Genomic DNA, 54,148 nt, shown 5'->3' with positions numbered 1-54,148 from the left:
TGCGAATCGATCGTGAACCCCTGCGCGTCGGTGGTGGATCTCGACGGGATCGCCGCGGTGGCCCGCCGCCACAACCTGCCGCTCGTCGTCGACAACACCCTGGCCTCGCCGGCCCTGATCCGGCCGATCGAGCACGGCGCCGACATCGTCTGGCACTCCACCTCGAAGTTCCTGAGCGGCTCCGGCCAGACCATCGGCGGCGTGATCTGCGACGCCGGCCGCTTCGAGTGGGCGAAGGCCGGCGGCTACAACCTGATCACCGAGCCCTGGCCGGACTACGACGGGCTGGTGCTCACCGAGGCCTTCCCGGAGACTCCGTTCGCGGCGGCCTGCCGGTTCTTCGGCCTGCGCGACCTCGGGCCCGGCCTGTCGCCGATGAACGCGTTCCTGACGCTCACGGGGATCGAAACCCTGCCGCTGCGCATGGAGCGGCACTGCGCCAATGCCCGGGCGGTGGCGGCTTTCCTGAAGGATCACCCGGCGGTGGCGTGGGTGAGCTACCCGATGCTGCCGGGCCAGCCCGGCGAGGACCTCGCCCGCCGCTACGCCCCGGCCGGGCCGGGCTCGATCTTCACCTTCGCGCTGAAGGGCGGCGAGCCGGCGGCGCTGCAGTTCATCGCCGGGCTGGAGCTGATCTCGCATCTGGTCAACATCGGCGAGATCAAATCGCTGGCGATCCACCCGTCCTCGACCACGCACCGGCAGCTGCCGGAGCACGAGAAGGCCGCCGCTCAGGTGGGGCCGGAGACCGTGCGGCTGTCGATCGGGCTGGAGAACGAGGCCGACCTGATCGCCGATCTCCGGCAGGCGCTGGATCGCCTCTAGGCATCATCGCGAGCGCAGCGAAGCGACCCAGAGCCGAGCGATCTCGACTATCGTGGCGCCGCTGGATCGCTGCGCGCCGCTCGCGAGGACGGCCGCGACGGGCAGAGAAGGGTCGCGACCGGGATGGCCTCAGCGCCGCCGCTCCAGGATCGAGACGTAGTTGGCCACCGCCGCGCCGCCCATGTTGAAGATCCCGGCGAGCTCCGCCCCGGGCACCTGCATCTCGCCGGCCTCGCCCATGAGCTGGAGGCAGGCCATGACGTGCATGGATACGCCGGTAGCGCCGACGGGATGGCCCTTGGCCTTCAGCCCGCCGGACGGGTTGATCGGCAGCCGGCCGCCCTTCTCGGCGAGCCCCTCGCGCACCACGCGAAACCCCTCGCCCGGCGCGGCGAGGCCCATCGCCTCGTACTCGATCAGCTCGGCGATGGTGAAGCAGTCGTGGGTCTCCACGAAGGAGAGGTCCTCGTTGGCGATCCCGGCCTGGGCCCGCGCCTTCTCCCAGGCCAACCGCGCGCCCTTGAACTCCGCCGGGTCGCGGCGGGACAGGGGCAGGATGTCGTTGACGTGCGCCCGGGCGCGGAAGCCGATCGCCCGCTCCAGGCCCTCGGCAGTCTCGGCATCGGCCACCACCAGGGCCGCCGCCCCGTCCGAGATCAGCGAGCAATCCGTGCGCCGCAGGGGGGCGGCCACGTAGGGGTTCTTCTCCGAGACCCGGTTGCAGAAGTCGAAGCCGAGATCCTTGCGCAGCTGCGCGTAGGGGTTGCCGACGCCGTTGCGGTGGTTCTTGGCGGCGATGCGGGCCAGATCCTCGCTGCGGTCGCCGTAGCGCTGGAAGTAGCCCGCCGCGATCCGCCCGAACACGCCCGCGAAACCGCCCTCGATGTCGGCCTCCTCCTTGCGGTAGGAGGCGCCCAGCAGGATGTCGCCGGTCTCGGCGACGGTCTTGGCCGTCATCTTCTCGGCGCCGATCACCAGGGCCACGCGCCCGCGGCCGCTGTCGACGAAGTCGAGAGCCGCGTAGAGCGCCGCCGACCCGGTGGCGCAGGCGTTCTCCAGGTGGGTCGCCGGCGCGTGGGCGAGGCCCGGCCGGTTCACCGCCACCAGCGAGCCCTCGAAGCCCTGCTTCGAGAAGCCGGTGTTCATCGAGCCCACGTAGATGCCGTCGACCTGCGATTCCTCGACGCCGGCATGGGCCAGCGCCTCCCCCGAGACCCGGGCGATCAACCCCTCGACATCGGGCTCCTCGAGCTTGCCGAAGGGGGTGTGGGCCCAGCCCACGATGCAGGCGCGCGTCATCCGGTGACCTCCCGTGTGTGGCCCGGACGATGGGCCCGCCGCGGCCGGCGATCAAGACAGGGCGCGAGTTCTTCGACGCGGCGGACTCTTCCGGACGGGGGCCGCCCGGGCCCCGCTCAGCGCAGGTGGAAGGCGACCCACGCGACGCCGACGAGCACCAGCGCGGTCAGCAGCCCGCGGGCGAGCGCGCGGCGGCGTCTCACGGCGCGAACAGCTCCGGATGGCGCGCGCGGAGCGCCAGGACCAGGGTGAGCGTCTTCAGGTCGGTGAGCGCGGCGCTGTCGGCGCGGTCGGCGAGCTCGGCCAGCGGCATCTCGACCACCCGGATGTTCTCGTGCTCGCCCTCGACCCCGCCGCCCGCCTCGACGCGATCCGTCGGGCCGTACGGCGCGAGGTAGAGGTGGATCTTCTCGGTGGACAGACTGGCGCAGGAATAGGTCGCACCGACGAATTCGAGCGCCCGCAGGCGCAGGCCCACCTCCTCCAGCGCCTCCCGGCGGACATTCTCCTCCGGACTGCCGGCGTCGATCAGGCCGGCCGGGGCCTCCAGCTGGACCTGCTCGCCCGTCGCGAACAGCGGCGGCACGCGCAACTCGCGCACGAGCGTCGCGACCTTCCGCTCCGGATCGTAGGGCAGGATTCCGACCGAGTCGCCGTGATCCTCGATCGCGCGCTCGACGATTGTGCCGTCGGCGAGGCGCACCCGCGCGATCCCGAAGCGGCTCCAGCCCTCGTGGACGAAGCGGATAGTGAGGATCTCAGCTCTCATGCGCGCGCCCACCCTTCATCGCCCTACACGGAAGCGTGTCCCCGGGTTCCGGGAACGCCGACACATGCGGCCACGTTTGGTCGGACATGCGCATGGTCACGCTTCCGCGGGGCGCGCCGGTCAGGATCGATGCGGGCAGGATCGACGCAGGCAGGACCGATCGGCGGGATCCGGAAGCGTTCGCGGCGGGACGGTGCCGCGATCTGGGTCGTGCTCGCCGTCACCTACATGGTCTTCGCCGGCTCCCTGAGTGTGAACGAGGGGATGGCCGCGGTCGGCTGCGCCAGTATCGGCACGCTCTGGTGGTGGGGCGTCGGACGGCGCGGCGGGCTGCGCTTCCGCTTCGACCGTGAGGCGCTCCGCCCGCTCGGTCCGGCCATCCTCGCCGCGCCGCGCCGGACCGCCCGCGTCGGGCTGCACCTCCTGCGCGCGATCCTCGGGCGCACCGGCGGTGGCGCGAGCCGCGAGCGGAGCGCCGCCGCGATCGCCTGGGCCACGCCGGACGGTGAGACGGCGCCGGCCGCGCGGGCGGTCGGGCTGCTGGCGGCGTCGCTCGCGCCCGACAGCTACGTGCTCACCCTCGACCGCGCGCACGGAACCGTGGTCACGCACGGTCTGGAGGAGGCGCGATGAGCCTCTGGACGGTCGCCATCCTGGCGCTGCTGCCGCCGCTCGCCGTGGCCGCGGCGCTGGCGTGGCGCGGCCGGCCCGGCCAGCGCTTCGCAGCCTACCAGCTAGCCGGCAGCGTCACGGTCCTGATCCTGACGCTCATGGCCTTCGCCACCGACCAGGCGTCGATCACCGATCTCGCCCTCACCCTGGTCCTGCTGAACCTGCCCGGCACCATGCTGCTCGCGGTCTTCCTGGAGCGTTGGATATGAGCGTCGCGATCGGCTCGGTCCTTGCCCTCGCCGTGGCATGCGCGTGGCTCGCGGCCCTCGCCCTCTGGCGTCTCCCCCGGGCGCTCGACCGGATGCACGCTCTCGCGTTCCTGAACGTCGCGGCCGCGATCCTCGTCACGGTGGCGGCCTTCCTGGCCGACGGCGTCTCCGGGCGCTCGCTCAAGATCCTGGTGATGATGGTGGTGTTCCTCGCCTGGGCGGCGGTGCTGTCGCACGTCTCGGGCCGGGCCGTGCTGATGCGCGAGGGCCGCTCGGCATGACGGTCATCCTGCCGCTGCTCTTCCTCTTCACTGCGATCTCCGGCTCCGCCGTCGTCTTGGTCCGCGACCCCGCCCGGCAGGTCTTCGCCATCGCGGTCAACGGGCTCGTCCTGGCGATCCTGTTCGACGCCCTCCAGGCCCCCGACGTCGCGCTCTCGGAGCTGGCGGTGGGTTCGGCGGCGGTGCCGCTCCTCTTCCTCGTGGCCCTGATGGCCGTGCGGACCCAGCCGCCCGAGGAGAAATCGTGAGTCCGCGCGCCCGCGTCGCGCTCCTGGCCCTCGCGGGCCTCGTCCTCCTCCCCTGCGCGGCCGCGGTGATCGCCGGCCTGCCGCCCTTCGGATCGACGATCGCCCAGTACGGCGCGCGCATCAACGCGATCGTCCCGGAGGCCCGGCACGTCGCCAACATGGTGAGTGCCATCAACTTCGACCTGCGCGGCCTCGACACCCTCGGCGAGGAGTTCATGCTGCTCGCCGCCATCACCGGGACGGTGGTGCTCCTGCGCGGGCGGCGTGGCGAGGGCAACTCCGAGCGCGCCATGCGCAGGCCCGGCCGCGCCGTGATCCCGCGCTCCGAGGCCGTCGTGCTCGCCTGCCGGGTCGCCGGCCCGCTCACCGCGCTGTTCGGCCTCTACGTCGTGCTGCACGCGACCGTCACGCCGGGCGGCGGCTTCCAGGGCGGCGTCATCCTCGCCTCCGGGACCCTGCTGATCTACCTCGGCGAGGGCTATGCCGGCTGGCGCGACGCCATCCGCAGCCACTGGCTCGACGCCCTGGAGGGCGGCGGCGCGCTGCTCTTCGCCCTGTGCGGGCTCGCCCCGATGCTGACCGGCGCCGCCTTCATGCAGAACATCCTGCCGCTCGGCACCTTTCGCGACCTCTTCTCGGGCGGCCTGATGCTCATCGAGAATCTCGGCGTCGCCCTGGCGGTGACGGGCGGCTTCACGCAGCTCTTCCTGGAATTCATGGAGGAGACCCGCGAGGCCGACGCGCCCGACGAGCCGGGGGAGGAATCCGCGTGAGTGCGGTCACCAGTGTTCTGCCCTACGCGGTCGCCGCGTGGCTGTTCGGGATCGGCCTCTACGGCATCGCCACGAGCCGCAACTTCATCCACCTCGTGGGCTGCCTCGGCGTGTGCCAGTCGGCGACCTACGTGCTCCTGCTCGGCCTCGGCTATCGCTGGGGCAGCATCGCGCCGATCTTCTACGACCATCCGCCGGGAACACCCGCCGTGGACCCGGTCATGCAGGCGCTGGTGCTCACCGACATCGTGGTCGGCGCGACGCTCACCGCCCTCCTCCTCGTCCTGACCATCCAGGCCTACAAGCGCGGCGGCAGCCTGGACCCGGAGAAGCTCCGGCCGATGCGCGCGGGAGGCCGGTCCGGGCGCGACGCCGGAACCAGCCGCGCGCGCGACGCAGGGCGGAGCGCCCCGTGACCGTCATCCCGGCCGCCCTCCTGCCCCTGCCCGTCGCCATCCCGCTCGTGGTCTGCGCCGCGATGCTGGCCACCGCCCACGTCCTGCCCGGCCGCCTCCCCGACATCCTGGCGACGCTGGCGGCGCTCACCGTCGCGGTGCTGTGCGGCATCATCGCCAGCCACGCCGCCGACGGGCCGCTGGTCTACTGGTTCGGCGGCTGGGAGCCGCGCGACGGCGTCCATCTCGGCATCGGCTTCTCGGTGGACGAGGCCAGCGGCTGGGTCGCGGCCTTCATCGGTCTGCTCTACGCCCTGACCTTCGTGTTCGCCTGGGGCTTCTTCGACCGCACCCACGGCCACTTCCACATCCTGATGCTGCTGTTCCTGGCCGCCATGGTCGGGTTCTGCTTCACCCGCGACATGTTCAACCTGTTCGTGTGGTTCGAGGTGATGAGCGTCGCGGCCTTCGCGCTGACGGCCTACCACTTGGCGGAATCGTCGCTGGCGGGCGCCATCAACTTCACGGTTGTGAACAGCCTCGCGGGCTTCCTGATGCTCGGCGGCATCGGCCTGATCTACGCCCAGACCGGCACGCTCGACTTCGAGGGCATCGCGGCCGCGGTGGCGCGGGGCGGCCGGGATCCGGTCGTGGCCGGGGCGTTCTGCCTCGTGGCGGCCGCCCTGATGATCAAGGGCGCGATCGTGCCGTTCCAGTTCTGGCTCGCCGACGCCCACGCGGTGGCGCCGAGCCCGGTCTCGGTGATCTTCTCCGGGTCGATGGTCTCGCTCGGCCTGTTCGGCCTGGCCAAGGTCAGCGCCGTCGTCTTCGGCGGCTCCGATCAGGTTCAGCACGCCCTGCCGGGGCTGCTCATCGGCCTGGGCAGCTTCACCGCCCTCCTGGGCGGCTGGATGGCGCTGCTGCAGCGGCACCTCAAGCGGATGCTCGCCTTCTCGACCATCTCGCATGCCGGGATCATGCTCACCGGCCTCGGCGCCCTCTCGGTCGACGGGACCGGCGGGATGCTCGTCTACGTGGTGGGCCACGGGCTGGTGAAGGGCGCCCTGTTCATGATCGCCGGCATCCTGCTCGCCACCCAGGCCAGCATCGACGAGATCGCCCTGCGCGGCCTCGGGCGGGCGATCTGGCCGGCCGGAATCGCCATGGCCCTCGCCGGGCTGCTGCTCTGCGGCCTGCCCCTCGGCGTGCTCGACCAGGGCACGCGCCTCGTCCAGGGCGCGCTGGCGCAGCGGGGGCACGGGATCGCGCTGGCGGCCGGCGCCGTCGGCGCGGCGCTGACCGGGGCCGCGGTGCTGCGGGCCGCGGGCCGGATCTTCCTCGGGCTCGGGCCCGATCCCGGCGACGAGGCCGGCGCTCCGAGCGAGGATGAGCGCGAGAAGGCCAACCGGCCGCTCTGGCTGATGCTGGCGCCGTGCTGTCTCCTCCTCGCCCTCGAGCTCGGGCTGCCGGCGGGCCTGATCGAGCACGCCCTCCCGCGGGCGGCGGCGGCCTTCATGCACCGGCCGGCCGCGCACGCGCTGGCGGAGGGACCGGGCTGGCTCCCCTGGGGCTCGGTCGCGGCCGCCCTGGCCGGTGCGGGCTACGGCCTGTTCCGGAGGCACCTGCCGGCGCTGGTGGTCCGGCCGGTCAGCGCCTCGCAATCGGCGCCGACCCGCGCGCTGGAGGTGCTCCACAGTGGTCTGATCGGCGATTACGGCGCTTGGCTCGCGGTCGGCGTGGCGGCGATCGCGGCCGTGCTGGCCATGGCATGAGGGTGCCGCGCGACCTCGAAATGGGGCTCCGCGACCTCGTACCGGCACGGTCCGTCGGACGGAGGTCCGGCCGCGCCGAGGCTCTCCGCAGGAGGATCGCGTCGTCGAGGGCAGCGGTGCCGCAGAGAGATGCGCATCCCCGACCCCCTCATTGCGGACACGGGGGTATGAACGTCGCTGTTTGACGGCGCCGCTCGCCGGTCTGGAAAGAGCCGCGCTGCGAGGGGGGAAACCGGCATCTGCCGACCAAGTGGACCGGATCGCGACGCAGCGCCGTCTATCCGCTGACTCCGTGCTGGCCGGATCGGCCATGCGCCTCACGGATCGGGCGCTGCCGCCGTACAGCGCTCCGCCGGAAGCGACAGGATCGTGGCGGCCGATGACGATCGATCCGGGTTCGGGTTGCGCGTGATCGAGGACGCCTCGCGCGTGTGGGGCGTCCAGATCCGGAACGCGCTCGGGCGATCGAAGCGGGAACCGCTGGGCAAGGTCGGGCTGCGGCCGCTGACCGGCCGGCGCCGCGACGACGTCGCCGACGTGACTCGGTCGGCACTGAACCGCGCCGGCGCGGTGCTTCCGCGACCGGACGCGCGGTGCCTGTCCTGTGCCTCATCTCGAACAGGGGATCGGCGGGATGATCTCGGGCGACGTGCGCTATCAGACTGTCTGCGGCGACAGGCGCGATAGTCTCGGCGCGAGACAGAGAGTTGAGCGCCCTGACATGCCCCATGAGAGACGTGCCCGCCCGCGTATCGAGACGGATCTGACCGGACGCATCGTGCCGAATTTCGGCCGTGCGGTGGGCTGCAGGGTCCTGGATCGATCGCCGGGCGGAGCGCAGCTTCGCGTGAACAGCGTCTTCGGTCTTCCCGAGACGTTCATGCTGGAGATCCCGCAGACCGCGGAGCGCATCAACGCGCGCGTCGTCTGGCGCTCGGCAGGCAATCTCGGCGTGGTGCTCAGCGCGAACGGGGGCGGCGATCCTGGACAGGCGTAAGGCCGCCACGAAGGTCGCGGTCTTCCAATGGCCGCGCATCGCGGGCGACCGCAGCCGCTCGCCGCGCGGTGAACGCCCGGGCCATGTTGAACCACGCCTCGCTGAGCCCTCACGTCCGATCGCTTCTGCTCGGCGACGCGCGCTGTCCTATTTGAACGTGCGATCGCGCGCGTCGAGAAAGCTTTTCAGCTGCCCAGCCCGACCGCCCGATCGTGCTCGGCCCGCAGCCAGACGCCGATCTCGTCCCAGGATCTGTCGCCCCTCGCGTCGACCGGGCCCCGCAGGAACGCCTCGTGCGGATCGATCTCCGCGTGCGGAGAGGCTGGAGATAATCCGGGCGCCGTACCGGTTCGCCGCGGTCAACGCGGTGTTGGTCGGTGCCATCTGGAGCCGCGCGGGCCCAGGCCTTCGCGAATACCCTCGACGGTCGAGCGGCCGGCTCATCCACAAGCCTCAGGCAGCGGGCCGTATGGAACCGCTGACAATGGGTTAATTTAACCTGAATGGGAAATGCGTAGGGCCGTCAGTATGAGCTTTACTGTTGTGAAGGGCAGCGACGACCACACGCTCGAGGATGCGGTCCGTCGGGGGGTCGCCGACGGGTTGGCCCGGTTGCTGGGCGTACCCAGGCATCCTGACCGCGTCCAAGCACTGCTCGACGCGGGCGCACGGACCCAGAGCGACGGCTCTGTGCCACCTGCCCGAGACCCGGCGGGATCGAATCAGAACGCCTGATGGGCCGACGCCTGCGCTCGAAGACAGCGGCGTCAGAGAGCGCAACGCCTCTCGGTCGCGCCCTGCAGCCAGCCCGATCGCGGCCGATCTGCATCACAGGCGTGGTCCTGGGCGCCATGGCGAGAGCCTACGCACCGCGAGCCCGCACCGTCGGCCGCTCCGCATCGGCCGAGTAGGTTCGAGCCGTGCCCTTCTGCGCACGCTTCGCGGCATAGAGTGCCGCATCAGCGTGGCGCAGAAGCAGGTCCCGATCTTGTCTGGCTTCTCGGGACCACGCGAGGCCAACCGTGCCTGTCACGCGCGTGATCTGCTCCTGCGCGGATACGACGATCTCGAGGTCGTGCAAGAGGCACTTCACCATCGCCTTCAGGCGCTCACCATCGCACGCGGCCGGTGCCAGGATCGCGAACTCGTCGCCGCCCAGCCGCGCCGGAAGGCACCCGGCGTAGCGGGGTGCGCGCAACCGCTCGGCCACGCGACGCAGAACGTCGTCGCCGGCCGCGTGTCCGAGGCGATCGTTCACGCCCTTGAAGCCGTCGAGGTCGATCACGAGGACGGCCACGTCGATGTCCGAAGCCCGCGCTTCCCGCAGCCGCGCGTCGAGAACCCGGTGAAACTCGGCTCGGTTGGCCAGTTGCGTCAGGTCATCGGTGCGGGCCTGCCGGCGAAGGCGCTCCTCCAAGCCGTGCCGTTCGGTGATATCCTGGATCAGACCGATGAGGGCGACGGGCTTACCCCTGGCCAACTCGATCTCGCAGGAGCAGCGAACGCGTCGGGCGTTGCCCTTGGCTGTCACGAAGGCGGCATCCATCTCGAAGGGCTCGCCGGTATCCAGCACGCGCATGACCGCGACGCGAAAGAGGGCGCGATCGGGCTCGGGGAAGAAATTCATGATCTCGCCAGTCGGTACACCGCCGCTGACGGGCAGCTCATGGATGGCGAACACCCCGTCCGACCAGGAGGTGGACTGGCGCTCGATGTCGTAGCGGTACGATCCCATGTCGGCCATGCGCTCCGCCTGCTTGAACTGGCGTCGCTCACGCTCCAGGCCTTCGACGGCGACCCGGCGCTCTTCGGCAGTCTCGGCTGCCCGCAGGGCTCCGGCGCGAGCCTCGATCAGGGCTTCCGCGAGGCAGGCCAGCTCCGCGAGCACCTCCAGGTCGGTCGCCGTCGGCTCGCGGGGCTGTTCATCGAGGACGCACAGCGTACCGATCGTGATCTTGTCGCCGTCTGCCTGCCGGACGCGTACCGGCACGCCCGCGTAGTAGCGGATGTGCGGCGCACTCGTGACGAAGGGGCTGTCCGCGAAGCGATGGTCGCGCTTGGCATCCGCCACAATCAGCGGAGCCTCAGTCTCGAACACGACGGGGCAGAACGCCTGGGCACGCGGTGTCTCGGCCGCCAGCGGGCCGCATCGCGCCTTGAACCACTGGCGCTCTGGGTCGATCAGAGTGATCGAGGACATGCCAGTGCCGAGCATGCGTTGTGCGAGCTTGGCGAGGACGTCGAACTCGCGCTCGGGCGGCGTGTCGAGGAGAGCGATCTCGCTCAGCGCCTGTTGGCGACGTGCCTCGCGCTGCGAGCTCGACATCTTCCCCTGCAGCACGACGTGTCCCCGCTGAAGCCATCAGGCTGCCTCGGTGGTACGACGAGAGAGTTTAATCGAGCGTGTGATGGCCTGATGTCTGTTCGTGCCTGAGCGTGCCGGTGGCTCCCCGGGATCGACTGCGGAAGGAGCCGCGGTCACCGTCTCGCGCCCTCGAACGATCCGACAGCCTCCCGGCGAGGTCCATCCCCCGCTGCTGGCGCTGCCGGATCCGGGCAGCAGCTTCACGGCCTACCCGGCGCTACAACCATGCCCGGGACACAGGCAGGTCCAAAGTCGCCATCGCGACCAGCCTCCGCGGTTTCCCATTCCCGCCCACACCCGAGGCTGCGCTCTGAGGGGTTGCGCCCGGTGCTCGATCTCGACGCCTCGATACAACCGCGAAGGTACTTGTAGTCCGTGCAGCTCGACGCGCCGGAATGTAACTCCGACGACACGGTAGGGGCGCTTTAAGATCCGACAACCTATGTTGTTGCCTCGGTTCCGAGAGTATGAGGCGCGATGCCGTTTGCCCGCCAGAAGCTCGTTCGCGCCCCCTCGCCGCGCCTCCTGATCGCGGCCGGCGTGGCCGTGACCGTCGTGCTGTGCGGATGCGCGGGCCTGGCCGTCGCGGGACTGCGCAAGACGGCTTGGCAGCAGGCCAATATCGGCGCCGAGACATTGCTGGACAGTCTGACGCGTACGTTGACGCGCGATTTCGAACTCTACGACCTGTCGCTGCAAGCCGTGGCGGATCGTCTGCGCGACCCGATCCTCGAGGGCGTTTCGCCACAAGTTCGGCACCTCGCCCTGTTCGACCGAGCGGCGACGGCCTCAGGGTACGGGGCAATCTTCGTCCTCGACGCGCAGGGCGACGCGTTCATCGACTCCGGCTCCCTGGTACCGCGTCGGCTGAACGGTGCCGATCGCGTCTATTTCCAGGTCCAGCGCGGCCGAGACGCCGGCCTGTATGTCGGTCGACCATGGCGCACGCGCGTCAGCGGTCGTGAGATGATCCCATTGAGTCGGCGTTTCGCCTACGCGGACGGTACGTTTGCCGGCGTCGTCGTCGGGGCGATCGAACTCGCGTATTTCGAGGCGGTGTTCGCTCGTCTCAATCGCAATCTCAACCTCAAGATCACCGTATTGTTCGATGACAGCCAATCGAACGGAGACGGGCAGGTGCCCGTCCAATACCCGGCCGCCGATCCTCTCGATAGGCAGACGCTCGCGGCGATCGCGAAGGCCGAACATATCAGCCTCATCGCGCCCCTCGCGGGTGCGGAAGCCCTGCACCTGGCTCATCGAGTGGGGACGCTCCCGATGCACGTCGTCGTGTCGGTTCCGCTCAGCACGATCGCTTCGGCGTGGCACGCCCGAGCAACAGCGATCGTCTTGATTGTCGGCACACTCGCTCTGGCGCTGCTGTGCCTTCTCCAACTGCTGCGCAGCGAGTTGCAGCGGAGGGCGGCCGCGGAGGCAGAACTCGCGGCCCTCGCGCTGACGGACGCGTTGACGGGTATCCCCAATCGCCGCCACTTCGATCAGAGGCTCGCTGAGCTGGAGCGTGCCACATCACGTGCGCGGTTCGCGCTCGCGCTGATCGATGTGGATCGCTTCAAGGCTTTCAACGACCATTCCGGCCATCCGGCCGGGGACCGCGTGTTGAAAGCCGTCGGTGCGGAGCTGGAGCTGTGTGCAGCGGCCGCCGGCGGGATCGCCTTCCGGGTAGGGGGAGAAGAATTCGCGATCGTCTTGGTCGGGGTCGACAAGGCCCGCGCGCTGGAGGTCGCTCGCTGTTGCCGGCGCTCGATCGCAGCTCTGGCGCTGCCTCATGAGCTGAGTCCCCTCGGCATCGTGACAGTGAGTGTGGGGCTTCTGTATGCCGACCGCCAGTTCGTCGCGACGCAGGCGGAGTGGCTGAGCCTCGCGGACGCTGCGCTCTACGAGGCGAAGCGCGGCGGGCGCGATCAGGTCCGCATGATCGAGATCATCGATGGCAGAGCAGACCATTCCGGCCCCTCAACCAAAGTGATGGAACCCGAAGAACTCAGCGCTGCCTGACCGACCATCATCAGGCTCCGCGCCCCTCGGCAGGTGGGCTGCTTCCGACTTCACGGAAACCCGATCCGGCCGCGATGGTGACGCCGGAGGTGATTCATGCCGCGTCGTAGGCTCGGCGATGCAGGCCAGCATGACGGCGCAACGCGTCACGGATGCGCTCGTCATGGCGATCTGGCGCCGAGGCGAGCCGGATGCTTTGCTGCATCACGCGGATCACGGTTCGCGAGATACGAGTGAGGCATGCCAGCGCCTGATGGCCATGCACGGTCTGACCTGTCCGTTGAGCCGGTCGCGCAACGTGTGGGACTACGCGGCGATCGAGAGAGGCTTCTCGTCACTGAAGACCGAGCGCACAACCCGGTGGACGTACCGCTTCCGGGACGAAGCCCGCCGGACGTTTTCGATCACATCGAGCGCTTCCTCGACCCGGTGCGGCGGCACTCAACACTGGGCTATCTCAGCCCTGTCGAGTTCGAAAACTGAGCCCCATGAGTTCAGAATGGTACCCGCCGAACAGGCAGCAGGCCGGCCGAACAATGCTGACGCGCTTCCTGAGAAAGGAGGGAATTGTATGGTGCCGCAAGAGGGATTCGAACCCCCGACCCCCTCATTACGAATGAGGTGCTCTACCAGCTGAGCTATTGCGGCCCTGGCCCCGACAGGACCGTCAGCGACGCGCGGTGACCGGCGCCGGACGTGCAGGCTCATAGCGGCCCGGCCTGCGTTAGGCAAGGCCACAGCCGCCGTCGCGGGCGTCAGGCGGCCCGGTCCGACGCCAATTCATCCCGCAGGAACGCCGCCACCTCGACCCGGTCCACGCCTGGAGCGATGAAGCTCTGGCCGATCCCCCGGGCGAGGATGAAGGTCAGCGCGCCGTCGCGGACCTTCTTGTCCTGGGTCATCGCGTCGAGGAGCGCCTCGACGTCGCCGCATCCGCCCGGGACGGCCTGCAGACGGGTCGGCAGGCCGGCGAGCGCGAGGTGGTTGGCGACGCGGCCGGCATCCTGCCCGGCACAGAGCCCGAGGCGGGCCGAGAAGCGGAAGGCCAGGGCCATCCCGATCGCCACGCCCTCGCCGTGGACCAATCGGGCGGAATCGTACCCGGTCAGGCGTTCCAGGGCGTGGCCGAAGGTGTGGCCGAGATTGAGCAGCGCCCGCTCGCCGTCTTCCCGCTCGTCGCGAGTGACCACCGCGGCCTTGGCCCGGCAACAGGACGCGACCGCCTGCTCGCGCTCCGGACCGCCGGCGAAGATCCCGCGCCAGTTTGCCTCGCACCAGTCGAAGAAGCCCGGATCGGCGATTAGCCCGTACTTGGCGACCTCGGCGTAGCCGGCGCGCATCTCGCGCTCGGACAGGGTGTCGAGGGCGGCCGTGTCGGCCAGGACGAGGCGCGGCTGGTGGAACGCGCCGATCAGGTTCTTGCCCAGCGGCGCGTTGATGCCGGTCTTGCCGCCGACCGAGGAATCGACCTGCGCGAGAAGGCTCGTGGGCACCTGCACGAAGCGCACACCGCGCCGCAAAGTGGCGGCCGCGAAGCCGGCGAGGTCGCCGACCACGCCGCCGCCCAGCGCCACGACGAGGTCGCCGCGCTCGACCTTCAGGGCCAGCAGCCCGTCGCAGACCTCCGCGTAGCCCGCGTACGATTTGGAGGCCTCGCCCGGCGCCACGGTGACCACGCCAGCCTGAAGGCCGGCGCGCTCCAGGCTGGTCCGCAGCCGCGCGGCGTAGAGCGCGCCCACCGTCGCGTCCGTCACGATCGCCGCCCGGCGGCCCCCGAGCGCGGCGACGGCGGCGCCGGCCGTGTCGATCAGCCCGCGCCCGATCTGGATGTCGTAGGCGCGGCCGGCGTCGAGGGGCACGTGGACGGTCAGCAGGTCCGGACGGGGCTGAGTCATGACTGGGTTTGCTCGAGTCTCACTGGGCGGCCACCGGGATAGAGCCTTCGCCGCTGAGATGGGCGTCCAGCGCCTCCAGCACGTCCTGGACGACCCGGTCGTGCGACACCTCCCGGGAAATGACCATCACGTCGGCCGCGGCGTAGACCGGGTGGCGCACGGCCATCAGGTCGCGCATCGTCGCCTCCGGATCCTCGGTCTGAAGCAGCGGGCGGTTGCCGCGCTTGCGCACGCGTCGCATCAGCACGTCCAGATCGGCCTTCAGCCAGACCGAGACCGCCGATTCCGCGATGCGCGCGCGGGTCGCCTCGCGCAGGTAGGCGCCGCCGCCCGTCGCCAGGACCAGCGGGCCGGCCCGCAGCAGGCGCGAGATCACCCGCTCCTCGCCGTCGCGGAAGCTCGGCTCTCCGTAGATCGCGAAGATGTCGGGGATCGTCAGGCCGGCCGCGGCCTCGATCTCGATATCGGCATCCTTGAAGATCAGCCCGAGGCGGCTCGCCAGACGCCGGCCGACGGTGCTCTTGCCCGCTCCCATGAGGCCGACGAGCACGATCGAGCGCAGGCCGAGCGCGCGGCGAAGACGCGCCTCGATCGGTTCCCCCGCCTCCTCCCCGCTCATGGCCTCCTGCATCGACTCCTGCATCGCATCCGTGTGGCGTCCCCGCCCCCTCACCGGCCCCCCGGGCGCTTGTCGCCGGGCAGCCTCGCATCCTCAGGCAGGCTCTTAGCGCGATTCAAGCGGCCTGCGAAACGCATCGCTGTGTCGTCGCGGGCCTTGTCAGCGCCTCGTTCACGTGGTCGAACCCGGGCACTGGCGGCGGCTCGGAGAAGGCTTTCGCCCGCCCCCTTCCTGCCGCCAGCGCCCGTCTGCCCGAGGTTCGACCGACGTGCCGACCCTGTTCCGTTTCTTTGCCACCATCGCGATCCTGGCAGGTCTGGTCTACGCCGCCATGTTCGCGCTCGCGAATTTCGTGCAGCCGACGCCGCGGGAGATGAGCGTGACGATCCCCGCCTCGAAGCTGCAGCCGGGCAACCGTTGAGCGGGGCGGAGAGCGGCGGCGACGCCGCCCGGGCCCCCCGCCCCGAGGTCGCCGAGTATCTCGACATGCTGGCCGCCGAGCGCGGTGCCGGCCTCAACACCCTGAGCGCCTACCGGCGGGACCTGGACGATTACCTCGCCTATCTGGCGCGCACGGGCACGGCGCTCGGCGACGTGGATGCCGGCACGCTCCGGGCATTCCTGATCGACATGGAGATGCGGGGCCTGAAGGCGTCGTCGGCGGCGCGGCGCCTGTCCTGCGTGCGCGGTTTCCACAAATTCCTCTACGCCGAGGGCGGCGCGGAGAGTGATCCGAGCGTCGCGGTGTCCGGTCCGCGCCGCGGGCGCGCGCTCCCCAAGGTGCTGTCCATCGCGGAGGTCGACCGGCTGCTCTCCGCGGCGCAGGCGGCCGCCGGCGCCGACCAGCCCCCGGGACCGGCCCGGCGGGCGCGCCGGATGGTGTGCCTGCTCGAGCTGCTCTACGCCACGGGCCTGCGCGTCTCGGAGCTGGTCGCGCTGCCCCGCGCGGCGGGGTCGAGCCGGGAGCGCTACCTCATCGTCAAGGGCAAGGGCGGACGCGAGCGCCTGGTGCCCCTGACGGACGCGGCGCGCACCGCGATGGCGGCGCATCTTCCGGCCGTGCCCGCGGACTCCCCGTGGCTGTTTCCGGCCGACAGCGACAGCGGCTATCTCACCCGGCAGGCCTTCGCCCGCGATCTGAAGGCGCTCGCCGCGGCGGCGGGCCTCCATCCGGACCGCGTGAGCCCCCACGTGCTCCGCCACGCCTTCGCCAGTCATCTCCTGCAGAACGGCGCCGACCTGCGCATCGTCCAAGAGCTGCTCGGCCATGCCGATATCTCGACCACGCAGATCTACACGCACGTGCTCGACGAGCGCCTGAAGGCGATGGTCCGCGATCTGCATCCGTTGATGGATCGCTAGCGATTCCGCGCGGAACGCGTGGCAACTCCTGGTGGATCGCCCCAATTGTATAGGTTTAGCGAACTGCCTAAGAGTAGCCCCTCGCCATACCGGTACGCGAGCCAGCCTTTACCAGAGAGAGTTTTCCTATGTCAGGCCCCACGGCCTCGCAGATCGGCACCAAGCCGGATCGGGCGGGTCAAACGCGTGCCGACCAGCTTTCCCAGCAGGAGCGGCAGCGACTCGACAACCAGCTCTGCTTCGCGGTCTACGCCGCCGCGCACGCCTTCGGCCGCGCCTACCGCAACCTCCTGGGGCGCCACGAACTGACCTATCCCCAGTACCTCGTCCTGCTGGTTTTGTGGGAGCAGGACGGATTGTCGGTGAAGGAGATCGGGAACCGCCTGTTCCTGGACTCGGGGACGCTGACGCCGCTCCTGAAGCGACTCGAAGCGTCCGGGCGGGTGCGCCGCGCCCGCGACCGGGTCGACGAGCGCCAGGTCAGCATCTTCCTCACCGCCGCGGGCGAGGCCCTGCGCGACGAACTCGCCTGCCTGCCCGACGAGGCGGGCGGCATGACCGGGCTCGACGTCCAGGGGCGCAAGGACCTGCTCCACGATCTCGTCACGCTCAGGTTGAGCCTGCAGGCCGGCCTCATGCCCGACTAGGGTGCGCGGCCGGTGGCCCGGGAGCGGCCGGGTGGCCGCTCCCGGTTCGTGCTGATCGGTGCGTCTCAGGACTGCGTCTTGAGATAGGCGATCACGTCGTTGATCTTCTTGTCGTCCGGGTAACCCTGGAAGATCATCTTGGTGCCGGGCACCTTCGCCTTCGGGTTCTTCAGCCACTCGTGCAGGTTGGCCTCGTCCCAGGTGATGCCGGAGTTCTTCAGGGCGGCGGAGTAGTTGTAGCCCTCGTAGGTGCCCGCCTTGCGGCCGACGACGCCCTTCAGGTCGGGGCCCACGCCGTTCTTCTGGAAATTGTGGCACGCCTTGCAGGGGGCGAACGCCTTCTCGCCGGCGGCGGCGTCGCCGGCCTCCTGGGCCTGCGCCGCGAGAGGCATGACAACGGCAAGGACGGCGCCGAAAACGAGTGAACGCATGGATTTCCTCCTGTTGGCCGCCGCTGCGGCAGCGATGCGGGCAGAGCTTGCCTGCCTGGAACAGCTCTAAATGAATCCGCCCGGCGCGCGCAACGGCCTAGTCTGGGCTTGCCGCCACGCGCGGGCCGATCTGCGGCCGTTCCAGGTCGCCGCCTCCCTCAACACCGCGTGATCGGATTGGCTCCGTGGACCGCCCGCGGCGCCGCTCTCTCAGACGCCGTGATAGGTCCGATACCAGTCGACGAAGTGCCCGATCCCCGCCTTCAGCGGTGTCGCGGGCCGGAAGCCGGCGTCCCGCGCGAGGTCGTCGATGTCGGCGTAGGTCGCCGGAACGTCGCCCGGCTGCATCGGCAGAAGGATCTTCTCCGCCTTGCGGCCGAGAGCGTCCTCCAGGAGCGCGATCATCTCTAGGAGCGCCACCGGCTCGCTGTTGCCGATGTTGTAGATCCGGTAGGGCGCGGAACTGGTGCCGGGATCCGGCGCCGCGCCGGACCACGCGGGGTCTGGCGCGGCCGGCCGCTCGGCCAGCGCGCGGATCCCCGCGACGATGTCGTCGATGTAGGTGAAGTCCCGGAGCATCCGTCCCTCGTTGAACACGCGGATCGGCTCGCCCGCCAGGATGGCGCGGGTGAACAGGTACAGCGCCATGTCGGGCCGGCCCCAGGGACCGTAGACGGTGAAGAATCGCAGGCCCGTGGTCGGCAGGCCGTAGAGGTGGCTGTAGCTGTGCGCCATCAGCTCGTTCGCCTTCTTGGTCGCGGCGTAGAGGCTGAGCGGGTGGTCGACGTTCTGGTGCACCGAGAACGGCATCGCCGTGACGCCGCCGTAGACGGAACTGGAGGAGGCGTAGAGCAGGTGCCCCACCCCGCCGTGGCGGCAGGCCTCGAGGATGTTCAGGAAGCCGACGAGGTTGCTCGCCGCGTAGGCGTGCGGATCGGTGAGCGAGTAGCGAACGCCGGCCTGGGCCGCGAGGTGGATCACCGTCCGGAAGGCGTGGCGGCGGAACAGCGCGTCGAGCGCGTCCCGGTCGGCGAGGTCGAGGCGCGCGAAGCTGAAGCCCGGAAAGCCCGCGAGGCGCTGCAGCCGGGCTTCCTTCAGCCGCACGTCGTAGTAGGCGTTGACGCTGTCCAGGCCGACGACCGGTTGGCCGGCCTCGAGGAGGCGGAGGGCGAGCTGGTTCCCGATGAAGCCGGCGACGCCGGTGATCAGCACAGGTGGCAGGGACATGGGCGCGGACCGACGGGCTGACTGGCTTCCCCGGCTGCGAGCTGTACCATGGGGCCTGTGCGCGACAAATCGGTGCGCCGTGGCTGCCCGACTCGGTGATCGACCCGCAGCACCGCGCGCGGCTTGTCGCGCGGGCCCGTGACCCGCTAGGCTCTGCGCTGCCGTGCAGCCCGATCCGAGACCGCTTCCCGACAGCCTCACGCGCCTGCTCGCCGTGCCCGAGCAGCGCCCGGTCCGGGCGCGCCCGTCGCCCCTGCGGAAGGACGGCGTGCGGCCGCCGGAGCCGCGCTCCGCGCACGCCGCGCTCGAGACGGCGATCCTCCGCGGCTTCGTGCTCGGTCTCTCGGCTCTCGTCTGGCTCGTCGTCCTGGCGCTGTCGGTCCGCCACATGGTGCGCTGAGTTCCGCGAGATCGTCGGGCTGGGCTGTGGATATCGGTGGCGCGCCGGTTCCTCCACGTCTTCAATCAGTACGCGAACAGCCAAGTTCGCTATTGAGGCGGCCAGACCGGGGGCGGCTCGAAGGCGAGGATGGGACGATGTCTCTGACGGGGCGTTTCTGGTTCCGGAAGACCTGGACGGGGCGGCTGGTGCTCCTGGTCGAGGAGGAGCGCCCCCGCTGGTTCGGCCGGGGGGCCGGCAAGCCGCGCTGGCGCAACGCCAAGCTCCTGGATTTCGCCGAGCCCGAGCTGCGGCCGCTCATGGCGATGGAGAAGCAGCACCGCGCGGGTGCCGCCAGCGGCCAGGTGCGGGCGTTGCGCCCGGTCCCATCCGCGCCGGATGCCCGGGTCGCGAACGGCTGAGAGCCGCCGCGGTGGCGTGAAACGCGCCGCGGTCTGGTCCGGCACGCGCCCGTCACCACCTGTAGCGGATCGCTCCGTCCCGGAGCGGCACCTCTGCAACCGGTGATGGCCATGCCGCGCTACTTCTTCCACACGCAGATCGGTGCGGACGTCATCTCCGACCCGACCGGGATCGAGCTGCGGGATCCTGACGCGGCCTGGGCGGCGGCGCGGGAAACGATCCGCGCCGCGCTCCGCCAACCGCGGGACCAGGCCCGGTTGATGGCCGCGTGCCTCGTGGTGACGGATGACGACGGCGAGGTCGTGCTGGAATTCCCCTTCAGCGAGGCCGTGGCGCTGCCCGCGGACGAAGATCCGACGCGGCACTGACATATCGGCGACGGGCGCGTTCCGTGCCCTACATCGCGCGCAGCCCCCCGGAACGGAGCTGCGCCCGCATGCATACGCCACCGAACGACCTCGATGCCCGCACCCTCGGCCGGGCCGCGCCCGCCAAGGGTCTGGCGCGGGAAGCCTGCCCCTACGCGGAGGGGACGGAAGCGCGCGCGCTCTGGCTGTCCGGCTACGAGGAGGCCCTGGCAGCGGGCGAGGATCCCGTGACCGGCGGCCTCGCCAAGCACCCGGTCGACGGATCGGCCCGCTGATGGACGCCCGGACCGCACCGCATCCCGGCGCGCATCATTCGACTCTCGACCGCAAGTCGGTCGGGGCCGTCGTCCTGGGCAACGCCCTCGAATTCTACGACTTCACCGTCTACGCCTTCTTCGCCAAGCCGATCGGCGAGGCCTTCTTCCCGGCGAACGACCCGACCCACAGCCTGCTGGCATCGCTCGCCCTGTTCGGCATCGGCTACGTCATGCGGCCCATCGGCGGCGTGCTGATCGGTGCCTTCGCGGACCGTGCCGGCCGCAAGCCCGCGATGCTGATCACCATCGCGCTGATGGCCGTCGGCATGCTCATGCTGGCCGCCTGTCCCTCCTACGCGACCATCGGCGGCTGGGCGCAGGTCATCGTCATCGCCGGCCGCCTCGTGCAGGGCCTCGCCCTCGGCGGCGAGGTCGGTCCCTCGACGGCCTTCCTGTTGGAGGCCGCACCCCCGGACCGGCGCGGCTTCGTGACGAGCTGGCAGATCGCCAGCCAGGGCTGCGCGGCCCTGTTCGCCGGGATCATCGCGACCGCCCTGGCGCTCGCGGTCGGCGATCAGGCGATGGCGCAGTGGGGCTGGCGGCTGATGTTCGCCCTCGGCCTGTGCGTCGTGCCGGTCGGCCTCGTCATCCGCAGCCACCTGCCCGAGACGGCCGGCGCCGAGGAGGATCCGCACGCGGCGGCCTCGACGACGGCGGTGGTCGGCCGGCTCCTGCGCGAGCACGGCCGCCTGCTGGGCCTGACCTTCCTGGTCATCGCCGCTTCGACCGTGTCGAACGCGGTCGGCACCAACATGCCGGTCTTCGCCGGCGCGACCCTCGGCCTGAGCGAGACCGCCGCCACGGCCGTGCCGATCGCCCTCGGCCTCGCCTCGGTGATCTTCCCGCTGCTCGGCGGTTGGCTGGCCGACCGGTACGGACGGCGACCGGTGATGATCTGGCCGCGGGCGCTGATCCTGGTCCTGACAGTCCCAGCCTTCGCCTGGGTGGTGCAAGCGCCGAGCGCCGCCAGCGTCTACGCGGTGACTTTCCTGCTCTCGGCTCTGTCGTCCATCAACGCGGCGGCCGTGATCGTCGGCATCCCCGAGGCCCTGCCCCGGGCGGTGCGCAGCGCCGGGTTGTCGATCGTCTACGCGGTCTCGGTCTCGGTGTTCGGCGGCAGCACCAACTACGTGGTGAACTGGCTGATCGCCGCGACCGGGGACCGGCTCGCGCCGGCCTACTACCTCGCCGCGTTCAGCCTCGTCGGCACGATCGCCGCCTTCCTGCTGCCCGAGACGCGCGGTCGCGACCTCGATGCCGATTCCGAAGCCTGATCGGCCCGACCGGCGCGTTGCGCATAATGTATGCACTGGCTGCATTGCGGCGCGTCATCCATGCGTCCGCAGCGGGTCCGGCGCCGCGCGGATGTGCGCTCGCGCACGGATCTCGCCGCTTCGAGCGCGGTTGCCGTGTTCAACGCTAGGTGGGCAGCTGCGGCGGGCCTAGACCGGCGCGATGCCCACGCCTCCAGAGACGCGCCGCCCGCTGGTCCTCGCCGCGGTGATGGCGGCGATGTTCATGATCGCCATCGAGGCGACGATCGTCTCGACGGCGATGCCGCAGATCGCCGGCCAGCTCGGCGACCTCCACCTCTACGCCTGGGTGTTCGCCTCCTTCCTGCTGACCCAGACGGCCACCACGGTGGTGTTCGGCAAGCTCTCGGACCTGTACGGGCGCCGGCCGGTGCTGCTGTTCGGGATCGCGGTGTTCCTCGCGGGCTCCCTCCTGTGCGGGCTCGCGTGGTCGATGCCCTCGCTGATCCTGTTCCGCCTCATCCAGGGTGTCGGCGCCGGGGCGATCCAGCCGGTGAGCCTGACCGTCGTCGGCGACCTGTACGCGGCGCGGGAACGCGGCCGGGTCCAGGGCTATCTCGCCAGCGTCTGGGGCATCTCGTCGGTGGCGGGTCCGCTGGTCGGCGGCCTGATCATCGGCCACCTGAGCTGGCCCTGGATCTTCTGGATCAACCTGCCGATCGGCGTGATCGCGGCCGCCCTGTTCCTGCGCTTCCTCCACGAGGGGGTCGAGCGGCGCAGCCGCCAGATCGACGCGATCGGCGCGGCCCTGTTCACCGCCGCCATCGCGGCGCTGATGATCGCGCTGACCGCGGCGGGCGAATCCGCCGAGGCCGCCCTGTGGCCGGCGCTCGCCTTCGTGGTGGCCGCGATCTTGTTCGTCGTCCAGGAGCGGCGCGCGCCGGACCCGATGCTCGACATCCGCCTGTGGATGCAGCGCCCCATCGCGACGGCCAATACCGCGACGCTGCTCTCCGGCATGACGGTGATCGGGCTCACGGCGTTCCTGCCGATGTACGTGCAGGGCGTGCTGCGACAATCGCCCCTCATCGCCGGCCTGACCCTGACCCTGATGGTGCTCGGCTGGCCGATCGGCGCCACCACGGCGGCGCGCAGCTTCGTGCGGTTCGGCCTGCGCCCGATCCTGCTGGTCGGCGCGACGCTCCTGCCCCTCGGCGCGGTCGCCTTGGTGATGCTCGGATCGGACACCTCCCCGGTGGTGGCGGCCTGCGGCTCCGTTGTGATGGGGCTGGGCATGGGCTTCCTGTCCACGGCCGCCATCGTGATCATCCAGGACAGCGTCGCCTGGGCGCAGCGCGGCGCGGCGACGGCCTCGAACATCTTCTCGCGCAACCTCGGCTCGACCCTCGGCGCGACCGTCCTCGGGGCCGTGCTGAACTACCGGCTCGCGAACCCGTCGAGCGGCCCGGCCGTGAATTCCGATCAGCTGCGCCGCCTGCTCGACGATCCGGGGAGCCTCGGGGCCGGCGGTGAGGCGATCCGCGGCGGCCTGCAGCACGCGCTGCACGGCACGTTCTGGACGGTCTTCGCCGTGGCGGTGCTGACCCTGCTCCTGTCGCTGCTGGTCCCGCCGGTGGCGATCTCCGACCGGCCGCGCGAGCTCGCCGTGGAGTAGGCGGCGCTGTCGCGGCCACGACACAGCGCGGGGCGCGCCGCCGGGGCGGCGCCCGCCGGACGCCCCCGTCTCCGCGGCGGGCCTTTGACTGTCCCGCCGGACCCCCCTAGCGTCCGGCCATGCCCCTCGTGCCGCCCCCGCGCCCCGCAGCCCAGCAAGCGGCGGACATCCCGCCGACCAGCGTGCTCAACGCCAACCAGCCGGAATGGTCGGTGGGCGAGCTCGCGGGCGCCCTGAAGCGCACCCTCGAGGACGCCTTCGGGCACGTGCGCCTGCGCGGGGAGATCTCGGGCTATCGCGGCCAGCACGGCTCGGGCCACGCCTACTTCTCCCTCAAGGACGGGCAGGCGCGGATCGACGCTGTGGTCTGGAAGGGCGTGTTCGGCCGCCTGCGCCAGCGGCCTCAGGAGGGGCTGGAGGTCGTCGCCACCGGCCGGATCACGACCTTCGCGGGCAAGTCGTCGTACCAGATCGTCATCGAGAGCCTGGAGCCCGCGGGGCTCGGCGCCTGGATGGCGCTCCTGGAGGAGCGCAAGAAGCAGCTCGCCGCCGAGGGCCTCTTCGCGCCGGACCACAAGCGGCCGATCCCCTACCTGCCGCGGGTCGTCGGCGTCGTGACCTCCCCGACCGGCGCGGTGATCCGCGACATCCTCCACCGGCTGGAGGACCGATTTCCCCGCCCGGTCCTGGTTTGGCCGGTGCGGGTCCAGGGCGACGGCGCGGCCGAGGAGGTCGCGGCCGCGATCCGCGGCTTCAACGCCCTTCCGGACGGGGGGCCGATCCCGCGCCCGGACGTGCTCATCGTGGCCCGCGGCGGCGGATCGATCGAGGATCTCTGGGCCTTCAACGAGGAGTGCGTCGTCCGCGCCGCCTTCGCGAGCGCGATCCCGCTGATCTCGGCGGTGGGGCACGAGACCGACACCACGCTGATCGACTACGTCTCGGACCGCCGCGCGCCGACCCCGACGGGCGCCGCCGAGATGGCGGTGCCGGTCCGCGCCGACCTGATCGCCACGGTGGCCGACCTGTCGGCCCGCGGCCGGGGGGCTGTCGGGCGCCGGATCGACCGCGACCGCGCTGACCTGCGCGCCCTCGGACGCGCCCTGCCGAGCGCCGACGTTCTGCTGGCGGCCAAGCGCCAGCGGCTCGACCTCGCCGAGGCGCGGCTCGCCCCGGCGCTGGCGGCGGGCGCGAGCCGCCACCGCGCGCGGCTCCAGCTGCTCCTGGACCGGATGGCCCGCCGCTCGCCCGACGTGGCCCTGGCCAACGCCCGCGCCCGGCTGGCGCGGATCGATCACCGGCCGCTCCACGCCCTGCGCAACGACGTCCAGCGCAAGGGCGACGCCCTGGTCCAGCTCGGGCGCCGCCTCGTCGTCGCGCGCGAGGCCAGCCTGGAACGGGCCCGGGCGCTGCAGGCGCGCCGCACCGACCGGCTCCTCGCCCTGTCGGAGCGCCTCGCCCAGTCGGGCGCGCGCGGTATCGAGCGGCGCCGCGACCGGCTCGACGGTCTGGCGGGCCTGCTCGGGTCGCTCAGCTACCGCGCGGTGCTGGACCGGGGCTACGTCCTGGTGCGCGACGCCGCGGGACTGCCCGTCCGCCGCGCCGCGGAGGCGGCGGCCGCGCAGCGGCTCAGCCTGCAATTCGCCGACGGCACCGTGACGGCCGTGCCCGACGGGGCGGCCGATCCCTCCCTGTCGGCCGCTCCAGCCCCGTCCGCGAAGGCCCCTCGCCGGGGAGGTGCGGCCGCGCCGGCGACGGGCGGCAAGCGGACCGGCGCGAGCCCTGCCCCGACGCGGCAGGGCTCGCTGTTCGACGCCTGAAACGATCGCCGCGGCCGGATGAAGGACCGGCCCCGCGACCGGCCCGCGTCTCAGCCGGGCTCCGGTCCGACCCGATAGTGATAGCGGTACAGTTCGCGCTCGAAGCCGAGGGCGCTGTAGAGCGCCCGCGCGGGCGCGTTCGCGGCCACGACCTGCAGGCAGGCGGCCCGGGCGCCCTCCCCTCGGCCCCAGCGCAGAAGCGCACCGACCGCGCGCCGGGCATGGCCGCGCCCGCGCAGGGGTTCGGGCGTCGCCACGGCCTCGATGATCATCAACTCGCGGTCGAGAACCCCGAAGGCGATGGCGCCGATGCCGCCCTCGGCCGCGGCCGCCGCGAAGGCCCGCGGCAGGGCGAGGGCGGCGACGGTGTCGCGGAACACCCGTGCGGCCGCGTCATCCGCGCGGTTCACCGCGTCGCGCAGGGCCAGCCAGTCCGGCCCGGGCGCCGCGGCGACCGCAACGTCCGGATCGGGCGCGGTCGTCAGGTCGTCGAGACGGCGGAACAGCGTGCAGGTCTCGTCGACCACGGCGTAATCCCCGCCGGCCAGGAGCGGCTCCATCTGTGGGGCGATGGCCGGCACGCGGAAGATCGGGCGCTGTCCGAGACGTTCGTAGATCGCGCGCGCGGCCGCGATGGCCGGCCCGGGCGCGCCGCTCCCGCGCATGGGATTCACGGAATTCTGCCGCTTCGAGCGGCCTCCGGCAGCGCGCAGGAGGTAGCCGTGCACCAGGAGCTCGCGTGGGCTCGGCCACGCGTTGAGGCAGGCCTCCTCCACGCGCCAGGCCTGTTCGAGATCCGCCATCGCCGCCTCCTCCGGCATCCCTGATCGCACGCGTTCACGACTTGGCCAACGGCACCGGGACAAGACTTCGGCCATGCGGCGTCGCGTACGCTTGAAGCATCTTGGCGCCGCGCGATGTCTCGGCGATGTCCGAGCCCGAAGTCCTGTTCTGCCTGCACTTTCTGGGCGGGAGTGCCCGAAGTTGGGAGCGTCTCGCGCGCGCCCTCGACGGGACGCCGTTGACTTGCGTGCCCGTAGACTTGCCGGGCTTCGGCGATGCCGTCGACACGCCGGGCTACTCCGTCGCCGCGATGGCCGATCACGTGGCCGAGGCGATCCGCACGCGTGCTCCGGCGCGCTTCGGGATCGCCGGGCACAGCATGGGGGCCAAGGTGGCGCTGGCGCTCGCGCGCCGGGCCGAGGATGGCGAGGCGGGTCTGACGGGCCTCACCGATCTCGTCCTGGTCTCCGGTTCGCCGCCGAGCCCGGAGCCGATTCCGGACGACCGGCGTGCCACGATGCTCGCCTGGATCGACGCGGATCCCGAGACCCGGCGCCGTGAGGCCGAGGCCTTCGTGCGCGCCAACGTGGGCGACCGCCTGGATCCCGAGACCGAGGCGCGGGCGGTGGCCGACGTCCTGCGGGCCGAGCCGGCCGCCTGGAAGGCCTGGCTCGCGGAGGGCGCCAACGAGGATTGGTGCCGCCGCGTCGGGATCCTGCGCACCCCGGCGCTGATCCTGGCTGGGTCCGAGGATGCCGACCTCGGACCGGACGCGCAGCGGGCCCTCATGGCGCCCCATCTCGCGCACCATCGTCTCGCCACCGTCGACGGCGTCGGCCACCTCCTGCCGCTGGAGCGGCCCGCCGCCCTGGCTGACCACCTGCGTGCCCATCTCGGCGATCGGCCCCGCCCGCCCGTCGAGGCCGGCCCCGCGGTGCCGCCGGACTACGCGGCGTTGATCGCCTCTGAGCGGGTGAACAGCCGCCTCCGTGAGGCACTCGCGGAGCGCTCCGCGCCGGACGATCCCGCCTATCGGCCGGCGGCCCTCGACCCGGTGGAACTCGCGATCCTGCGGTCGGCCCTCGCCCGCGTCGTGCCGGTGCCGAACCTCGATCTGGCCGCCCGTCTCGACCGGCGGCTGGCCTCCGGCGACGGCGATGGCTGGCGCTTCTCGGCCCTGCCGCCGGACGCGGAGGCCTACCGCGCCGCCCTTCGGACTCTGGACGCCGCCGCCCGCGTCGCCCGCGACCGCCCGTTCGTGACCCTCGACGCGGCCGAGCAGGACGGGCTGCTCACCCTGTGCGCGCGCGCCGCGCTGAAGGTCCCTGAGAGTCTCGGCGGCCGCCTCGATTCCGACCGGATGCGGTTCTGGTTCGAGGATCTCCGCGCCGACGCGGTCCGCCTCTGGCTCGGCCACGCGGCGGCGCTGGCGCGGATCGGCTTCTCGGGCATCGGTGCCGGCGGCGACCGGCCGGGCGAGATCGCCGACGACCTGCCGGGCTTCGGCGCCGTCGGGCTCGACGCGTCGGAGTGCTGGGAGCCACGGGCAGAGCGAACGGAGGCGGGTCGATGAACCTCGCGGATATGCGGACCTACCGCGCGGACGAGGCCGTCGACGCGGTCGTGGTGGGGACCGGTGCGGGCGGCGCGCCGCTCCTCGCGCGCCTCGCGGCCGCCGGGCTGAAGGTCGTGGCCCTGGAGGCCGGACCGAACTTCACGCCGGAGCGCTTCGCCTTCGACGAGACCCTGGCGGACGAAATCTACTGGACCGAGGAGCGCCTCAGCGGCGGTTCGACTCCGGAAGCCTTCGGGGCGAACAACAGCGGCACCGGGGTCGGCGGCTCGACGCTGCACTGGGGCGCCTTCGTGCCTCGGGCCGATGCCCGCGACCTGCGGCTCAACACGGAATCGGGGGAAGGGGTCGACTGGCCGCTGTCCTACGAGGACCTGCTCCCGTTCTACGAGCGGGTCGAGCGCTTCCTCGGTGTCTCCGGTGCGCAGAGCTACCCCTGGGACGCGGACCGCCGCTATCCCCTGCCCCCGGTCCCGCGGAACGGGCCGGCGCAGATCATGGCGCGGGCCTGCGAGGCTCGTGGCATCCGGTGGGCCGACGCGCCGGCCGCGGTGGTCTCGCGGGACTTCCAGTCCGAGGACGGACCCCGCCGCAACGCCTGCATCAATTGCGGCTTCTGCCACCAGGGCTGCCGCACCGGCGCCAAGGCCAGCATGGACGTGACCTACCTGCCCTACGCGGTCGCCCGCGGCGCCGAGATCCGGGCCGAGGCCTTCGTCCACGGCCTGGAGCGCGGCGCCGACGGCCGGATTAACGGCGTGGTCTACCGGCAGGACGGTCAGGAGCGGCGGCAGCGCTGCGGCGCCGTCTTCCTCTGCGCCGGGGCGGTCGAGACGCCGCGCCTGCTGCTCCATCTCGGGCTCGCCAATTCCAGCGGCCAGATCGGGCGCAACTACATGGGCCATGTGGCGACCCAGGTCTGGGGCACCTTCGACCACGAGGTGCGCATGAACCGGGGCTACCCGTCGTCGCTGATCACCGAGGACTTCATCCGCGCCGGCGCCGACTTCGCCGGCGGCTACCTGATCCAGAGCCTGGGCGTGGTGCCGGTGACCTTCGGCAATTCGGCGGCGCGGGGGCGCGGCCTGTGGGGGCAGCCGCTCCTCGACTACCTCGACCGCTATAATCACCTCGCCGGCATCGGCATCAACGGCGAGACGCTGCCCTGCGACACCAACGTGCTGACCCTCGCCGACGAGACCGACGCGCACGGGATGCGCAAGGCCCGTATCAGCTTCGGCTACGGCGCCAACGAGAACCGCCTCAACGCGCACGCCACGCAGATTATGCGCGACCTCTGGGAGGAGGCGGGAGCCGACGACATCTGGGTGCTGGAGCGCGTCGCCCACACGCTTGGGACCTGCCGGATGGGAAGCGACGGGACGAGCGCCGTCGTCGACCCGCACGGCCGAAGCTTCGACATCGACAACCTGTGGATCTGCGATGGCTCGACCTTCCCGAGCTCGCTCGCGGCGAACCCGGCCCTGACCATCATGGCGCTCAGCCTGCGCAGCGCGGAGGCGTTCCTGGCCGGCAGACCGTAAGCCGGCTCAGGCGGCGGCGCGCAGGTCCGCGAGCCCGCGCCGCTGGCGACCCGCCCCGTCGAAGTTCGACGGGTCGAGCCACGCCGCGAAGCCGGCGCGGACCTGCGGCCACTCGGACTCTGTGATCGAGAACCACGCCGTGTCCCGGGAGCGGCCCTTCACCACCACGGCGTTGCGGAAGATGCCCTCGAAGGTGAAGCCGAGCCGCAGCGCCGCTGCCCGGGACGGGGCGTTCAGGCTGTCGCACTTCCACTCGTAGCGCCGGTAGCCGAGTTCGTCGAAGGCCCGGGCCATCATCAGGGCCATGGCCTCGGTGGCGGCGGGCGCCCGCTGCAGCCGCGGGCCGAAGTGGAGGTGGCCGACCTCGATCACGCCGTTGCCGGGATCGATCCGAAGATACGAGGCGATCCCGAGGGCATCGCCGTTACCGGGATCCAGGATCGCGTGGAACAGCGGATCCTCGCTCGCCTGCTGCGTCGCCAGGCGCGCCCGGTAGGCCTCCGCGCTCTCCGGCATCTCGTCGCCGAGATAGGTCCAGCCGCGCGTGTCGGGGGCGGCCCTGTAGGTCGCGTAGAGCGCCTCGGCGTGCGCCGCGGCGTCGAGCGGCACCAGCCGGCAGAAGCGGCCCTCCAGAGGCGTGCGCGGCGGCCGCGGGCGCGGGCTCCAATGCGGCAGGGCCGGGCCGACGGGCTGGCCGAAGTCGTTGAGGCGCGCGCTCACAGTCCACTCCGCTCGGCGACCAGCCCGGCGAGACCCGCCTCGCCCTCGGCGCGCAGCCCCGCGATGACCCCGTGTCGGTCGGCCTCGGGCCTGTTCTGGCTCATCTTCCACTTCCCCTCGATCCGCGTGATCGGAATCTCGATGCCGACGATCCCCCGGACCTGCGCGGCCACGAACGGCGCCGGCGCGTCCGCGACCGCCCACGGCTCGGCCCGGGATGCCTCGCGCAGGGCGGTGAGGTCGGTGATCTGGCGCCCGAGCCAGTCCGCATCCTCGATCATCCTCGGCGGGCCCCAGGCGTGGACGGTGGCGTAGTTCCAGGTCGGGACCACCCGGCCATGCTCGCGCTTGCTCGCGTACCAGCTCGGCGTGACGTAGCCCTGCGGTCCCTGGAACACGATTAGGCACTCCTCCGCTGCGGCGAGATCCTCACCCTGCGGGTTGGCGCGGGCGAGGTGCGCCCGCAGCACCCCGTGGCGACCGTCGTCGTCCAGAAGGAACGGGATCGGGTTGGCCGTCAGCCCATCCGCCCCGACGGTCACCAGCAGACCGAGGGGGTTGGCGCGGATCAGCGCGTGCTGCGCGGCGCGCGAATCGTCCCGGAAGTGCGGCGGCTGGTACATCGGCCTGTCCTGCGGCGGTCTTGCGGTTCCGTGCTTGACCGTTCGGCGGTCCAGGAGAAAGGTCCAATTCGCGAAGTGCGACTGGACCAGTTGCCCCATGGCCCGGGCTCCCCTGCCCCTGACGCTGACTCTCGACGCCGCGGCCGCGGCGCCGCTGCACGCGCAGCTCCGGGAGGGCCTGCGCGCGGCGATCCTCGATCGCCGGCTGCCGCGCGGGGCCCGGCTCCCGGCCTCGCGGATTCTGGCCGCCGACCTCGGCTGCGCGCGCGGGACCGTCGTTCTGGCGCTGGAGCAGCTCACCGCCGAGGGCTACCTGACGGCCCGGCCGGGCTCCGCGACCCGCGTCGCCGCGACCCTGCCGGACGACGCGTTGCCGGCGCCCGGCCCGCTCGGCCGACCGGGCGTTGAGCCCGCCCCGAACCTGTCCCGGCGGGGCGCCCGCCTCGTGTCCGCGCCGTCGCGGCGATACATGGCGGGTCCGGGCGTGCCCGACGCCTTCGCCCTGGGCCGGCCGGCCCAGGACGCCTTCCCGTTCGAGGTCTGGGGCCGCCTGCTCCAGGCCGAGTGGCGCCACGGCCCGACCGAGCGGCCGGACCCGCGCGGCTCGCCGGCCCTGCGCGGCGCCATCGCCGCCTATCTGGGGCAGGCGCGCGGCGTCGCCTGCGAGGCCGACGACGTCATCGTCACCGCGGGTATCCGCCAGAGCCTGCGCCTGCTCGCCGAACTGCTCCTCGATCCCGGCGAGACCGCCCTGGTCGAGGAGCCCGGCTTCCCGGGCATCGCGCAGGCCCTCGCCGGCGCCGGCCTGAACCCAGTTCCCGTCCCGGTCGGTCCCGGCGGCCTGTCGGTGGCTCCGGCCGCCGCGGGGGCGTCCGGGGCGCGGCTGGCGGTGGTGACGCCGGCCCACCATTACCCCCTCGGGCACGCCATGAGCCTGGAGAACCGCCTCGACCTGCTGGCCTGGGCCGAGGCGGTCTCGGGCTGGATCGTGGAGGACGATTACGACGGGGCCTATCGCTATGCCGGGCGCCCGCTCGCGCCGCTGCGCGCCCTCGATCGCGGCGGCCGGGTGATCTATGTCGGCAGCTTCTCGAAGCTGCTGCTGCCCGCCCTCGGCCTGAGCTACCTCGTCCTGCCCCGCGGCCTCGTCGCGCCGGTCAATCAGGCGCTGGCCGAGACGGGCCCCGCCCCGCCCGGGATCGGACAGTGGGCGCTGGCGCGCTTCATCGAGGACGGCCACCTCGCCGGCCATCTGCGCCGGACCCGCCGCCTCTACGCCCTGCGTCAGGAGGCGCTGATCGAGGCCGCGCGCCGCCACGCCGGGGACGTCGCGGCGATCGCCGCCATGGAGGGCGGGATGCACGTTATCGCCCGCCCCGGGCCGGCCTGGGGGGCGGCCCTGAGCGACGTGGCGGCCGCGGCGGCGCTCGGCCACGCGGGGATCTCGGCAGTCGCGCTCTCGGCCTACCATGCCGGGCCGGCGGAACCGGGCCTGCTCCTCGGCTACGCCGCCGTGCCCGAGCGGGCGATCGAGCCGGCGGTGCGTCGCATGGCGGAGGTCCTGCGGGCCGCGGTCAGTGGAGGATCGCGCCCGTCTCCATGAACCGGTTCAGCCGCTCGATCAGCGGCGCGACCATCACCCGCTCGTACTGCGGCAGCAATCCGCGCCGCGCGTGGGCCACGTTGGCCTCGGCCTGCTCGCGCGCGAGGCGGTGCCAGCGCGCCCGGTCGTCCCGACACGCGGCCCAGGCCCGCTCGATCGACCGGAACACGAGCGGCAGCCGCTCGGCCGGGTCGGACACGAGGTCGTAATGGTGATCGATCAGGCCGCCGAAGGTCTCGAAGCCGAGCTCGGACAGCCGCGCGACGGCGCGCGGCGCGCCCACTGTCACGAAGGGCAGGCCCGTCGCCGCCGCCTTGATCGACTTCTCGGTGATCCGCTCGACGCCCGGCTCGAAGAAGTCGGTCTCCGAGATGACGGTCAGGTCGCACGCCGCGTAGGCCTGGGTGTCGAGGGTCATGACCATGTCGGTGCCCTGATCGGCATCGATCCGCCGCGCCCGGCGCGGGATCCAGCTGCCGACATCGGCGAGCAGCGGCCCGAAGGCCGCCGCGATCTCCGGCGGCGCGTGGAAGACGTCGATGCCGCCCGCCTTCGGGTTGTCCTCGCCGATGCCGTGGAAGGAGATCAGCCCGTCCCGGTCCAGCCCGCCGAGCTGGAACCAGCGGTAGAGCAGCACCCGGTGCCAGCGCAGGGCGGCGTTCTGGCAGAGGAACCGGGCCGGGCCCGCGGCGCGGGAAAAGGGCGCGTAGCCGGCGCGGTCGAGGGGGTGCTGGGGGAAGAGCCGCGGACCGACGGCGTCGTCCAGCCAGAGGGCGACCTGGAGCGGGAAGAACTCGAAGGTCCAGAACCGCAGGCCCTCGCCGTAGAGCCGCTCGTAGTCGAGCCGCAGCAGCCGGTTCTGCGTGACGAGGATCACCCGCTCGCGCGGGATCCCGCGGTCTTCGAGGTTCCGGTGCAGTTCCTCGAAGGTCGGCGCGTGCAGGCCCGGACCCTCGTTCGAGAGGTCGAGGAGCAGCGCGGCGCGCCCGGCGCGGAGGTTCTCGGCATCCCCCGGTTCGAGGAGGTCGAGGCGCCCGTTCGCCTCCGGGAAGCCGAGGCGCACGAAATCCAGGACCGGCAGGCACAGGACGTGGTTCGCCGGACCGGGTTGGGCGGTGACGGTGACCCGCTTGCCCAGCCAGCCGAGCGCCGCCGGCAGGAAGTGACCGGCCTCGCCTCGGGGGACGAGCAGGATCTCGGACGGGACTGGCCCGGATAGGACACGACTCATGGTGACGCCCGCGCGGCCGGTTCGGACGCGGTCCGCTGCCGCGGAACCGCGCCGAGCCGGATAAAGCCTCGGCGCGGGTGCGTCGAGGTCAGGCCGGGACCGGCTCGGCGGCGCGCACGGGTGTCGAGCCGGACCGGTAGGCCGCCGAGGCCTCCGCGGTCCGCCAGCAGGCGACGCGGTGGCCGGGGGCGATCTCGGCGACCGGCGGCATCTCCCGGCGGCAGCGCTCTTCGGCGAGGAAGCAGCGCGGCGCGAACGGGCAGCCCGGCGGGCGGTTGGCGAGGTCGGGCGGGCTGCCCGGGATGGTCTGGAGCCGGGAGCCCTTGGCGAGCGCCCCCTCGGCCCGGCTGCGCAGCAGGCCGATCGTGTAGGGATGGTGCGGGTTCAGCACCACCTGATGCGCCGTGCCGGTCTCGACGATCTTGCCCGCGTACATCACGGCGATCCGGTCCGCGACCTCGACCGCCGCGCCGAGATCGTGGGTGACGATCACGATCGACAGGCCGAGGTCGCGCTGCAGCTCGCGCAGGAGCAGCAGCACCTGGATCTGCACCGTGGCGTCGAGCGCCGTGGTCGGCTCGTCGGCGAGCAGGACCTGCGGCCGGCAGGCCAGCGCCAGCGCGATCATGGCCCGCTGGCGCATCCCGCCCGACATCTCGTGCGGGTAGTTGTCGAGCCGCCGCTCCGGGCTCGGGATCCGCACCCGCTCGAACAGGGCGAGCGCCCGCTTCCGGGCCTCGTCCTTGGAGATCGACTCGTGGCGCAGGATCGCCTCGGTGATCTGCCGGCCGACCGTGTAGACCGGGTCAAAGGCGAGCAGCGGCTCCTGGAAGATCATCGAGACGTCGCCGCCGCGGAAATCGGCGAGCTGGCGCCGGGTCAGCGCCTGCACGTCCTTGCCGGCGGCCCGGATGCCGCCCTCGATCCGGCTGCGCCCCTCCGGGAACAGCCGCAGGATCGCCCGCAGCGTCACGCTCTTGCCGGAGCCCGATTCGCCGATGAGCGCCAGCGCCTGACCGCGCTCCAGGCTCAGGTCGACGCCGTCGACGACCTGAACCTTGCCGAAGGCGACGCGCAGGTCCTTCAGGGCGACCGCGGGTTCTGAGGCGGACATCGGGGTGCTCATGCTGCCAGCGCGCCCGCGGGCGCCGCGGAATGGCCGGAGCCCGGCTGGCGGGCAAGGCACGCGACGCGGTGCAGCGGCCGGATCGTGTCGAGGGGCGGCTCCGTCCGGCCGCAGACATCCTCCGCCAGGGCGCAGCGCGGGTGGAAGTGGCAGCCCGAGGGCGGGTCGATCGGGTTCGGCGGGTCGCCCGCGAGCAGCGCCGCCTGGGTGCGGTTGTCGGGATCGAGCGACGGCATCGAGGCGAGCAGCGCCTCGGTGTAGGGGTGGGCCGGCGCGTCGAGCACCGTGTCGGACGGGCCGATCTCGGAGACCCGGCCGAGATACATCACCATCACCCGGTCGGAGATGAAGCGCACGACGTTCAGGTCGTGGCTGATGAAGATGTAGGTCAGGCCGAACTCGGCCTTGAGGTCGAGGAGCAGGTTCAGGACCTGCGCCTCCACCGACTTGTCGAGGGCCGAGACCGCCTCGTCGAGGAGCACCAACCGCGGCTCCAGGGCGAGCGAGCGGGCGATGTTGACGCGCTGGCGCTGGCCGCCGGAGATCTCGTGCGGGTAGCGGCCGGCGAAGCGCTTCGGCTCCAGCCCGACCCGGGCGAGCAGCCCGCGGGCGCGCTCCACCGCCTCCCGGGCGGGCACGCCGTTGACCTTCGGGCCGAAGGCGATCGACTGCTCGACGGTCATCCGCGGGTTGAGCGACGCGTAGCTGTCCTGGAAGACCATCTGCGCCTGGCGGCGGTAGGAGCGCCAGGGCATCGCGCGCTCGCCGACCGGCTGGCCGTCGTACAGCATCGTGCCGGAATCGCGCTCGATCAGGCCCATGAGCAGCTTGGCGGTGGTCGACTTCCCGCAGCCGGACTCGCCGACGATGCCGAGCGTCTCGCCCTTGAGGACGTCGAAGTCGACGCCGTCCACCGCGCGGACCACCTGCTTCTTGCCCCCGGCCTTGCGGACGGGGAAGTGCTTGACGAGGCCCGAGACCGACAGGAGCGGCTGGGCCGGTCCGCCGCGGTCGCGGGCGAACGGGTCGGGGGCGTCCGGGATGACGCTCACTGGCGAATCTCCATGGCGGACCGGAGCCCGTCCGAGAACAGGTTGAAGGCGATCGAGACGATGAAGATGCAGACGCCCGGGAGGGCGGCCACGACCGGATTGACGTAGATCGCGGTGCGCAGGGTGTTGAGCATCAGGCCCCATTCGGGCTCGGGCGGGCGCACGCCGAGGCCGAGGAACGAGAGGCCGGAGGCCAGGATCATCGAGACCGAGATCAGGCTGGTCGCGTAGACGAAGATCGGCCCGACGACGTTGCCCAGCACCTGCACGCGCATGATCGTCAGGGGCGAAGCGCCCGACAGCTTGGCGGCGTCGATGTAGTCGCGCTTGCGGATGCCCGTGGTGACGCTCTCGGCGACGCGGGCGATCTGGGGCACGAACACGCAGGTCAGCGACACGATCGAGTTGAAGATGCCGGCGCCGAGCGCCCCGGACAGCGCGATCGCCAGCAGCACAGACGGGAAGGCGAAGAACACGTCGATCGTGCGCATCAGGATCGTGTTGGTCCAGCCGCCGACGTAGCCGGCCAGGATCCCGATCCCGGAGCCGATCACGAAGGCGATCAGCACCGGCGTGACGCCGATGAACAGCGACAGCCGCGAGCCCAGCATGAGCCGGCTGATCATGTCGCGGCCGAGCTCGTCCGAGCCGAGCCAGTAGGTGGCGTCGCCGACGTGCTTGAGCCGGCGCAGCATGGAGCCCTTGTAGGGGTCCATCGGGGTGATCCACGGCGCGAGGATCGCGATCAGCACGACGATCAGGATCACGGCGCCCGCGCCCATGGCGACGGGGTCGCGCACGAGCCGGTGGCCGACATGGCCCCAGAAGCCGCGGGATGGGACGAAGGCGGCCTCGGGCCCGTGGGCGACGTCCTCGGCGGCGAGCACGCCGCCGTCGAGGGCCACCGAGGCCGCGGTGACGGGAACGGTCATCGTCGGGCTCCGGCTCAGGCGCGCTCGATGCGCGGGTCGAGGGCGGTCTGCATCACGTCCACCAGCAGGTTGAGGACCACGAAGAACATCGCCAGCACGAGGATCGAGCCCTGCAGCAGGGGCAGGTCGCGCTGGAAGATCGCAGCGTTGAGGAGGAAGCCGGTGCCCGGCCACGCGAACACGGTCTCGACCAGGATCGAGCCGCCGAGCAGGTAGCCGAGCTGCAGGCCCATGATGGCGAGCGCCGTCGGGGCGGCGTTGCGCACGACGTGGCGGAACACGCCGCGCTCGTCCATGCCCTTGGCGCGCAGGGCCTCGACGAAGTCCTGGGACAGGATGTCGGCCACCAGCGCCCGGACCGTGCGGGCGATGATGCCCATCGGGATGACCGACATCGTGATCGCCGGCAGGATCAGGTACCGCAGGTGCTCGAAATCGGGCCGCCAGTTGCTGGACCCGTCGGGCCCGGCCCCGGTCGGCGGCAGCCAGCCGAGATTGGCCGAGAACACGATCACCAGCACCATGCCGAGCCAGTAGTGCGGCACGCTCACGCCGAAGACCGACACGGCCGAGGCGGCCCGGTCGGCCAGCGAGTTGCGGTGATAGCCCGCCACGAAGCCGAACAGGGTGCCGAAGGTGAAGCCGATCACGGTCGCCACCGAGGCGAGGATCAGCGAGTTCACCACGGCGCGGCTGACCTCACTGAGCACCGGGCGGCCGGTGGCGATGGAGGTGCCGAGATCGCCGTGCAGCACGTGCCAGAGCCAGATCAGGTACTGGACCGGCAGGGGCTTATCGAAGCCGTAGGCGGACCGCATCTCGTCGATGGTGGCCTGGGTGGCGTCGGCGGGCAGGACCGCGCTCAGGGGATCGCCCGGCGCGAGGTGGACGAGGAGGAAGCAGACGACGCTGACCCCGAACGCCACGGGCGTCACGTAGACCAGCCGTTTGAGGATGTAGAGCAGCATTCAAGGGCCTGTTGTCTACTCAGCCGAGAATAGTCCCCTCCCCCTTGTGGGGAGGGGTCAGGGGTGGGGGTGGTTCAGGAGGCACCGCAACGCCCTATCCTGCACCACCCCCACCTCCGGCTCCTCCCCACAAGGGGAAGGAGAGAGGCGCCCCGTTACGCTACCGCCCTGCCGTCGCCATCGTAATCTTCGAGAAGTCCTGGAACCAGTTCTGCGCCTGGACGAAGCCCTTCACCTTGGGGCTCATCGCGCGCGGATTGACGTCGTGCGTGATCATGATGAACAGCGCGTCGTCGACGTACTTCTCGTGGACCTTCTCCAGGACCTTCGTCTGCTCGGCCTTGTCGAAGGTGTTGCGGACCTGATCGAACAGCTTGTCCATCGCCGGGTCACAGTAATACCCCCAGTTCGTGCCGTTCGGCGGGGCGAAGTTGCACTGCAGGTGGCGGATGAAGCCGGTGAACGGGTCCTGGATGAAGTACGAGTAGTTGATCGCCGAGACGCCGCGGGAGATGTCGGCCTTGGCCCCGGCCCGCCAGATGTTGATCAGCGTGTTCCACTCCACGACCTCGTAATCGACCTGGATGCCCACGTCGGCGAGGTTCTGCTGGACGAACTCGTTCATCGGCAGCGGCTGCATCTGGCCCGAGCCGGAGGCCGAGATCGCGACCTTGAGCTTCAGGGGCTTGGCCGGGCTGTAGCCCGCCTCGGCCAGCAGCTTCTTGGCGGCGTCGGGGTCGTACTTGATGTCGAAGGTCGGGTGGCCGAACCACTGGTGACCGGGCGGCATGAAGCCCTTGGCGGGGATCGCGAGGCCGCCGAGCAGCTCCTTCAGGCCCTCGCGGTCGATGGCGAGGTTCGCGGCCTTGCGGACGCGGATGTCGTTCCAGGGCGAGCCCTCGACGCGCGACAGGTGCCACGTCCAGTTATGCGGGTAGGCGTTGGTGACGATGGTGAAGCCGGCGCTCTTGAGCGAGGCGACGGCATCCGGTGCCGGCGCCTCGATCCAGTCCACTTGGCCGGAGCGCAGGGCCGCGGTCCGGGCATTGGCCTCCGGCAGCGGGATCAGGACGAGCTTGTCGAGCTTCGGCACGCGGTCCTTGTCCCAGTACTCCTTGAACGGGACCATCTCGGCGCGCTCGCGCGGGGCGAACAGGGTCAGCTTCCACGGGCCGGTGCCCGAGGGCTGCTTGGCGAAGGCGTCCCAGGACTTGCCGAGCTTCTCCCACTGGGCCGGCGACGACATCATGATCCAGGCGATCTGGTAGGGCAGCGTCGCGTCGGGGGCCTTGGTGGTGATCTCGACGGTCAGCGGATCGACCACCCGGTAGCTCGCGACCGCCGGGATGCGGGTCTTGCCCTGCGCGGACTGCCGCGGGTCGTACTGCGGCGCGTCGGGCTTCAGGAGCTTGTCGAGGTTCCAGACCACCGCGTCGGCGGTGAAGTCCGAGCCGTCGTGGAATTTCACGCCCGGACGGAGCTTGAAGGTCCACTTGGTCTTGTCGGTGGCGTCGACGCTCCAGCTGGTGGCGAGCCCCGGCACGAGGTCGGAGGCGAGTTCGGCGCTCGACAGGTCCCAGTTGATGAGGCCGTCATAGACCGTGTAGCCCATGAACCGCATGCCCTCGCCGCCGTTGTCGGTCTGGCCGGTGGTCAGCGGGATGTCGGAGGCGGTCATGCCGATCCGCAGCGTCCCCTGCGCGAGGGCAGCGGTGCTCGCGGAGAGCGCCAGGGCGCCGGCCAGCGCCGCACGGGCGCCGATTTTTCTCAGACGGGACAGCATCTTGGGTCGGGTACTCGCGTTGGTCCGCGCCAGACGGCGCGGAATACGCTCGACCTTATGCAAGCCCGCGGCCACACGCCCCGCCGCCGGGGCGCCGGCCGGTTGCGCCTATCCGGCGTCGATCAGGCTCACGTGGGCGGCCACCACCCGCCAGCCCTCCGGGAGGCGCGCCCAAGTCTGGCTCTGGCGGCCGATCCTGCCCGGCGCGCTGGCGCGGGTGAACAGCGTCATCGCGGTGGCGAAGTCGCGCCCGTAGGTGGTGATCTGCGTCCGCGCCAGGGTCCGCTCCAGGCCCACCGGGGAGCGGGCCCGGCGGAAGGCGCGGATCGCGTCCATGCCGTAGAGGTTCTCGCCGATCCCGTAGCGGATGGTCAGCGGGTCGTCCCGGAACAGCGCCTCCAGGGTCGGGACGTCGTTGGTGGTGAGCGCCGTCTCGTAGGCCCGGAAGGCGGCCTCGACCTCGGCCTTCACGGCGGGATCGTCGATGATCATCGGGCAAGCTCCGCGATGGGCGCCGTGCTGACGCCGGTCCGTTCGAGATGGCGCGCCGCGCGCAGGACGAGATCCTCGCGCCAGGGCGCGGCGATGATCTGGACCCCCAGCGGCAGACCGGCATCGAGGCGGATCGGCGCCGCGACGACCGGGAGGCCGATGAAGGAGACCGGCTGCGTGAACACGCCGATATTGGCGCGCACCGGCAGCGTCACGCCGTCGAGGACGAAGTGGGTCTGGCCGCCCCTCGGCGCGCGGCAGGGCGTGGCCGGGGCCAGGATCACGTCGACGGTCTCGAACAGCTCCAGCACCCGTGCCCGGTACCAGCGGCGGAAGCGCTGCGCCCGCTCCACGTGGGGCGCCGGGATCATCGCCCCGGCGATCAGCCGGTCGCGGACCGCCGGGTCGAAATCCCCCGGCCGGGTGCGGAGACGGTCGAGGTGGAGCGTCGCGCCCTCCGCGGCGGTGATCAGGTAGGCGGCCGCGCGGGCGCGGTGCGCCTCCGGCAGCTCGACGGTCCGCCGCGCGCCCAGCGCCTCGGCGGCGCGCGCCACCGCCGCGAAGGCCTCCGGATCGCCGTTGCGGGCGAAATGGCCGCCGGCCACCGCGACGCGCAGGCCTTCGATCCCCGCGTCGAGCCGGTTCAGGACCGGTTCGGCGGGGCGGCGCGCGGCGACCGGGTCGTCCGGATCGGGGCCCTGCATGGCGTCGTAGGCGAGCGCGAGGTCGGTCACGCTCCGGGCCATCGGCCCGAGATGGTCCAGGCTGCCCACGAACGGGAAGCTCCCCGCGCGCGACAGTCGGCCGTAGGTCGGCTTGAGGCCGAAGCAGCCGCAGAACGCGGCCGGGACGCGGATCGAGCCGTTCGTGTCGGAGCCCAGGGTCAGCGGCACCATCCCGGCGGCGATGGCCGCGCCCGAGCCGCCCGACGAGCCGCCGGTCATGTGATCCAGGGCGTGGGGGTTGTGGGCGTCGCCGTCGTGGATGTTCTCGCCGGTGAAGTCGTAAGCGTACTCGCCCATGTTGAGGGCGCCGACGAGGATCGCTCCGGCCGCCTCCAGGCGCCGAACGAGGGCACCGTCCCGCTCGGCCGGCGGCCGCTCCCGGTTGATCTTCGATCCGGCGCGGGTCGGCAGGCCGTCCACGTCGATCAGGTTCTTCACCGCGAACGGCACGCCGGCCAGCGGGCCCGGCGACGCCCCGTCGCGGCGCGCGGCGTCCTGCGCGTCGGCCCGGGCCAGGGCGCGGGCGGACAGCACGTCGGTGAAGGCGCCGACCCGGCCGTCGAGGCGCCCGATCCGGTCGAGCGCGGCCGTCACCACCTCCCGCGCGGTGGTCCGGCCGGCCGCGATCGCTGCGGCGATCGCGGCTGCCGTCGAGGGATCGCTCGCGCTCACGCTTCGAACCTCGGGGCCGCGTCGATCTCGTCGGCGAGCGGGAAGCTCTCCACCAGCTCGGCCGCCGCCGCCAGGACGCGCAGATTGGCGGTCACCGGCGCGATCCACGCGGGATCGAGGCTAAGGCCGAGAAGGGCCGCCGCGGCCGCGGCGTAGCTCTCGGGATCGAACGGGGGACGGGTGTCGGGCATGGCGTTCCTCAAGCCGGTCGCGCGGGGCGCGGTGGGGGTCGGCTAGCAGGCCCCGTGCCGTCGACGGTCGCGCCGCCGCGCCGGCCACCCCGCCGGCCTGCCTAGATCATAGGCATCTGCGGGTGCGTCGGCGACAGATTCGCGGCGCGCGCCGGTGCGTGCACAAGAATTGGGCGATCGCGGATGGTCACATCCTGGGCATTCCCGCGCGCCGCCGGCCGGAGCGTAGCCGTCGCCGACGCGCGAAGTCTCCACGACGGATCTGCTGCCGATTTTGCAGGTCTGCTTTGTGATACAAGAATAGGTCGATGCGCGGAGCGACGGCGGTTGAGCATGCGGCCGGCCCGCGCGAGGTCGGGTGCCGCCCGCCAATCTTGTCCGCGGCGGGTCCACGACCTATCTCAAGAGCGCGGCGCCGACGTCGCCCGCGTGCAGTCGGTCAAGGCGAGCGCCGGCCGTCTGAGGTTTTCCCGCATCGCCGGTGGAAACTCTTACAGAGAGGCCCGGAATTGTCGCTGTGCCGCGTGCCGGCGCAGGTCTCGCCGATTGCATCTCGCGTGAAGCTCTGATTAAGGGCTTTGCGATCTTCGAACAATGGTCCGACCCGAGCGTTCAGACGCAGGCCGAGCGCTCGGGTCGGACCATCGGCACAGCCGATGGATCGGTGCGGTTCCGGGGCGCGGGGATGGCGTCGGGACCGGCAGACTCAGTACGTGCCCGGCCCCGCCGGATGTCCCCGCGACACGCGAGACGTACCCAACTGAGAAAGGTCAGATGAGCGCATTCGACTACAGGAATTTCGACGACCGTCGCCAGAACTCGCAGAACGCCAAGGCCGCCCTGCTGGCCAAGTTCAAGGCACGCCCCGCGGTCGATGACCCCGAGGTGATCGCCAAGGCCAAGGCCCGCGCCGAAGTCGCCAAGGCCCGCGAGGAGCGCGCCCGCGAGCGCGAGGCCGCCCGGATCGCCGCCGAGCGGAAGGCCGCCGAGGAGAAGCGTCAGCGGGAGGAGGCGGAACTCGCCGCCCAGCTCGCCCGCGAGGCCGCCGAGCTGGCCGCCGCGCAGGAGCGCAAGTCGGCCGACCTGGCCGCCAAGAAGGCCCAGCGCGACGCGCGCTACGCGGCCCGCAAGGCGAAGGTCAAGACCAAGCGCTGAGCGCGGACCGTCGGCTCATCCGAGCCCGGACGTCCGCGACGCCCGCCCGAAAGGCGGGCGTCGTCGCGTCGGCGGTACCGTTCCCCGGCATCGGCAACCAAGGCGCGCGGCGGTGCGTTGAGGGCGACCGAACCGCGACGCGCCCGTGCGGCGCGCAGCCGAGGCCGCGATGCGATCCCGAATCCGACCCGCGCACGTCGCGGCGCTCATCCTCGCCGCCCTCCCGCTGGCCGTCGCGCCCCGGGACGCCCGCGCGCAGGGGGCCGATACGGTGATCGCCTGCGAGACCCTGATCGCCGCCCGCCGGATCGATACGGCCTCGGGCGGCGGTGCGCCCGCACCCTCGGAGGACGGCTGCCGTCGGATGCCGCGCAGCGCGGTGGGCACCGTGGAGCAGCGGGCCCTGATCGGGGGCGCGCCCTACGAATGCCTGACCATCGCCGGCGGCGGTCGGTGCCTCTGGATCGTGCCCTGAGGCGAGGGCCGACGCTTTTCGCCGGAGCCAGCACTCTGACCAAGCTTCACGGGTGATCGAGACGCTCTATCTCGGTTCCGAGCGAGTGAGGTCCGAACGTCGGTATGTCGAGTACCCTGGCGAGCACGCGAATATCGATCATCGCAGCGACCTGGATCGCCTCGGCCCTGGCCTGCGGGACCGCCCGCGCCGAGCCGCCGATCCGGAGCCCGGAGGATGCCGCGTGCCGCAACGAGGCCCGCGCGAAGGTCTTCTCTGCGCCCAACCCGCAGGGTCTGGAACTCGAGGAGATCGGGCGCCGCATCTACTTCGCCTGCATGGACCGCGTCGCGAAGGCGGCCGCCCCAACGGCGAAGCGCGGTGGCCGGCGCCATCGGCACCGGCGGAATTGATTCGCGACGCCGCGGTCAGGCGTCGAGCGGCGCACCGATCCGGGCACGGAGCCGCGTCCGCAGGGCCTCGTGGCCGCCTTCGGCGTCGAGGGCGGCCATCAGGCGCAGCAAGTGGCTGAGCGGTGTCGACCGGCTCTCCACGGCATCGGCGATCTGCTCCGGCAGCGTCTTGGCGGCCGGTACGTAGCGCGGTGCCGAGCCGGCCTGATGGGTCTGGGGCATGCGAGGCGCTCGTCCTTCGAAGGAATCCAGATTGGCGGGCGGCTCGCTACGCCTTTCGATCGACGGACACCAGTCCCTTTCGCGCGAATACGTAGCCGGCATCACTCCGCGTCACCGCGCGGCCACAGCGTGGCGGGTAAAGTGTGGACGGCATCGGGCCGGTCGCGGAATCCGCTTGCCGGTCGGCCGCTCAACGGTCCGCCAGCGGCGACTGCGCGAATCGGTCGAGCAGGTCCTGCGGGTCCCGGAAGATCGCCACGCAGCCGGCGGCCCTCAGATCCGCCTCCGGGAAGCCGCCGCACAGGAGGCCGACGGTGCGCAGGCCCGCCTTGGCGGCGGCCTCGGCGTCGTAAGGGGTGTCGCCGACGACGATGATCGCGTCGGGCGGTACGCCGTCGAGCTTCTGCAGGGCGGCCTCGAAGATGTCGGGATGCGGCTTGGACCGGTCCGCGTCGTCCGAGCTGGTGGCGACGTCGACGAGGTCGCCGATCCCGAGGATCTCGGTGTAGTGCTCGACCTCGGACCGCTTTCCGGATGAGGCGAGCGCGATCTTCAGGCCGGCGGAGCGGATGTGCTCGAACAGCGGCCGGACACCGGAGAATGGCCGGACGTCCGGGAGGTAGCGCCGCTTGAACAGGTCCGAGCGGTAGGCCTCGATCGTCTCGCCCTCCCGCGCGACCCGCTCCTCCGACAGGAAGACCGGCATCAGCTCGTCGCCGCCCTTGCCGATCTGCCGGCGGACCTCGGCGAAGTCGGTCCGCACGCCGAACTGCGCGAAGGCCTCCACCCAGGCACGGGCATGCAGGTCGACGCTGTCGAGCAGAGTCCCGTCGATGTCGAAGATCACCGCGCGCATCGCAGCCCCGTCGCGGAGCCAGGCGCCCGCATCAGGCCGGACAACCTGCCGGCGCCCGGCCTGTTCCGCTCCGGTCCCTTGAACGACGGAAGCCCGCCCCTGCGCGAGGGGCGGGCTTCGGGAAAGTCAGCGGCGGCGCCGGGGCGCCGGCCGTCAGTGCATGGAGGCCGGGGTCCGGGCCGGCTTCGCCTTGGCGGCGAGGCCGGCGGTCACCGCCGCCTTGGAGGCGCGGGCCGGCTTCGGGGCCGCCGGCTTCGCGGCGGCCTTCACGGTGGCGGCCTTCACGGTGGCGGGCTTGTCGGCCGCAGTCTTGTCGGCCGCCGGCTTGGCGGCGACAGGCTTGGCGGCGACAGGCTTGGCGGCGGCGGCCTTCGGCGCGGCGGGCTTGGCAGCCGCCTTGGCGGTGGGCTTGGCAGCCGCCTTGGTCGCCGTCTTGGCAGCAATCTCGGCCGGCGCGGCTTTCGCGGCGGACTCGACCGTCTCGGACGCTGCGGCAGCGAGCAGCGCGTTGGCGTGCAGCTCGGCCTCGGCACGGAGCCAGTGGGCGGCAGCGTGCCCGTGGATCCGGCCCTCGCTCTCCCAGATGTAGTAGGCGCACTCGCGCACGTGGTGCTCGCTGATCAGCATGCGGTCGATCTCCTGTCCGTCCCGGGACGACGATGGGAGAGCCGGGTTAAGCGTCGGTTAACCCTGCCGCCGGCGACCGGTGGCGAGCGCGCGCGTCCGGGCGGCCTACTCGGCGATCCCCAGAACCCGCCGCGCCTCGGTCAGGAGCACCGCGTGGCGGGCCGCGCCCGGCCCCTGATCCGGCGCCTCGCGGCCGGCCCGGGCGATCATCTCCTGGAACCGGCGCCGGTCGAGGGCCCGGTGCCCGATACTGGCGAGAACCGCGCCGAGGACGGCCCGGACCGCCTCCGTGCGCTCGTCGGCCATCGCCACGGCCTCGGCCGCGGCCGCGCTCACCCGGGTATCCGCCTCGGCGACGGCCTGCGCCTCCGCGAGCGCCGCGGCGAGGCGCTGACCCTCCTGCCAGGCCTGGTCGTGCTGGTGCGTGCGCAGCGCGAGCAGGACCTTGAGGGAGGCCGCCTCCGCCCGCGCCGCGTCCAGCTTGGCTTGGGCCTCGCGAAGATCCTTAAGCAACTCCTGCGCGAGGGTCTGGTCCGCGGTCACGTCCACTGCCGGCTCCTCTGGCGTTTGATGGCGCCCGTCCTGTCGCGCCGCCGCCCGAATGTCCACTCTCGCGGGCCGGCGACACCGGGCGACAGGTTGAGAAAATCCGCTTGCCGGTCCACATGGAAGGCGGCGCCCCGGGCGCCTGTCCCGGCCGGCCTTGAACCGGCGCAGCGGAGTATCGCCACCATGTTCATCCAGACCGAAGCCACGCCGAACCCGGCTACCCTGAAGTTCCTGCCCGGCCGCGTCGTGCTGGCGGAATCGAGCTTCGAGGCGCGGGACGCCGAGGCGGCCGCCCGGTCGCCCCTGGCCGCGGCTCTGTTCACCGTCCCGGGCGTGGCGGGCGTCTATTTCGGCCACGACTTCATCTCGGTGACCAAGGCCGAGGACGGCTCGGACTGGGCGCAGGTCAAGCCGGCGGTGCTCGGCGCGATCATGGAGCACTTCCAGTCCGGCGCGCCCGTGATGGCCGAGGGCGGCCAGGGCGAGATCGAGCCGGGCGACGAGTTCTACGACGAGGCGGACCACGACACCGTCGTCACCATCAAGGACCTGCTCGAGACCCGGGTTCGCCCGGCGGTGGCGGGCGACGGCGGCGACATCACCTTCCGGGGGTATAAGGAAGGGGTGGTCTACCTGGAGATGAAGGGAGCCTGCTCCGGCTGCCCGTCCTCCACGGCGACCCTCCGGCACGGCGTGCAGAACCTGTTCCGGCACTTCCTGCCGGAGATCCGCGAGGTTCAGGCGATCTGAGGGACCGGATCCGCGCGGCGGCGTGAGGGGCCATGCCGCGCGGTATGGCCCCGCCAAATCGCCGCGCGCCCCGCGGGGGCAAGGTCCCGCCGAGGCGCTCGTGGCCGGTGCGGTGGCCCGGCGATCGGGGACGGTCGCGCACCGGCGCAGGCCGGCAACACTCCACCGGTGATCCGCTCGGTGACGGTGCCCCGCCGCTGACGAGGCGCCGGTTTTGCTCTAACGCTGGAGACTCTTCGCGCCCTTCGCGGCGCAGGGGGGCAACGGCCGGTTCGGACCGGCTTGTGGGAGTGAGCGTGCGTATCCTGGCCATCGACACAGCGCTGGACACCTGCGCCGCCTGCGTCATGGCGGAGGAATCCGAGGCGCCCCTCGCCGCCGAGGCGCTGCCCATGGCGCGCGGCCACGCGGAATCCCTGCTGCCGCTGATCGAGCGGGTGATCGCCCGGGTCGAGGGCGGATTTGAGGCGATCGACCGGGTCGCCGTGACGGTCGGGCCGGGCAGCTATACCGGGTTGCGGGTCGGCCTGTCGGCGGCCCGCGCCATCGGCCTGTCGACCGGCAAGCCGGTCGTCGGCGTCGGCACCCTCTCGGCCCTCCTCGCGCCGCTCCTGGCCGAGACCGTCGAGGGCACGATCGCCGCGGTGATCGACGCCCGCCACGGTGCCGTCTACGTGCAGGCTCTGGGACCGGGTGACGGCCTCGCCCCCGCGCATCTCGCCGTCGAGGCGGCGGCCGAGCAGCTGGGCGCCGGCCCGGTGGTGCTGACCGGCTCCGGGGCGCCGATGCTGGCCGCCGCGCTCGCGGCGCGCGGCGTCGCGGCGCGCGTCGCCCATGTCGGCGGTCCCGATATCGCGGCCGTGGCCTCCCTCGGTCTCGTCGCCGACCCGGCGCAGGCGCTGGCCCGGCCCCTCTACCTGCGCGGGCCGGATGCCCGGCCGCAGGACCACGCGCGGATCGCACGGCGATGACGCGGCCGCTGCCCTTCTGGCCCTTCGACTGGTGGTTCGCGTGGTGGGACGCGCTCACCCCCGAGCCCTACGTCGCCCCGCTCCGCGACGCCGCGCAGGCCCCGGCCCTCGCCCGTCTCCACGCCACCGCCTTCGCGCGGCCCTGGGACGCGCACGAGTTCGAGCGCATGCTCTGCGAGCGCTCGACCCACGCGCACGCCCTCTGGCGCGCGGGCGTACTCCAGGGTTTCGTGCTCTCGCGCCGGGCCGCCGACGAGGCCGAGATCCTGACGGTCGTGCTGTCCCCGGCGCTGCGCGGCGGCGGCCACAGCCGCAAGCTGCTCCGCGAGCACCTCGCGAGCCTCGCCCTCGACGGCGTCGCCCGGGTGCATCTGGAGGTCGACGAGGGCAACGCCCCCGCCCTGCGGCTCTACGCCCGCCACGGCTTCCGGCAGGTGGGGTCGCGCACCGGCTACTATCTCAAGGCCGACGGCAGCCGGGCGACCGCGCTGACGATGAGCGCCGACCTGTGACGCCGTGAGCCGCCTCGGCATCGCCTGGCGGGTCGCGGCCCTCGCCCTCGCCTTCGCGGTGCTGGGACCGCCTCACTGGATCGCCCTGCGGCTCCTGGGCCGCCGCGCCACCCTGGCGCCGATCCTGTTCCACCGCGTCTTCCTGCGCCTGTTCGGGGTGCGGGTCACGCAGAGCGGGACGCCCCCGGCCTCCGGCGAGGCCGCGCTGGTGCTCGCCAACCACGTCTCGTGGCTCGACATCATCGCGGTGGGTTCGCTGCGGCCGCTCTCCTTCGTGGCGAAGTCCGAGATCGCCGGGTGGCCGCTGATCGGCACCCTCGCCGGGCTGCAGCGGACGATCTACATCGACCGGCAGCGGCGCGGCGCGACCGCCACCGTCAGCACCGCCATGGGCCACCGCCTCGCCGAGGGGGAGCTGGTCGTCCTGTTCGCCGAGGGGACCACCGGCGACGGCACACGGCTCCTGCCGTTCCGCTCGTCCCTCGTGGGCGCGGCCCGCGCGGCGCTGCAGGCCGAGGCCGGCCGCGGCCGGGTGCGCCTCCAGCCGCTCGCCATCGCCTATCCGAGGCGCAACGGCCTGCCGGTGACGCGGGCCGAGCGCACCGAGATCGCGTGGTACGGCGACATGGAGCTGGTGCCGCACCTCGCGGCCTTCGTGCAGGGCGGCCCCATCGACGTGCACGTCACCTGGGGGGCGCCGATCCCCTTCGAGGCGACCACCGACCGGAAAGCCGCCACGGCGGCCGCCGAGGCCGAGGTGCGAGCCGCCCTGCGGGGTGCCGGCACCGGCGCCGGGACCGTGCCGGCACCGGACGCGCGGCCGGCGGCCCCGGGGATCGGTCTTCAGGGACCCGAGATCGCCCCGGTCTGAACGGCCGGGGCGGCGGCGGCCGCGCTCCGCGCCCGTCGCGAGGACTGAGATCCTGGCCCGGCGCGGAGACCGGTCTCGGGCCATGAATGTATGCCTGCGCCGGACGGGTCAGATCCGCACACCGCCGGGAGAACGCTGTCGCACCGGGTCGATCCGGCGATCCGCGCAAGAGTAATGTGTAGAACTCACCGCCAGAATACATGATGCAACGCATTGAGCGGTCGGAACGCCTCTGCTAGCTAGGCCGCAACCCGGAACAGACGGGACTTGTGGAGGACGCCGCGTGCAAACCTGGAACCAGGTTTACGATCCGTTCGGGAGCCCGTGGCTCTCGACGCTCGCCGCTTCAGTGCCGGTCATCGCACTGCTCGCCATGATCGCCAGCGGGCGCGTGAAGGCCCATATCGCGGCCGTCATCGCCCTCGGCCTCGCCATGCTGGTGGCCATCGTCGGCTTCGGCATGCCGACCGACCTCGCCACCCGCGCCGCCATCCTCGGGATGGTCACGGGCTTCTTCCCGATCGGCTGGATCATCCTCAACGTCATCTTCCTCTACCGGCTCACCGTGGAGAAGGGCTGGTTCGCGATCCTGCAGCAATCGGTGGCCGGCATCACCGCGGATCGCCGACTCCAGCTGCTCCTGGTGGCCTTCGCGTTCGGCGCCTTCTTCGAGGGCGCGGGCGGGTTCGGCACCCCGGTCGCCGTCACGGGCGCGATCCTGATCGGCCTGGGCTTCTCGCCGCTCGCCGCCTCGGGCCTGTCGCTCATCGCCAACACCGCCCCGGTGGCCTTCGGGGCGCTCGGCGCGCCGATCCAGGGGCTGGCGTCGGTGACCGGCTACCCGCCCGAGATCCTCGGCGCGATGATCGGCCGGCAGCTGCCCCTGTTCTCGCTGATCGTGCCGTTCTGGCTGATCTGGGTGTTCGCCGGCTTCCGCGGCATGATCCGGGTGTGGCCGCCGATCCTGGTCTGCGGCGCCTCCTTCGCGGTCGCGCAGTTCCTGATCTCGAACTACGTGAATCCGTGGATCGTCGATATCGGCGCCTCGCTCGTCTCGATGCTGGCCCTCGTGCTGTTCCTCAAGGTCTGGCAGCCCCGGGAGATCTGGTCCTCGCCGGCCCTGCGCGGCCACGATCCGTCGCTCGCCGTCGCCGGTCCGCGGCCCGTGGCGCTCGGTGCCGGCGTGCCCGGCACGCCCCCTGTCCATGTCGGCGCCCGCACCGCCTCGCAGGGCGAGATCCTGATGGCCTGGGTCCCGTGGATCGTCCTCTCGGTGATCGTGGCGATCTGGGGAACCGGCTGGTTCAAGGGCATCGTCAACCCGCTCTTCACGTGGAAGTACGAGGTGCCGGGCCTGCACAACGTGATCATGAAGGTGCCGCCGGTCGTGGCCAAGCCCAGCCCCGAGGGCGCGGTCTTCCTGTTCACCTACATGTCCTACACGGGCACCGGCGTGCTGATCGCCGCGATCATCTCCGGCCTGATCATGCGGTTCTCGCCGCTGCGCCTCGTGACGGCCTACTTCGAGACCATCTGGGCCCTGCGCTACTCGCTGATCACCATCTCGGCGATGCTCGCGCTCGGCGTCCTCACCCGCTACGCGGGCGTCGACGCCACCCTCGGCCTCGCCTTCGCCGGCACCGGCATCCTCTACCCGTTCTTCGGGACGCTGCTCGGCTGGCTGGGCGTCGCGCTCACGGGCTCGGACACGGCCTCGAACGTGCTGTTCGGGGGCCTGCAGCGGATCACCTCCGAGCAGCTCGGCCTCTCGGGCGTGCTGATGGCGGCGGCGAACTCGTCGGGCGGCGTGATGGGCAAGATGATCGACGCCCAGTCGATCGTCGTCGCCTCGACGGCCACCGGCTATTTCGGCCAGGAAGGCAAGATCCTGCGGTTCGTGTTCTGGCACTCGATCGCGCTGGCCTGCCTCGTCGGCCTGTTCGTCATGCTGCAGGCCTACGTGCCGTTCTTCCAGCACATGGTGATCGACCTGCCCGCCGCGGCCCCCGCGGCCCACTGAGACGGCCCGGGGAGTCTCCCCCCGGGAGCCATGCGCCGGCCGCCCACGGGCGGCCGGTCGCGTCTCGGCGGAGCCGCGACGGCCCGCGCGAAGCGTGCTACAGGCCACCGGCCGGCCCCGTCCCCGCGGGCCCGGCGCGGAGTTGGGCGGATCGGTTCGGGACGGCGCGCGTTGAAGAAGGCCTACGTCAAATCCTACGGTTGCCAGATGAACGCCTACGACGCGGCCCGCATGGCCGACGTTCTCGGCGCTGAGGGCTACACGGCGACCGACACGGTCGAGGACGCGGACGTCGTCGTCCTCAACACCTGCCACATCCGCGAGAAGGCCGCCGAGAAGGTCTATTCCGAGCTCGGCCGCCTGCGCGTGCTCAAGGGCGAGCGGAAAGCGCGGGGCCTCGACACGCGCATCGTGGTGGCCGGCTGCGTCGCCCAGGCCGAGGGCGCCGAGATCCAGGCGCGCCAGCCCGCCGTCGACGTGGTGGTCGGCCCCCAGAGCTACCACCGCCTGCCGGACCTGCTGGCCCGCTCCCGCGAGCGCCGCGTCGTCGACACCGAGTTCCCGGTCGAGGACAAGTTCGACCACCTGCCCCGCCGGCGGACCCTCGGGGCGTCGGCCTTCCTGACCGTGCAGGAGGGCTGCGACAAGTTCTGCGCCTTCTGCGTGGTCCCCTACACGCGGGGCGCGGAGGTCTCGCGCTCCGTGGCGGCGGTGCTCGCCGAGGCCGAGAAGCTCGCCGACGGGGGCGTCCGCGAGGTGACGCTCATCGGCCAGAACGTCAACGCCTACCACGGCGACGGCCCCGACGGCGCGCCCGCGGGCCTCGCGGAGCTGGTGCGCGCGGTGGCGAAGATCCCCGGCATCGCGCGGATCCGCTACACGACGAGCCACCCGAACGATTTCGACGACGCCCTGATCCGGGCCCACGCCGAGGTGCCGGCGCTGATGCCCTACCTGCACCTGCCGGTGCAGTCGGGCTCCGACCGCATCCTCGCCGCGATGAACCGCAGGCACACCGGCGACCAGTACCGCCGGCTGATCGACCGGATCCGGGCCGCCCGGCCCGACATCGCCCTCTCGTCCGACTTCATCGTCGGCTTCCCCGGCGAGACCGACGCGGACTTCGCCGAGACCCTGCGGCTCGTGCGCGGCGTCGGGTTCGAGAGCGCGTTCTCGTTCAAGTACAGCACGCGCCCCGGCACGCCGGCCGCCGACCGCACCGATCAGGTGCCGGAGGCCGTGATGGCGGCCCGGCTCGCCGAACTGCAGGCGCTCCTCGACAGCCAGCGCCACGCCTACCAGCGGGCGGCCGCGGGACGGGTCTTCGACGTGCTGGTGGAGAAGCCCGGGCGGCATCCCGGCCAGGTCGCGGGCAAGACGCCGCACCTGCTGGCCGTCCAGTTCGACGCCGCGCCACACCATATCGGGCAGGTCGTGCCGGTGCGGATCACCGAGGCGGGGTCCAACAGCCTGTTCGGGGAACTGGTGTCCGAGGCTGCGGCGGCGTGAGGAGCGGAGCGGTCGGGATGATGGCGAGGATGGCGGCTTGAGCGCGTCGGACGGTGCGGGCGCGCGCGGCGCGCTCCGGGGGCGCGGCCCGGCGGCGCGGCCGACCGGGTCGGACGAGGCGGTCGAGGTGCCGCTGACCTTCGACGACAACCGCCTCGCGAGCCTCGTCTTCGGGCAGTACGACCAGAACGTCGCCCATATCGAGCGCCGGCTCGAGATCACCGCCACCGCGCTCGGGAACCACCTCGTCATCAAGGGGCCGGCCGACGCCGCCGAGACGGCGCGGCGGGTCTTCCAGAAGCTCTACGCCCGGGTCCGGACCGGCGGCAGCACCCTGACCCTCGGCGACGTGGACGGCGCCATCCGCGAGGCCACCGCGCAGGCGACCCTGTTCCCGGCCGAGGTCATCGCGGCCGAGGCCGACAAGCCGCATTTCGAGCAGATCGCCACCCGCAAGCGCGGGGCCGTGCGGGCGCGCAACCCCGCGCAGGACGCCTACATCAAGCTCCTGCGCACCAACGAGCTGGTCTTCGCCGAGGGCCCGGCCGGGACCGGCAAGACCTGGCTCGCGGTCGGCCACGCCGTGTCGCTCCTGGAGCAGGGCCATGCCGAGCGCCTGATCCTGTCGCGGCCCGCGGTCGAGGCCGGCGAGCGCCTGGGCTTCCTGCCGGGCGACATGCGCGAGAAGGTCGACCCGTACCTGCGGCCGATCTACGACGCCCTCTACGACTTCATGGAGGCCCGCCACGTCGACCGCGGCCTCCAGACCGGCCAGATCGAGATCGCGCCGCTCGCCTTCATGCGCGGCCGGACCCTCACCAACGCGGTGGTGCTGCTCGACGAGGCGCAGAACACCACCTCCATGCAGATGAAGATGTTCCTCACCCGCCTGGGCGAGGGCTCGCGCATGATCGTCACCGGCGATCCGAGCCAGATCGATCTGCCGCCGGGCCAGAAGTCCGGGCTCGTGGAAGCGGTCAGCGTGCTGGAGGGCGTCGAGGGGATCGGGCACGTGCGGTTCAAGGACGTCGACGTGGTCCGCCACGACCTCGTCCGCCGGATCGTGACCGCCTACGAGAGCGCCGCCCACGGCAGCGCGGAGGGCGACCGCAACCCGAATCCCCGCCGCCGGCCGCTGGCGTGACCGTGCCCCACGAGATCGACCTCGCCGTCGAGGACGCGCGCTGGGAGGCGGCGGTTCCGGACCTCGAAGCCCTCGTCACCCGCGCCGTCGAGGCCGGGCTCGCCGTCGCCCCCGAGAGTCCGGACGGCCCCGTCGAGGTCAGCGTCCTTTTGACGGACGATGCCGCCGTCCAGGAGCTCAACCGGACCTGGCGCGGCAAGGACAAGCCGACCAACGTCCTGTCCTTCCCGGCGGCCCCGCAGCCGCGGCATGCCGGGACCGCCGCCCCCCTCGGCGACGTGGTCCTTGCGTACGAGACCCTGGTGCGCGAGAGTGCGGAGCAGTCGAAGCCGCTCCAGAATCACCTCGCCCACCTCCTCGTCCATGGCACCCTGCATTGTCTCGGTCAGGACCACGAGATCGGCGAGGCCGAGGCCGATGCCATGGAAGCCCTCGAGGTCGCGGCGCTCGCGACCCTCGGCATCCCGGATCCCTATGCCTGAGCGCGCGACGTCCGAGCGACCCCAGACCCGAGAGACATGAGCAACGATCGAAGTCGCGGCGCGGCCCTGGCCGCGCCCAGTTCCACCGAGGGCGACTCCCAGCACCGGGAGCCCTGGTACGACCGCCTGCTCCAGGCGCTCCATCTCAAGCCGCGCGATTCCCTGCGCGAGGGTCTTGAGGAGGCGCTGGCGGAGCCGGATGCCGGCGAGAGCGGCCTCACCCCGCTCGAGCGCGTCATGCTCAAGAACGTCCTCGGCCTGCACAAGGTGCGCGTCGACGACGTGATGGTCCCCCGGGCCGACATCGTCGCCGTCTCGAACGACACCAGCCTCGGCGAGTTGCTCAAGCTGTTCCGCACGGCCGGCCATTCCCGGCTGCCGGTCTACGGCGAGACCCTCGACGATCCCCGCGGCATGGTCCACATCCGCGATCTCGTCGACCACATCGCCGCCAAGGCCGAGCCGGCCCGGCGCAGCGCGCCCGCCGTCGCGAAGCCGGTCGAGGTCGCGGTCGACGGCGCGGCGGACGCGCCGGCCGCGCCGCGCCCGCGCCGG

At 72.0% G+C, this 54,148-nt stretch carries 58 protein-coding genes, 1 tRNA gene and 2 pseudogenes (1 of these 61 cut by a window edge); 36 read left to right on the top strand and 25 right to left on the bottom strand.

Features of this window, described 5'->3' with window-relative positions; translation table 11 throughout:
• Positions 1-825, top strand: partial view of an O-acetylhomoserine aminocarboxypropyltransferase/cysteine synthase family protein gene (locus ACLBXO_RS19580; RefSeq protein WP_447686390.1) — the 3' portion only. It extends 465 nt beyond the left edge of the window; the window shows 825 of its 1,290 coding nt (coding positions 466-1,290); the start codon falls outside the window, past its left edge; the stop codon is at positions 823-825.
• 129 nt (positions 826-954) lie between these two features.
• Here ACLBXO_RS19580 and ACLBXO_RS19575 read toward each other — a convergent pair whose 3' ends face one another.
• Both ACLBXO_RS19575 and ACLBXO_RS19570 read right to left on the bottom strand, forming a co-directional pair.
• Complete coding sequence (locus ACLBXO_RS19575; RefSeq protein ID WP_331315094.1) at positions 955-2,124, bottom strand: acetyl-CoA acetyltransferase; 1,170 nt, start codon at positions 2,122-2,124, stop codon at positions 955-957.
• Between the two features lie 199 nt (positions 2,125-2,323).
• Positions 2,324-2,893, bottom strand: a complete 570-nt coding sequence (locus ACLBXO_RS19570; protein ID WP_331315095.1) for an NUDIX hydrolase — start codon at positions 2,891-2,893, stop codon at positions 2,324-2,326.
• Between the two features lie 210 nt (positions 2,894-3,103).
• Here ACLBXO_RS19570 and ACLBXO_RS19565 point away from each other — a divergent pair, with 210 nt between their 5' ends.
• The 8 genes from ACLBXO_RS19565 to ACLBXO_RS19530 all read left to right on the top strand — a co-directional run bounded on the left by ACLBXO_RS19565 (position 3,104) and on the right by ACLBXO_RS19530 (position 8,240).
• Complete coding sequence (locus ACLBXO_RS19565; RefSeq protein ID WP_447686389.1) at positions 3,104-3,526, top strand: hypothetical protein; 423 nt, start codon at positions 3,104-3,106, stop codon at positions 3,524-3,526.
• A complete protein-coding gene (locus ACLBXO_RS19560; protein ID WP_447686388.1) occupies positions 3,523-3,774 on the top strand; it encodes a monovalent cation/H+ antiporter complex subunit F in 252 nt (83 codons plus the stop codon). Before ACLBXO_RS19565 ends, ACLBXO_RS19560 begins: the two co-directional genes overlap by 4 nt.
• A complete protein-coding gene (locus ACLBXO_RS19555; protein ID WP_331315098.1) occupies positions 3,771-4,055 on the top strand; it encodes a monovalent cation/H(+) antiporter subunit G in 285 nt (94 codons plus the stop codon). Before ACLBXO_RS19560 ends, ACLBXO_RS19555 begins: the two co-directional genes overlap by 4 nt.
• Positions 4,052-4,303 carry a Na(+)/H(+) antiporter subunit B gene (locus ACLBXO_RS19550; RefSeq protein ID WP_331315099.1) on the top strand — a complete coding sequence of 84 codons (252 nt, stop codon included), beginning with the start codon at positions 4,052-4,054 and terminating at the stop codon, positions 4,301-4,303. Before ACLBXO_RS19555 ends, ACLBXO_RS19550 begins: the two co-directional genes overlap by 4 nt.
• A complete protein-coding gene (locus tag ACLBXO_RS19545; RefSeq protein WP_331315100.1) occupies positions 4,300-5,076 on the top strand; it encodes an MnhB domain-containing protein in 777 nt (258 codons plus the stop codon). Before ACLBXO_RS19550 ends, ACLBXO_RS19545 begins: the two co-directional genes overlap by 4 nt.
• The gene (locus ACLBXO_RS19540) at positions 5,073-5,492 is read left to right on the top strand and encodes a sodium:proton antiporter (RefSeq protein WP_331315102.1); all 420 of its coding nucleotides are present in this window, start codon (positions 5,073-5,075) and stop codon (positions 5,490-5,492) included. The genes ACLBXO_RS19545 and ACLBXO_RS19540 overlap by 4 nt, the downstream gene beginning before the upstream one ends.
• Positions 5,489-7,243, top strand: coding sequence for a complex I subunit 5 family protein (locus tag ACLBXO_RS19535; RefSeq protein ID WP_447686387.1), 1,755 nt, complete (start codon positions 5,489-5,491; stop codon positions 7,241-7,243). Before ACLBXO_RS19540 ends, ACLBXO_RS19535 begins: the two co-directional genes overlap by 4 nt.
• A 634-nt stretch (positions 7,244-7,877) precedes the next feature.
• A complete protein-coding gene (locus tag ACLBXO_RS19530) occupies positions 7,878-8,240 on the top strand; it encodes a PilZ domain-containing protein (RefSeq protein WP_447686386.1) in 363 nt (120 codons plus the stop codon).
• Here the strand turns inward: ACLBXO_RS19530 and ACLBXO_RS19525 are convergent.
• Positions 8,214-8,551: pseudogene (locus ACLBXO_RS19525) on the bottom strand (IS630 family transposase); the annotation flags it as partial. The gene ACLBXO_RS19530 and the pseudogene ACLBXO_RS19525 overlap by 27 nt on opposite strands.
• A gap of 551 nt (positions 8,552-9,102) precedes the next feature.
• The gene (locus tag ACLBXO_RS19520) at positions 9,103-10,566 is read right to left on the bottom strand and encodes a diguanylate cyclase domain-containing protein (protein ID WP_447686412.1); all 1,464 of its coding nucleotides are present in this window, start codon (positions 10,564-10,566) and stop codon (positions 9,103-9,105) included.
• 516 nt (positions 10,567-11,082) lie between these two features.
• Between ACLBXO_RS19520 and ACLBXO_RS19515 the strand changes: the two genes are divergently transcribed.
• Together ACLBXO_RS19515 and ACLBXO_RS19510 are read left to right on the top strand one after the other, a co-directional pair.
• Positions 11,083-12,624 (top strand): diguanylate cyclase domain-containing protein, encoded by a 1,542-nt coding sequence (locus ACLBXO_RS19515; protein ID WP_447686385.1) that lies wholly within the window; start codon positions 11,083-11,085, stop codon positions 12,622-12,624.
• 94 nt (positions 12,625-12,718) lie between these two features.
• A pseudogene (locus ACLBXO_RS19510) lies at positions 12,719-13,107 on the top strand (IS3 family transposase); the annotation flags it as partial.
• An 89-nt stretch (positions 13,108-13,196) separates the two neighbouring features.
• Here the strand turns inward: ACLBXO_RS19510 and ACLBXO_RS19505 are convergent.
• The 3 genes from ACLBXO_RS19505 to ACLBXO_RS19495 form a co-directional block, all read right to left on the bottom strand.
• Positions 13,197-13,272 (bottom strand) — tRNA-Thr (locus ACLBXO_RS19505).
• Positions 13,273-13,379: 107 nt separating this feature from the next.
• Positions 13,380-14,519, bottom strand: a complete 1,140-nt coding sequence (aroB, locus tag ACLBXO_RS19500) for a 3-dehydroquinate synthase (RefSeq protein WP_331315105.1) — start codon at positions 14,517-14,519, stop codon at positions 13,380-13,382.
• Positions 14,520-14,538: 19 nt separating this feature from the next.
• Entirely contained in the window at positions 14,539-15,162 is a 624-nt protein-coding gene (locus tag ACLBXO_RS19495) for a shikimate kinase (protein WP_020093428.1), read from the bottom strand.
• Between the two features lie 244 nt (positions 15,163-15,406).
• On the opposite strand from ACLBXO_RS19495, the gene ACLBXO_RS19490 reads away from it, so the two are divergent.
• The 3 genes from ACLBXO_RS19490 to ACLBXO_RS19480 all read left to right on the top strand — a co-directional run bounded on the left by ACLBXO_RS19490 (position 15,407) and on the right by ACLBXO_RS19480 (position 17,147).
• Positions 15,407-15,559: a histidine kinase gene (locus tag ACLBXO_RS19490; protein ID WP_331290066.1), complete on the top strand. Its 153-nt coding sequence runs from the start codon at positions 15,407-15,409 to the stop codon at positions 15,557-15,559.
• Positions 15,556-16,500, top strand: a complete 945-nt coding sequence (locus tag ACLBXO_RS19485) for a tyrosine recombinase (protein WP_447686384.1) — start codon at positions 15,556-15,558, stop codon at positions 16,498-16,500. The genes ACLBXO_RS19490 and ACLBXO_RS19485 overlap by 4 nt, the downstream gene beginning before the upstream one ends.
• 128 nt (positions 16,501-16,628) lie before the next feature.
• A complete protein-coding gene (locus ACLBXO_RS19480) occupies positions 16,629-17,147 on the top strand; it encodes a MarR family winged helix-turn-helix transcriptional regulator (RefSeq protein WP_447686383.1) in 519 nt (172 codons plus the stop codon).
• A gap of 65 nt (positions 17,148-17,212) precedes the next feature.
• Here the strand turns inward: ACLBXO_RS19480 and ACLBXO_RS19475 are convergent, their stop codons facing one another.
• A complete protein-coding gene (locus ACLBXO_RS19475) occupies positions 17,213-17,578 on the bottom strand; it encodes a c-type cytochrome (protein WP_024831013.1) in 366 nt (121 codons plus the stop codon).
• A gap of 210 nt (positions 17,579-17,788) precedes the next feature.
• Positions 17,789-18,805, bottom strand: coding sequence for an NAD-dependent epimerase (locus ACLBXO_RS19470; RefSeq protein WP_447686382.1), 1,017 nt, complete (start codon positions 18,803-18,805; stop codon positions 17,789-17,791).
• Positions 18,806-18,968: 163 nt separating this feature from the next.
• Here ACLBXO_RS19470 and ACLBXO_RS19465 point away from each other — a divergent pair, with 163 nt between their 5' ends.
• The 7 genes from ACLBXO_RS19465 (at position 18,969) to xseA (ending at position 25,040) form a co-directional block, all read left to right on the top strand.
• Positions 18,969-19,205: a hypothetical protein gene (locus ACLBXO_RS19465; RefSeq protein ID WP_331315111.1), complete on the top strand. Its 237-nt coding sequence runs from the start codon at positions 18,969-18,971 to the stop codon at positions 19,203-19,205.
• Positions 19,206-19,342: 137 nt separating this feature from the next.
• Positions 19,343-19,606, top strand: a complete 264-nt coding sequence (locus ACLBXO_RS19460; RefSeq protein ID WP_331315112.1) for a hypothetical protein — start codon at positions 19,343-19,345, stop codon at positions 19,604-19,606.
• A gap of 111 nt (positions 19,607-19,717) precedes the next feature.
• Entirely contained in the window at positions 19,718-19,975 is a 258-nt protein-coding gene (locus ACLBXO_RS19455) for a DUF6894 family protein (RefSeq protein WP_331315113.1), read from the top strand.
• A 68-nt stretch (positions 19,976-20,043) separates the two neighbouring features.
• Entirely contained in the window at positions 20,044-20,250 is a 207-nt protein-coding gene (locus ACLBXO_RS19450) for a ribosome modulation factor (protein ID WP_447686381.1), read from the top strand.
• Positions 20,250-21,566 (top strand): MFS transporter, encoded by a 1,317-nt coding sequence (locus ACLBXO_RS19445; RefSeq protein WP_447686380.1) that lies wholly within the window; start codon positions 20,250-20,252, stop codon positions 21,564-21,566. Before ACLBXO_RS19450 ends, ACLBXO_RS19445 begins: the two co-directional genes overlap by 1 nt.
• Before the next feature lie 181 nt (positions 21,567-21,747).
• Positions 21,748-23,220 (top strand): MDR family MFS transporter, encoded by a 1,473-nt coding sequence (locus tag ACLBXO_RS19440; RefSeq protein ID WP_447686379.1) that lies wholly within the window; start codon positions 21,748-21,750, stop codon positions 23,218-23,220.
• 119 nt (positions 23,221-23,339) lie between these two features.
• Complete coding sequence (xseA, locus tag ACLBXO_RS19435; protein WP_447686378.1) at positions 23,340-25,040, top strand: exodeoxyribonuclease VII large subunit; 1,701 nt, start codon at positions 23,340-23,342, stop codon at positions 25,038-25,040.
• Positions 25,041-25,090: 50 nt separating this feature from the next.
• Here xseA and ACLBXO_RS19430 read toward each other — a convergent pair whose 3' ends face one another.
• Positions 25,091-25,843, bottom strand: a complete 753-nt coding sequence (locus ACLBXO_RS19430) for a GNAT family N-acetyltransferase (protein ID WP_447686377.1) — start codon at positions 25,841-25,843, stop codon at positions 25,091-25,093.
• Positions 25,844-25,968: 125 nt separating this feature from the next.
• Here ACLBXO_RS19430 and ACLBXO_RS19425 point away from each other — a divergent pair, with 125 nt between their 5' ends.
• Positions 25,969-27,396 carry an alpha/beta fold hydrolase gene (locus ACLBXO_RS19425; RefSeq protein WP_447686376.1) on the top strand — a complete coding sequence of 476 codons (1,428 nt, stop codon included), beginning with the start codon at positions 25,969-25,971 and terminating at the stop codon, positions 27,394-27,396.
• Positions 27,393-28,940, top strand: a complete 1,548-nt coding sequence (locus ACLBXO_RS19420; protein WP_447686375.1) for a GMC family oxidoreductase — start codon at positions 27,393-27,395, stop codon at positions 28,938-28,940. The genes ACLBXO_RS19425 and ACLBXO_RS19420 overlap by 4 nt, the downstream gene beginning before the upstream one ends.
• A 6-nt stretch (positions 28,941-28,946) precedes the next feature.
• On the opposite strand, the gene ACLBXO_RS19415 is transcribed toward ACLBXO_RS19420, so the two are convergent.
• A complete protein-coding gene (locus ACLBXO_RS19415) occupies positions 28,947-29,660 on the bottom strand; it encodes a GNAT family N-acetyltransferase (RefSeq protein ID WP_447686374.1) in 714 nt (237 codons plus the stop codon).
• A complete protein-coding gene (locus ACLBXO_RS19410) occupies positions 29,657-30,283 on the bottom strand; it encodes an FMN-binding negative transcriptional regulator (protein ID WP_447686373.1) in 627 nt (208 codons plus the stop codon). The genes ACLBXO_RS19415 and ACLBXO_RS19410 overlap by 4 nt, the downstream gene beginning before the upstream one ends.
• Positions 30,284-30,380: 97 nt before the next feature.
• On the opposite strand from ACLBXO_RS19410, the gene pdxR reads away from it, so the two are divergent.
• The gene (gene pdxR, locus ACLBXO_RS19405; RefSeq protein ID WP_447686372.1) at positions 30,381-31,886 is read left to right on the top strand and encodes a MocR-like pyridoxine biosynthesis transcription factor PdxR; all 1,506 of its coding nucleotides are present in this window, start codon (positions 30,381-30,383) and stop codon (positions 31,884-31,886) included.
• Here pdxR and ACLBXO_RS19400 read toward each other — a convergent pair.
• The 9 genes from ACLBXO_RS19400 to ACLBXO_RS19360 form a co-directional block, all read right to left on the bottom strand.
• The gene (locus tag ACLBXO_RS19400) at positions 31,858-33,117 is read right to left on the bottom strand and encodes a hypothetical protein (protein WP_447686371.1); all 1,260 of its coding nucleotides are present in this window, start codon (positions 33,115-33,117) and stop codon (positions 31,858-31,860) included. The two genes, pdxR and ACLBXO_RS19400, sit on opposite strands and share 29 nt — an antisense overlap.
• Before the next feature lie 88 nt (positions 33,118-33,205).
• A complete protein-coding gene (locus ACLBXO_RS19395; RefSeq protein ID WP_447686370.1) occupies positions 33,206-34,231 on the bottom strand; it encodes an ABC transporter ATP-binding protein in 1,026 nt (341 codons plus the stop codon).
• Positions 34,232-34,239: 8 nt separating this feature from the next.
• Positions 34,240-35,295, bottom strand: coding sequence for an ABC transporter ATP-binding protein (locus tag ACLBXO_RS19390; RefSeq protein WP_447686369.1), 1,056 nt, complete (start codon positions 35,293-35,295; stop codon positions 34,240-34,242).
• Complete coding sequence (locus tag ACLBXO_RS19385) at positions 35,292-36,227, bottom strand: ABC transporter permease (protein WP_331315126.1); 936 nt, start codon at positions 36,225-36,227, stop codon at positions 35,292-35,294. The genes ACLBXO_RS19390 and ACLBXO_RS19385 overlap by 4 nt, the downstream gene beginning before the upstream one ends.
• 14 nt (positions 36,228-36,241) lie before the next feature.
• A complete protein-coding gene (locus tag ACLBXO_RS19380; RefSeq protein ID WP_331315128.1) occupies positions 36,242-37,195 on the bottom strand; it encodes an ABC transporter permease in 954 nt (317 codons plus the stop codon).
• Between the two features lie 160 nt (positions 37,196-37,355).
• Positions 37,356-38,978 (bottom strand): ABC transporter substrate-binding protein, encoded by a 1,623-nt coding sequence (locus ACLBXO_RS19375; RefSeq protein ID WP_331315130.1) that lies wholly within the window; start codon positions 38,976-38,978, stop codon positions 37,356-37,358.
• A 108-nt stretch (positions 38,979-39,086) separates the two neighbouring features.
• Positions 39,087-39,470, bottom strand: a complete 384-nt coding sequence (gene hpxZ, locus ACLBXO_RS19370) for an oxalurate catabolism protein HpxZ (protein ID WP_447686368.1) — start codon at positions 39,468-39,470, stop codon at positions 39,087-39,089.
• Entirely contained in the window at positions 39,467-40,867 is a 1,401-nt protein-coding gene (locus tag ACLBXO_RS19365) for an AtzE family amidohydrolase (protein ID WP_447686367.1), read from the bottom strand. Before ACLBXO_RS19365 ends, hpxZ begins: the two co-directional genes overlap by 4 nt.
• Positions 40,864-41,058, bottom strand: a complete 195-nt coding sequence (locus ACLBXO_RS19360) for a DUF4089 domain-containing protein (protein ID WP_331315132.1) — start codon at positions 41,056-41,058, stop codon at positions 40,864-40,866. Before ACLBXO_RS19360 ends, ACLBXO_RS19365 begins: the two co-directional genes overlap by 4 nt.
• A gap of 774 nt (positions 41,059-41,832) precedes the next feature.
• Here ACLBXO_RS19360 and ACLBXO_RS19355 point away from each other — a divergent pair.
• From ACLBXO_RS19355 to ACLBXO_RS19345, 3 genes are all read left to right on the top strand, one after another.
• On the top strand, positions 41,833-42,213 hold the full coding sequence (locus ACLBXO_RS19355; RefSeq protein ID WP_331315134.1) for a DUF6481 family protein: 381 nt from the start codon (positions 41,833-41,835) through the stop codon (positions 42,211-42,213).
• Between the two features lie 169 nt (positions 42,214-42,382).
• Entirely contained in the window at positions 42,383-42,688 is a 306-nt protein-coding gene (locus ACLBXO_RS19350; RefSeq protein ID WP_447686366.1) for a hypothetical protein, read from the top strand.
• Positions 42,689-42,792: 104 nt separating this feature from the next.
• The gene (locus tag ACLBXO_RS19345; RefSeq protein WP_447686365.1) at positions 42,793-43,080 is read left to right on the top strand and encodes a hypothetical protein; all 288 of its coding nucleotides are present in this window, start codon (positions 42,793-42,795) and stop codon (positions 43,078-43,080) included.
• A gap of 15 nt (positions 43,081-43,095) precedes the next feature.
• On the opposite strand, the gene ACLBXO_RS19340 is transcribed toward ACLBXO_RS19345, so the two are convergent.
• From ACLBXO_RS19340 to ACLBXO_RS19325, 4 genes are all read right to left on the bottom strand, one after another.
• The gene (locus tag ACLBXO_RS19340) at positions 43,096-43,302 is read right to left on the bottom strand and encodes a hypothetical protein (protein WP_331315139.1); all 207 of its coding nucleotides are present in this window, start codon (positions 43,300-43,302) and stop codon (positions 43,096-43,098) included.
• 190 nt (positions 43,303-43,492) lie between these two features.
• On the bottom strand, positions 43,493-44,158 hold the full coding sequence (locus tag ACLBXO_RS19335; RefSeq protein ID WP_447686364.1) for an HAD family hydrolase: 666 nt from the start codon (positions 44,156-44,158) through the stop codon (positions 43,493-43,495).
• Between the two features lie 153 nt (positions 44,159-44,311).
• A complete protein-coding gene (locus ACLBXO_RS19330; RefSeq protein ID WP_447686363.1) occupies positions 44,312-44,785 on the bottom strand; it encodes a DUF2934 domain-containing protein in 474 nt (157 codons plus the stop codon).
• Positions 44,786-44,890: 105 nt separating this feature from the next.
• On the bottom strand, positions 44,891-45,334 hold the full coding sequence (locus ACLBXO_RS19325) for an atp-dependent helicase (RefSeq protein WP_331315143.1): 444 nt from the start codon (positions 45,332-45,334) through the stop codon (positions 44,891-44,893).
• A 183-nt stretch (positions 45,335-45,517) separates the two neighbouring features.
• On the opposite strand from ACLBXO_RS19325, the gene ACLBXO_RS19320 reads away from it, so the two are divergent.
• From ACLBXO_RS19320 to ACLBXO_RS19280, 9 genes are all read left to right on the top strand, one after another.
• On the top strand, positions 45,518-46,084 hold the full coding sequence (locus ACLBXO_RS19320; protein WP_447686362.1) for a NifU family protein: 567 nt from the start codon (positions 45,518-45,520) through the stop codon (positions 46,082-46,084).
• A 296-nt stretch (positions 46,085-46,380) separates the two neighbouring features.
• Positions 46,381-47,055 (top strand): tRNA (adenosine(37)-N6)-threonylcarbamoyltransferase complex dimerization subunit type 1 TsaB, encoded by a 675-nt coding sequence (gene tsaB / locus ACLBXO_RS19315; RefSeq protein WP_447686411.1) that lies wholly within the window; start codon positions 46,381-46,383, stop codon positions 47,053-47,055.
• Complete coding sequence (locus ACLBXO_RS19310) at positions 47,052-47,567, top strand: GNAT family N-acetyltransferase (protein ID WP_012317649.1); 516 nt, start codon at positions 47,052-47,054, stop codon at positions 47,565-47,567. Before tsaB ends, ACLBXO_RS19310 begins: the two co-directional genes overlap by 4 nt.
• Before the next feature lie 4 nt (positions 47,568-47,571).
• Complete coding sequence (locus tag ACLBXO_RS19305) at positions 47,572-48,438, top strand: lysophospholipid acyltransferase family protein (protein WP_447686361.1); 867 nt, start codon at positions 47,572-47,574, stop codon at positions 48,436-48,438.
• Positions 48,439-48,721: 283 nt separating this feature from the next.
• Complete coding sequence (locus ACLBXO_RS19300; RefSeq protein ID WP_331315149.1) at positions 48,722-50,458, top strand: L-lactate permease; 1,737 nt, start codon at positions 48,722-48,724, stop codon at positions 50,456-50,458.
• 171 nt (positions 50,459-50,629) lie between these two features.
• Positions 50,630-51,967 carry a tRNA (N6-isopentenyl adenosine(37)-C2)-methylthiotransferase MiaB gene (miaB, locus tag ACLBXO_RS19295; RefSeq protein ID WP_447686360.1) on the top strand — a complete coding sequence of 446 codons (1,338 nt, stop codon included), beginning with the start codon at positions 50,630-50,632 and terminating at the stop codon, positions 51,965-51,967.
• Positions 51,968-52,004: 37 nt separating this feature from the next.
• Complete coding sequence (locus ACLBXO_RS19290; RefSeq protein ID WP_447686359.1) at positions 52,005-53,111, top strand: PhoH family protein; 1,107 nt, start codon at positions 52,005-52,007, stop codon at positions 53,109-53,111.
• Between the two features lie 2 nt (positions 53,112-53,113).
• Positions 53,114-53,593 carry an rRNA maturation RNase YbeY gene (gene ybeY / locus ACLBXO_RS19285; protein ID WP_447686410.1) on the top strand — a complete coding sequence of 160 codons (480 nt, stop codon included), beginning with the start codon at positions 53,114-53,116 and terminating at the stop codon, positions 53,591-53,593.
• A gap of 36 nt (positions 53,594-53,629) precedes the next feature.
• A partial coding sequence (locus ACLBXO_RS19280) for a CBS domain-containing protein (RefSeq protein ID WP_447686358.1) occupies positions 53,630-54,148 on the top strand: 519 nt, incomplete at its 3' end.

It is taken from the genome of Methylobacterium sp. C33D, from assembly GCF_053345825.1.
Note: the sequence above shows the minus strand (reverse complement) of the source record. Positions and strands in the feature narration are given on the sequence as shown.

Excerpts from the sequence above, each read along its gene's own strand:
- ACLBXO_RS19470 (WP_447686382.1), bottom strand. The coding sequence starts at position 18,805 with ATGTCCCTGCCACCTGTGCTGATCACCGGCGTCGCCGGCTTCATCGGG.
- ACLBXO_RS19350 (WP_447686366.1), top strand. The coding sequence starts at position 42,383 with ATGCGATCCCGAATCCGACCCGCGCACGTCGCGGCGCTCATCCTCGCC.
- ACLBXO_RS19475 (WP_024831013.1), bottom strand. The coding sequence starts at position 17,578 with ATGCGTTCACTCGTTTTCGGCGCCGTCCTTGCCGTTGTCATGCCTCTC.
- ACLBXO_RS19395 (WP_447686370.1), bottom strand. The coding sequence starts at position 34,231 with ATGTCCGCCTCAGAACCCGCGGTCGCCCTGAAGGACCTGCGCGTCGCC.
- aroB (WP_331315105.1), bottom strand. The coding sequence starts at position 14,519 with ATGACTCAGCCCCGTCCGGACCTGCTGACCGTCCACGTGCCCCTCGAC.
- ACLBXO_RS19495 (WP_020093428.1), bottom strand. The coding sequence starts at position 15,162 with ATGCAGGAGTCGATGCAGGAGGCCATGAGCGGGGAGGAGGCGGGGGAA.
- ACLBXO_RS19310 (WP_012317649.1), top strand. The coding sequence starts at position 47,052 with ATGACGCGGCCGCTGCCCTTCTGGCCCTTCGACTGGTGGTTCGCGTGG.
- ACLBXO_RS19385 (WP_331315126.1), bottom strand. The coding sequence starts at position 36,227 with ATGACCGTTCCCGTCACCGCGGCCTCGGTGGCCCTCGACGGCGGCGTG.
- ACLBXO_RS19360 (WP_331315132.1), bottom strand. The coding sequence starts at position 41,058 with ATGCCCGACACCCGTCCCCCGTTCGATCCCGAGAGCTACGCCGCGGCC.
- ACLBXO_RS19380 (WP_331315128.1), bottom strand. The coding sequence starts at position 37,195 with ATGCTGCTCTACATCCTCAAACGGCTGGTCTACGTGACGCCCGTGGCG.
- ACLBXO_RS19335 (WP_447686364.1), bottom strand. The coding sequence starts at position 44,158 with ATGCGCGCGGTGATCTTCGACATCGACGGGACTCTGCTCGACAGCGTC.
- ACLBXO_RS19455 (WP_331315113.1), top strand. The coding sequence starts at position 19,718 with ATGCCGCGCTACTTCTTCCACACGCAGATCGGTGCGGACGTCATCTCC.
- ACLBXO_RS19450 (WP_447686381.1), top strand. The coding sequence starts at position 20,044 with ATGCATACGCCACCGAACGACCTCGATGCCCGCACCCTCGGCCGGGCC.
- ACLBXO_RS19550 (WP_331315099.1), top strand. The coding sequence starts at position 4,052 with ATGACGGTCATCCTGCCGCTGCTCTTCCTCTTCACTGCGATCTCCGGC.
- ACLBXO_RS19320 (WP_447686362.1), top strand. The coding sequence starts at position 45,518 with ATGTTCATCCAGACCGAAGCCACGCCGAACCCGGCTACCCTGAAGTTC.
- ACLBXO_RS19445 (WP_447686380.1), top strand. The coding sequence starts at position 20,250 with ATGGACGCCCGGACCGCACCGCATCCCGGCGCGCATCATTCGACTCTC.
- ACLBXO_RS19430 (WP_447686377.1), bottom strand. The coding sequence starts at position 25,843 with ATGGCGGATCTCGAACAGGCCTGGCGCGTGGAGGAGGCCTGCCTCAAC.
- ACLBXO_RS19570 (WP_331315095.1), bottom strand. The coding sequence starts at position 2,893 with ATGAGAGCTGAGATCCTCACTATCCGCTTCGTCCACGAGGGCTGGAGC.
- pdxR (WP_447686372.1), top strand. The coding sequence starts at position 30,381 with ATGGCCCGGGCTCCCCTGCCCCTGACGCTGACTCTCGACGCCGCGGCC.
- ACLBXO_RS19530 (WP_447686386.1), top strand. The coding sequence starts at position 7,878 with ATGATCTCGGGCGACGTGCGCTATCAGACTGTCTGCGGCGACAGGCGC.
- ACLBXO_RS19460 (WP_331315112.1), top strand. The coding sequence starts at position 19,343 with ATGTCTCTGACGGGGCGTTTCTGGTTCCGGAAGACCTGGACGGGGCGG.
- ACLBXO_RS19340 (WP_331315139.1), bottom strand. The coding sequence starts at position 43,302 with ATGCCCCAGACCCATCAGGCCGGCTCGGCACCGCGCTACGTACCGGCC.
- ACLBXO_RS19420 (WP_447686375.1), top strand. The coding sequence starts at position 27,393 with ATGAACCTCGCGGATATGCGGACCTACCGCGCGGACGAGGCCGTCGAC.
- ACLBXO_RS19410 (WP_447686373.1), bottom strand. The coding sequence starts at position 30,283 with ATGTACCAGCCGCCGCACTTCCGGGACGATTCGCGCGCCGCGCAGCAC.
- ACLBXO_RS19520 (WP_447686412.1), bottom strand. The coding sequence starts at position 10,566 with ATGTCGAGCTCGCAGCGCGAGGCACGTCGCCAACAGGCGCTGAGCGAG.
- ACLBXO_RS19425 (WP_447686376.1), top strand. The coding sequence starts at position 25,969 with ATGTCCGAGCCCGAAGTCCTGTTCTGCCTGCACTTTCTGGGCGGGAGT.
- xseA (WP_447686378.1), top strand. The coding sequence starts at position 23,340 with ATGCCCCTCGTGCCGCCCCCGCGCCCCGCAGCCCAGCAAGCGGCGGAC.
- ACLBXO_RS19400 (WP_447686371.1), bottom strand. The coding sequence starts at position 33,117 with ATGAGTCGTGTCCTATCCGGGCCAGTCCCGTCCGAGATCCTGCTCGTC.
- ACLBXO_RS19440 (WP_447686379.1), top strand. The coding sequence starts at position 21,748 with ATGCCCACGCCTCCAGAGACGCGCCGCCCGCTGGTCCTCGCCGCGGTG.
- ACLBXO_RS19555 (WP_331315098.1), top strand. The coding sequence starts at position 3,771 with ATGAGCGTCGCGATCGGCTCGGTCCTTGCCCTCGCCGTGGCATGCGCG.
- ACLBXO_RS19575 (WP_331315094.1), bottom strand. The coding sequence starts at position 2,124 with ATGACGCGCGCCTGCATCGTGGGCTGGGCCCACACCCCCTTCGGCAAG.
- ACLBXO_RS19330 (WP_447686363.1), bottom strand. The coding sequence starts at position 44,785 with ATGCTGATCAGCGAGCACCACGTGCGCGAGTGCGCCTACTACATCTGG.
- ACLBXO_RS19375 (WP_331315130.1), bottom strand. The coding sequence starts at position 38,978 with ATGCTGTCCCGTCTGAGAAAAATCGGCGCCCGTGCGGCGCTGGCCGGC.
- hpxZ (WP_447686368.1), bottom strand. The coding sequence starts at position 39,470 with ATGATCATCGACGATCCCGCCGTGAAGGCCGAGGTCGAGGCCGCCTTC.
- ACLBXO_RS19560 (WP_447686388.1), top strand. The coding sequence starts at position 3,523 with ATGAGCCTCTGGACGGTCGCCATCCTGGCGCTGCTGCCGCCGCTCGCC.
- ACLBXO_RS19515 (WP_447686385.1), top strand. The coding sequence starts at position 11,083 with ATGCCGTTTGCCCGCCAGAAGCTCGTTCGCGCCCCCTCGCCGCGCCTC.
- ACLBXO_RS19345 (WP_447686365.1), top strand. The coding sequence starts at position 42,793 with ATGTCGAGTACCCTGGCGAGCACGCGAATATCGATCATCGCAGCGACC.
- ACLBXO_RS19480 (WP_447686383.1), top strand. The coding sequence starts at position 16,629 with ATGTCAGGCCCCACGGCCTCGCAGATCGGCACCAAGCCGGATCGGGCG.
- ACLBXO_RS19355 (WP_331315134.1), top strand. The coding sequence starts at position 41,833 with ATGAGCGCATTCGACTACAGGAATTTCGACGACCGTCGCCAGAACTCG.